This is a genomic window from Streptomyces sp. NPDC016469, from assembly GCF_040632905.1.
Lineage (GTDB): Bacteria > Actinomycetota > Actinomycetes > Streptomycetales > Streptomycetaceae > Streptomyces.
This window is the reverse complement of record NZ_JBEYCQ010000002.1, coordinates 54,320-111,990: the sequence shown is the minus strand read 5'-3', so window position 1 is coordinate 111,990 and position 57,671 is coordinate 54,320. Positions and strand designations below refer to the sequence as shown.

Here is a 57,671-nt window from a genome sequence, read left to right as displayed (position 1 = left end):
CGCTCGCCCTGGCCGCCCTGCACGGCGACCCGGCCAGAGTGCTGGCCCTGCTGCGGGCGCGGCTGGCGGCGGAGCGGGACGAGGAGGTGCGGCTCGCCCTGGTCGAGGCCGCGGGGCGGCTCGCCCTGCGCCACCGGCCGCTGGCCGGTCCGGTCGCCGACTGGCTCGGCCGGCTGGCCGCGGATGCGGGCCCGCCGGGGCTGCGGCTCGCGGCCCTGGCCCAGCTGGCGCGCTGCGCACCGTGCTCACTGCCGGGCGATGTGGTGCCCGTGGTGACGGGCCTGCTGGGCCAGCTGCACACCTCGTCACCCGGGCCCGGGGGCGCCCGGGCACGCCCCGTCGAACCGCCGGGGCCGGGCGCCGAGGCGGTCCCGGTGACCCTGCGGGGGCAGCTGCGGGCGCTGTCCGCCGAGGAGACGGCGGGGCGGGCCGCGCCCTGGACGGCCGATCTGCTGCGCACGCTGCACGCCGGGCTCGACGACCGGGTCGCCGAGCGGGCGGCGCTCCTGGCCGACCAGCTGCGCAGCCCCGACCCCTGGCAGCGCGTCGACGCCCTCCGCATGAGCGACCGGCTGATCGGCGGCTGGCGGGGTTCGTACGCGGAGCTGGTGCGGCTGGTGGGCGAGCAGCTGGCCGCGCCCGAGCCGAGGCTCGCCGAGGCCGCTTCGCACCTGCTGGAGGGGCTGTTCGGGCTGGCGGCCCCCGCGGCGGACGCGCTGGCGGAGCGGGTGGCGGCCGACCCCGGAGCCTGGATGCGGTCCCGGCCGGACGGGCGGGCCCAGCTGGGCAGCGCGGTGACGGCCCTGGCCCGGCTGGGCGACCCGCGCGCCCTGCCCGCCCTGACGGTGGCCCTCGCCCACCCCCTGGTGCCGTACGAGCTGGGGCCCGGGGTCGCGCGCCTGGGCGAGGCGGCCCGTCCGCTGGCCGGTGCGCTGCGGCGGCGGCTGGGCGAGGCGGTGCTCGACGAGCGGGCGTACGACCGGGTGGGCCCGCTGCTGAGCGCGCTCACCGCGCTCCGGGCGGGCGAGGCGGCCCCGGAGGTGCTGCGGGTGCTGCGCGAGGCCCCGGAGTCCGGGGGCGAGTGGGTGCGTACGGCGGCGCTGCGGGCCCTCGCCGCCTTCGGGCCCGCCGCCCGCTGCGCCGTACCGGAGCTGCGGGCCCTGCTGCGGCGGACCGGGACGGCAGAGGCGGCCGAGGCGGCCGGGGCGCTGTGGGCGGTGGAGGGGGACGCCGACGCGGTGCTGCCCGCGCTGATCGCGGGGCTGGCCGCCCCGGACGTGGACGCGCGGCGGGCGGCGGCGGACGCGGTGGGGCGGCTGGGCGGGCGGGCTGCGGCGGGGACGCCCCGGCTGCGGGAGCTGCTGCGGGACGGGAAACTGTGGGTGCGGGTGGACGCGGCGATCGCTCTGTGGGAGGTTTCCGGTCGTGCCGAGGAGTCCGTCCCGGTGCTGCTGGCCGCCTGGGAGCAGAACCACCGGGTCCGGGTCCGGGTGGCGGAATGCCTGGCGCGGATGAGGCCCGCTGGTGCAGGGTCGGACACGGCACGTGTGCTGCTCGCCGAGCTCACCTCCGTACGCCGTCACAACGCGCCGGAAGGCGCCTACGGCAGCCACGACACGTACACCGACGAAAAGCTGCTGGCGCTCTGCCGCCGGGCGCTCCCGGGGAACACGGGGAAGGAACCGACATGATCATTTTCGGCACGCGAGGCTATCTGTACCAGCTGGCCATCCTGACGCTGGTCTGCGGCTGGTGCGGGAATCCGGCGGCGCACACGCTGCGCAAGCGGGTCACGAAGTTCACGCTGTTCTTCGTGCCGCTGTTCCCGATCTCCACCTCGTACGCCACGCAGTGCACGTTCTGCGGTGGCGAGCAGCGGATACCCAAGGAGCAGGCCGAGCAGCTGCTGGCCCAGCACGCGGCCTCGCAGGGCGGCAACCCGTTCGGCCAGGCGCCGCAGCAGGGCTACGCGCCGGGCGCCTCGGGTCCTGCGGGCCCGGGTCAGAACCCGTACCAGCAGTAGTCCGCGCCACCCTGACTGCACATCAGCACTAAATACGCATAAGAGACTTCCTTCCGAATAAGGTCGGCAGGGCCGGCCCGTCCGCTCGCCGGGAACGGAGGAAGTCATGCGTCTGCCGCTGCCCGCCCTGGTGACCCTGGGGGTAGTGCTGCTGGCCGGCTGCGGCACCGGCGGGGAACTGCGGAGCGCCGGCCGGACCCCGTCCGCGAACGGCCCGGTGCGGCTGTGGCCGACGCTCCCTCCGGCGTCCGCCGCCCCCTACGACTACGGCGAGGGCGAGACCGCGCGCATCCCCGGCATCCGGGTCACCGGCGGGGATGTGCGCCGCCTCGATCCGGTGGCGGTGGTGCGGGCGGGCCTGAAGGTGCCGCCCGAGCGGGCCGGCGAGGTCGGTGAGCTGCCGGCCCGGACGGTGGAGCTGGTCGAAGCCTGCGGCACCACGCCCCGGACCTGCCCGGTGCTGCCGCCGTACTTCCGGGACCTCACGGGCGACGGCCGGGACGAGATGGTCCTCGCGGTCCGGATGCCGGGCCGTCAGCTGTCCGTACGCGTCTACATGCCGGAGTCCGGCGGGCTCACCCGGATCATGTCCACGTCGGACGCGGTCATCAGCGTCCAGCTGGCCGGGCGCGACCTCATCATGCGGGCGCCGTCGGCGATCACGGGATACGAGTACCGCACGGCCTGGTCCTGGGACGGCCGGCAGCGCGCGATGCTGCCGACGCAGGACGAGATCCTGCGCACCCGCGACGACCGGCGGCGGCCGCCGGTGCCGCGCCCCTCCGCCCCGCGCACGCCCCGGCCCACGGCCTCCCTGTCGGCGGAGCGCCGGTGAGCCGCCCGGCGGGGGCGCCGCGGGGGCGGGCGCGGCCGCGGCTTCCGGCCTGGACGGCGACGCTGACCTGGAAGGCCGCGGTGTTCATCACCGTGATGTGCTGCGTGCTCGCCGCGCTCCTCGGCGTCCTGGTGCACACCGCGGTCACCCGCCAGACCGTCGGCCACGCCCGCGAGAAGTCCCTCGCCCGGCTGACCGACGTGACGGGCGCCTTCGAGGCGGGCGAGGCGCTGCCGCCGCGTTCCGGACTGGACCCGCCGGGGCTCCCCGGGCCCTTGCGGGCGCTGGCGGCGGGCGGGCGGCGGGGCACGATGACCGGCCGGCTGCGGGGGCGGCCGGTGATGTGGGCGGCGGCCCCGGCGGACGGCGGGCACGCGCTGGCCGCCTGGACCGACTACAGCCAGAGCGCCCGCACCATCAACGGCCTGGACGGGGCGATCATCGGCTCCTCGCTGCTGGCGATCGGCGCCACGCTGCTGGTCGGGGCGTTCGCGGTCACCCGGGTCACCCGGCGGCTGCACCAGACCGCGCGGGTGGCCCGGCGGATCGGGGCGGGCGACCTGGACGCCCGGGTCGACGACCCGCGCACGGCGGACCCCTCGCGGCGGCAGGACGAGGTCGCCGTCGTGGCCGGGGCGCTGGACACCATGGCCTCGGCGCTGCAGCGCAAGCTCCAGGCGGAACAGCGGTTCACCGCGGACGTGGCGCACGAGCTGCGGACCCCGCTCACCGGTCTGTCGGCCGCCGCCGAGCTGCTGCCGCCGGGCCGCCCCTCCGAGCTGGTGCAGGACCGGGCCCGGGCCCTGCGCGCCCTGACCGAGGACCTGCTGGAGATCTCGCGTCTGGACGCCCGTACCGAACACGTGGACCTGGACGCCCACGAACTGGTTCCGCTCGCCGCCCGCGTGGCACAGGGCACCGACACCGTGGTCGAGGTGACCGGGGAGCCCGTGCGCGTCGAGACGGACCGGCGGCGCCTGGAACGCGTCCTGGGCAACCTGATCGGCAACGCCCACCGGCACGGCAGGCCGCCCGTGGTCCTCACCGTCGACGGGCCCGTGGTGACCGTGCGGGACCACGGCGACGGCTTCCCGGAGTACCTGACGGCGGGCGGCCCGCAGCGCTTCCGCACCGAGGGCGGCGGCAAGGGCCACGGCCTCGGGCTGACCATCGCGGCCGGCCAGGCCGAGGTGATGGGCGCGGTGCTGACCTTCGGGAACGCGCCGGACGGCGGGGCGGTGGCCCGGCTGACGCTGCCCCGGTACGTACGGCCGGAGGGGGAAGGGCTCTGAGCCGCCCCGTACGCGTCGCGACATAACCGACATAACGCCCGCGCCTTGCTACGTTGCGGGGCATGACCGCATCGACGGCGGACCCACCCCCGCCCGAGCTGCGCCTGCCCAGGCGGCGCGGCGTGGAACTCTCGCTCCTCATCGGGGCCGTCCTGATCTCCGTCTACGGCTACGCCGCGGTCGGGCTCGCCCACGACGACGCGGTCCCGCCCGATGTCGCGGGGTACGGGGGCGGACTCGGCCTGCTCGCGCTGCTCGCGCACCTCGCGGTGCGGCTCCGCGCCCCGTACGCCGATCCGCTGCTGCTGCCCATCGCCGTCCTGCTCAACGGGATCGGCCTGGTGCTGATCTACCGGCTGGACCTGGAGACCCCGGGCGACCGGGCCGCGACGACCCAGCTGATCTGGTCCACGATCGGGGTCGCGTTCTTCATCGCGGTCGTGGTGTTCCTGCGCGACCACCGGATCCTCCAGCGCTACGCGTACGTGTCGGTGGCGGCCGCGCTGGTCCTGATGATCGTGCCGATCTTCTTCCCGGCGGTGAACGGGGCGAAGATCTGGATCCGGATCGGCGGCTTCTCCTTCCAGCCCGGCGAGTTCGCCAAGATCCTGCTCGCCGTCTTCTTCGCCGCCTACCTCGCGGCGAACAGCAACGCCCTCGCGTACACCGGCCGCAAGGTCTGGAAGTTCCAGCTGCCCACCGGGCGGGTGCTCGGCCCCATCGTGGCGATCTGGCTGCTCAGCGTCGGCGTCCTGGTCCTGGAACGCGATCTGGGCACCTCGCTGCTGTTCTTCGGCCTCTTCGTGATCCTGCTGTACGTGGCGACCGGGCGCCGGGGCTGGATCGCGGTGGGGCTGCTGCTCGCGGCGGTCGGCGCGTTCGTCGTCGGCTCGTTCGAGCCGCATGTGCACAGCAGGGTGCAGGACTGGCTCGATCCGTTCGCCTCGATCGACGCCGGACGCGGGCCGGGCCAGCTGGCCCAGTCGCTGTTCGCCTTCGCGGCCGGCGGGATGCTCGGTACGGGGCTGGGGCTCGGCCACTCCGTGCTCATCGGGTTCGCCGCGAAGTCCGACTTCATCCTGGCGACGGCGGGCGAGGAGCTGGGGTACGCCGGGCTGACCGCGCTCTTCCTGCTGTACGCGCTGCTGGTGGCGCGCGGCTTCCGGGCGGGGCTCTCGCTGCGCGACGCCTTCGGGCGGCTGCTCTCGATCGGCCTCGCCTCGATCCTGGCGCTCCAGGTCTTCGTGATCGCGGGCGGGGTGATGGGGCTGATCCCGCTGACCGGGATGGCGATGCCCTTCCTGGCGCAGGGCGGCTCGTCCGTGGTCACCAACTGGATCATCGTGGCGCTGCTGATCCGGGTCAGCGATCTCGCCCGCAGACCGGCGCCGGACGAGGTGGAGACGGGCGTGGTGGCGTCGGTCCCGGCGGCGCTTCCCGACGCGGAGGACGAGCGGTGATCCGCTACATCCGGCACGCCGCCGCGTTCTGCCTGCTGCTGCTCGTGGCCCTGCTGGCCAACGCCGCCCGGGTCCAGGTCTTCGAGGCCGACTCGCTGGACGACAACCCGGCCAACCGCCGTAACACCATTGCCCGTTACGACCAGCCGCGCGGCAACATCCTGGTCGACGGGCGGCCCGTCACCGGCTCGACGGACACCGGCGAACAGCTCGCGTACGAGCGGACCTACCGCTACGGGCCGCTGTACGCGCCGGTGACCGGCTACGCCTCGCAGACGTACGGCACGACCCTCATCGAGAACGCCGAGGACGGCATCCTGGCCGGCACCGATCCGCTGCTCGCCCCGCTCCCCCTGTGGGGCGAGGTGAGCAGGACCCAGCAGCCGGGCGGGGACGTCGTCACCACGGTCCGGGACGCGATGCAGCGCGCCGCGTACGAGGGTCTGGGCGACCGGCGGGGCGCGGTCGCCGCCGTCGAACCGGCGACGGGGCGCATCCTGGCGCTGGTCTCCACCCCCTCGTACGACCCCGAGCGGCTGTCCGGGACCGGCGCCTCCGTCACCGGTGCCTGGCGGGAGCTGAACGACGCGGAGAGCCGGCCCATGCTCAACCGGGCGATCCGGCAGACCTATCCGCCGGGCTCCACGTTCAAGATCGTGACGGCGGCGGCCGCGCTGGACGCGGAGGTCGTCACCGATCCGGACGCGGAGACCGACACCCCGTCCCCGTACGTGCTGCCCGGCACCTCGACCGTGCTGCCCAACGAGTCGCGCGGCTGCGAGAAGGCGTCCCTCGCGGACGCGATCCGGGTCTCCTGCAACACCGTGATGGCGCACCTCGGGGTGGAGGTCGGGCTCGACGGGATGGTGGCGGCGGCCGAGCGGTTCGGCTTCAACGACACCGGCCTGAAGATCCCGTCCGGGCTGGCGAAGAGCAACTTCGACACGGATATGAGCGACGACCAGCTGGCCCAGTCCTCGATCGGCCAGTACGACACCACCGCGACCCCGCTCCAGATGGCGATGGTCGCGGCGGCCGTCGCCAACGGCGGGGAGCTGATGCACCCGCACCTCGTGGAGCGGACGACCAAGCACGACGGGGCCACGGTCCGCACCACGGGGTCCACGTCGTACCACCGGGCGATGGACCCGATGACGGCGACGCGACTGCGGCAGATGATGGTCGACGTCGTCCAGGACGGTACGGGCACGAACGCGGCGATCGACGGGGCGACGGTCGGCGGCAAGACCGGCACCGCCCAGCACGGCGTCGACAACTCCGACCTGCCGTACGCCTGGTTCATCTCCTGGGCGCAGGCGGACGGCGCGGCCCGCCCGGCCGTCGCGGTCGCCGTGGTCGTCGAGGACGCCGAGGCCGACCGCGCCGACATCAGCGGCGGCGGCAGCGCGGCCCCGATCGCCCGTGCCGTGATGGAGGCGGCCCTGGAAGACTGAGCCCCATGGCCGATTCCGGGGAACTTCGCGAGGTGCTGGCCTCCATCGCCCGCGAGGACCCCGGGCTGTGCGCCTTCCTCGACGTCTGGCCCGAGGACGCGCTCGCCCGGCTCCCCGCAGCGTCCCGGCTGCCGCTGGCCGGGCTCCCCTTCGCGGTGAAGGGCCGCACCGGCCTGCGCTCGTACGCGGCGCGCCGGCTGATCGCGGCCGGCGGGGTCCCGGTCGGCTCGACCTCCGTACCCGGTCCGGGGACGTACTGGCAGACGTGGGGCCTCGGCCGGCACGGGCGGACCGTCAACCCCTGGCGCGCGGACCGGACCCCGGGCGGTTCGTCGGCGGGCTCGGCGGCGGCGGTCGCGGCGGGCCTGGTGCCGCTGGCGACGGGCAGCGACGGGGCGGGGTCGGTGCGCATCCCGGCCGCCTGGTGCGGGGTGTTCGGCCTGAAGACGACGAACGGCCTGCTGCCCTCGCCGGACCGGTCGGGGCTCGCCTCGGCCGGAGTGCTGGCGGCGTCGGCGGCGGAGGCGGAGGCGTATCTGCGGTGCGTCCTGGACGGTTACGCCCCGGCCCCTCCCCCGCTGCCGCTGTCCGCCGCCTACAGCCCGGACCTGGGCTTCGCGGAGACCGAGCCGGAGGTGGCGGCCGTGGTGCGGGGCGCGGTGCGACGGCTGGAGGCGGCCGGGGTGGTGCGGCTGACCGGGGGCGGCTGCGATCTGCTGGACCCGGCGTCGGCCTGGTTCGCGGTGCGCGGCGGGGACGTACGGCCGCCGGAGGCGGAGGTGTGCGCGGAGAACGACCGCCGCCTGGACGCCTTCTTCGCCCGGACGCCGCTGCTCCTGACGCCGGTCACGCCGACCCGCCCGCACGGCCACGCGGGTCCGGGCGACACCTTCTCGACGGCGCTGACCTGGGCGTTCAACCTGAGCGGCCATCCGGCGGCGAGCGTCCCGGCCGGCTTCACCGGTGACGGCTGCCCGGTGGGGCTGCACCTGGTGGCCGCCCGGGGGCGGGACGCGGAACTGCTGGGGGCGGCGGGGGCGGTGGAGCGGGTGCTGTCGGGGCCGGGTGAGCTGTTCGCACACGTACGCGGACCCCGTGGATGAGTACGTGTACTCAGGGCGGCCGGGCGCCCGGGACGGCAGCCTGGACTCCGACAGCCACCCCCTGAAGGAGCGCCACGATGCGTCAGTCCAGCCTGCCCCGTTCCCTGCGGACCACCGCCGCCCTCGCCGTCGGCGGCGCGGTGTTCGCGCTGCTCACCTCCGCCTGCTCGACGGCGGACGCGGTCTGCTCCGGCGGCGAGTACCCGGTGCTGTACGTCGGCAGCACCGGGAGCGCGTGCGTGAAGGACGGCGAGGAGCCGCCCAAGGGGTATGTCCGCTACCCCGAGGGCAAGGTCCCGGAGCATGTGGACGACGAGTGGTGGACGTACTGGAACGAGCACACCCTCGACAAGGACGGGAAGATCATCGAGGTCTCGGAGTAACGGCCGCCCGGCCGGTCAGCCGGCCGCCCCGGTCCCGATCGGCTCGCGCATCTCCTTGCGGACCTGGGCGGCCTGGCGCGCCGCCTCGGCGAGGTCGACCTCGCCGGGGTCCTGGAGCGCGGTCTCCTCGGTGATGACGGCGACGAAGGACGCGGTGTTGTCGTCGCCCCAGGCGCACATGGGCAGGGTGCTGGTGATGCCCCCGTCCTCGGAGCGGACGACCTCGCAGGCGACGGTGATCCCGTAGCCCGCGGGCGTGAACTCCCGCGCCGGCACCGCCACGGTCATCCCCTCGGCCTCGGCGGCCCCCTTGAGGATCGTGTCGCGGGAGAACTCGGGCTTCTTGATGCGGCCCCACATCCCGGAGACGACCAGCGTCCCGCCGTCCTTCGACGTGTACTGCGTGACGACGGCCCTGGGGTCGCGGACGGACGGGTCGTAGGTGTCCTCGATGTCCTTGCCGTCCGTCGCCGAGGTGTCCTCCTGAAGGGTGTACTCGCCCTCCAGCAGCGTCTTCGGCACGGTGAGCTTGTACTCGGCCGCCGGGAACCCGTCGGACCCGCCGGACCCGCCGGACCCGCCGGACCCGCCGGACACCGGCAGCTTGTCGTCGGCCTTGTCCCCCAGCTGCACGACGCCGAAGACGACGCCGCCCGCCACCAGGAGCGCTCCCACGACGACCGCCGCGATCACCCCGGGCCGGGTCCGCCGGCCCGGCGGGAACCCGGGCCCGCCGGGCGGAGCCCCCCACGGCGGGGGCGCGGCGCCCTGCGGGGCTCCCCAGGGCTGCTGCTGGGCGTACGGATTCGGCTGGGGCTGCGGCGGGCCGTAGGGGCCCTGGGGTGCACCGTAAGGGCCCTGCGGCGGCGGGGGCATGCTCATGGCGCCCAAGCTACGGCATGGGCCCGCCACGCCTCCCGGTGCGGCCCGCTCAGGATCACCGCCCCGCCGCCCCCTCGATCGCGGCGGAGGGGTACGGGGTGCGTCGGCTCTCCGTCAGCAGGCGGTGGTGGAAGGCGTCCAGGGCGAGGGCTGCCGGGGCGTGGCGGTCCAGGAGTGTGGCGGCTTCGGGGGGTACGGCGGCGGGGCGGGTGCCCGTGAGCCAGGCGCGGAGGAAGGGGGCGTCGTACACCTCGTCGGACAGGTGGTGGCGCAGCAGGTGGCCGGCGACGTAGTGGCGGTCGTACGCGAGGTGGGCGGCCAGGAACGCGGACTCCTCGGCGGAGAGTTCGAACGCGGAGCTGAGCGCCAGGCCGAAGTCGGCGAAGCGGACCGACCGGCCGTCGGTCAGGACGTTGCGGAAGTGGGCGTCGAAATGCACGAACCCATGTGCGCTCATGAAGTCCGCGCCACGCTCCAGGGCCGCGTCGATCCGGGCGTACGGCGGGGCCTCGCCGCCCCGCGCGGCGGCGGCGCGGCGTTCGGCCAGCCAGGACCCCAGGGTGTGCGGTACGTGTTCCAGGAAGAGGACCAGGCTCGCGGTGGACCGGCCGATGGCCTCCAGCCTGGTGCGCACGGCGGGGTGGCCCTCCCAGTGGGCCACGGCGCCGTCGATGCCGCCGAACTCGTCCACGTACCCCTGCGGCGGGGTGTCGGGCAGGACCCGCCAGTGGTACATCAGCGGGAAGTCCGGGTGGGCGCCGCCGAGGACCCAGTGCGTGGTGAGGATGTGCGCGGCCAGTTCCCGCCACGCGCCGAACCCGGCCGAGCCGATCCCGTACTGGTAGAACACCGGCAGCCCGAAGAGGTTGGCCGTGGACCGGACGTGTTCCGGGCGCAGTTCGAGGTCGGTGAGGGGCACCCGCTTCACGAAGACGCGGGTGCCGTCGACGTCCAGCTCGGCCGCCCTGCCGCCCATGCCGGAACCCAGCGGGGCGGCCGCGGCGACCTCCCGGCCGAGGCGGCGGTCGCTCAGCAGGGCGAGCCGGGTGGCGACCGCCGCGTGGACGGCCGCGCGGCCGCCGTCAGACCTCTGCTCCATCCTCCCCGCCCTGTGCGATCGCCTCGGCCACCTCCGCCACCCTCGCCCGCTCCTCCGTCTCGAAGCGGTCCTGGTCCAGCTGTTCGGCGATCTCCTCGTCCTGGGCCATGAGCAGGTCGAGGTTGGAGTCGCCGAGTTCGAGGACGCCCATGTCGACGTACGCCTTCTGGAGCCGTTCGCCCCACAGGCCGATGTCCTTGACGCACGGGACGATGCGACTGAACAGCAGCTTACGGAAGAGCTGGAGGAATTCGGAGTGCTCCGAGAGGTCCTTCGCCTCCTGCTTGCCGATGCCGAAGTTCTCCAGGACCTCGACCCCGCTGAGCCGGTCGCGCATCAGGTAGCAGCCCTCGATGACGAACTCCTCGCGCTCGCGCCGTTCCGCGTCGCTGAGCTGCTTGTAGTAGTCGCGCAGCGCCATCCGTCCGAAGGCCACGTGGCGGGCCTCGTCCTGCATCACGTACGCCAGGATCTGCTTGGGCAGCGGCCGGGTCGTGGTGTCCCGGATCATGCCGAACGCGGCCAGCGCCAGGCCCTCGATGAGGACCTGCATGCCCAGGTAGGGCATGTCCCAGCGGGAGTCGCGCAGGGTGTCGCCGAGCAGGCCCTGCAGGCTGTTGTTGACCGGGTAGAGCATCCCTATCTTCTCGTGCAGGAACCGGCCGTAGATCTCCGCGTGCCGGGCCTCGTCCATGGCCTGGGTCGCGGAGTAGAACTTGGCGTCCAGGTCGGGCACGGCCTCCACGATGCGGGCGGCGCAGATCATCGCGCCCTGCTCGCCGTGCAGGAACTGGCTGAACTGCCAGGAGGTGTAGTGCTTGCGCAGCTCGCCCCGGTCCTTCTCGGTCATCCGCGCCCAGTGCGGGGTGCCGTACAGGGTCAGGGCCTCGTCGGGGGTGCCGAGCGGGTCGGCGGGGTCGACCTCCAGGCTCCAGTCGATGCGCTTGTTGCCGTCCCACTGCTTGTCCTTGCCCTTCTGGTACAGGGCGAGAAGGCGCTCGCGGCCGTCGTCGTAGTCCCAGCTGAAGCGGGCGGCGCCGGTCGCCGGCACGGTCCACAGCGGTTCCTCGGGGGCGGTGGTGTAGAGGTCGTGGGTCGACACGGACGGCTCCTTCGCCTCGCGACTGCCGGGAAGTCGGCGGGCTCCCCGCTCAGTTGGCAGGTTCACACGTTGGTAGACGCGCGGTCAACAAGTCGGGCACAGGGGATTGACGGCCTTGCTGACAAGCAGTCTCATAGTGAGTGACCGTCGGTAACCCATGGGTGAGGTGCCTCCTCGATGACGACCGTGACCGAAAGCGACCTGCAGACGCTCCGCGACGCACTCGGCCCGCTGCGCGGCCGCGAGCAGATCGCCGAACGGCTCCTGGAGGCGTCCGCCAAGCACTCCTTCGACCCGGACAAGGAGCTCGACTGGGACGTACTGCCGGAGGACGGCAAGTGGTTCTGGCCGCCCGAGCTGGTCTCGCTCTACGACACCCCGCTGTGGAAGCGGATGTCCCACGACCAGCGGCAGGAACTGGCCCGGCACGAGGCCGCCTCGCTCGCCTCGCTCGGCATCTGGTTCGAGATCATCCTCATGCAGCTGCTCGTGCGGCACGTCTACGACAAGCCCCCGACCAGCAACCACGTCCGCTACGCGCTCACCGAGATAGCCGACGAGTGCCGGCACTCGATGATGTTCGGCCGCATGATCACCTGGGGCGGCGGGCCCACGTACACCGTGCCGCGCCGGTACCACAACATGGCGCGCGTCCTGAAGAGCGTCTCCACGACGCCCGGTTCGTTCGCCGGGACGCTCCTCGGCGAGGAGATCCTCGACTGGATGCAGCGGCTGACCTTCCCCGACGAGCGCGTCCAGCCCCTGGTGCGCGGCGTGACCCGCATCCACGTCATCGAGGAGGCGCGGCACGTCCGCTACGCCCGCGAGGAGCTGCGCCGCCAGATGGTGACCGCGCCCCGCTGGGAACGCGAACTGGCCCGCGTCAGCTGCGGACAGGCCGCCCGCGTCTTCTCCGTCTGCTTCATCAACCCGCAGGTCTACGAGAACGTGGGACTGAACCGCCACGAGGCGGTCGCCCAGGTGAAGGCCAGCGGACACCGGACGGAGGTCATGCAGACGGGCGCCAAGCGGCTGACCGACTTCTTCGAGGACATCGGCGTCCTGAACGGCGTGGGGCGCAGGCTCTGGAAGAGCTCGGGCCTGCTGGCCTGACGATGGCAGCCCTTAGTCTGGGGGCCATGACCCCTGCCGCCGCCGCGCCGCCCGGCCGCGCGTACCGAAGACTCAGCGTCGAGGAGCGCCGCACCCAGCTGCTCGGCGCGGCGCTCACGCTCTTCGCGCACCGCCCCCCCGACGAGGTCTCGCTGGACGAGGTCGCGACGGTGGCCGGGGTGTCGCGCCCGCTGGTGTACCGCTACTTCCCGGGCGGCCGGCAGCAGTTGTACGAGGCGGCGCTCCGCTCGGCCGCCGAGCAGCTGAAGCTGTGCTTCGCCGAGCCCGCCGAGGGCCCGCCGACCGAGCGGGTGACCCGCGTCCTCGACCGCTACCTGGCCTTCGTGGACGAGCACGACGCCGGTTTCAGCGCCCTGCTCCGGGGCGGCAGCGTCGCCGAGACGTCCCGGACGACCACCATCGTGGACGAGGTGCGGCGCGCGGCGGCCGAGCAGATCCTGCTGCACCTGGGCCGCGACGAGCACAGCGAACCCGCGCCCCGGATGAGCATGATGGTGCGCACCTGGATCGCGGCGGTGGAGGCGGCCTCGCTGATCTGGCTGGACGAGGGCAAGCGGCCGGACGCGGCCGAGCTGCGCGACTGGCTGGTGGACCAGTTCATCGGCCTGCTGGGCGTGACCTCGGCCTCGGACCCGCAGACCGCGGCCGCTGTGGCCGCGCTGCTCCCGCTGGAGACCGTGGAGGGCCCGGCCGGGCGGCTGGTGGACCGGCTGGCCCCGCTGACACGCGTCGCCGCGCATCTGCTGCCGCCGGATTGAGCGGGTCGGCGCCGCCCGTTCGGGACCGGTCGGTCCGATCGGTCAGACTGGCCCGGTGAGAAGCGAGAACACCGCCTTCGTCGGCGGCCCGCTGGACGGCCGGGTCCTGCCCGTCCTCACCGGCGCGACCGGCCACCCGCCCAAGTGGTACGAGGTCCCGGTCCCGGACGCGGCCGGCGGACCGCCCACGGTGCACGCGTACCGCAGGGCCCCGGCCGGTCACACGAAGCGGCTCGGCATCCAGCGGGGGTGGATCTACGCATACGCCCCCGGGGGGCGCGAGCGGAACCGGCCCCGGTGGCCGTGGTCGAAGCCGGGCGGTGGACGGCAGGAACCGCCCCACTAGGATCGATCGTCTGGTCCCTGGGGACGGGACGGTCACAAGGGGGGATGCGCCATGGAGGCGCCGCGTCAGGACGAGCCACGCCGCTTCGGGCCGTACACCGTGCTGGCCCGCTTGCGCGAGACCGCCGCCGCGGTGCAGTACCTCGCGCACGGTACGGACCCCGGCGAACTCGTGGTGGTCACCGCCGCCCGGCCGGAGCTGGCCGCCTCGCCCGCCTTCCGCCACCGCTTCGACGCGGAGGCGCGCCTCGCCGGCCGGCTCGCCGGAGGCTGGGTCGACGAGCCGCTGGAGACCCGCACGGACGGGTCCGAGGCGCCGTGGACCGCGGCGGCGTACGTCCCCGCGCTCACCCTGGCCGAGGCCATAGAGGCCGCCGGACCGCTGCCCGGGCGCGCCGTGCGGATACTGGGCGCCGGCATCGCCGAGACGCTGTCCCGGGTCCACGCCACGGGCGCCGTGCTGCACGGCCTCGCGCCCTCGACCGTGCTGCTCGCCGAGGACGGCCCCCGGCTCACCGCCTTCGGCCCGTTGGGCGCGGCGGCCGAGGCGTCGGCGGGCCCCGGCGGCCGGCTCTCCGTACGGCTCGGCTATCTGACCCCGGAACAGCTCGCGGGCGAGGAGGCGGGCCCGGCCTCCGACCTCTTCGTGCTCGGTCTGCTGCTCGCCTACGCGGCGACCGGGACGACCCCGCTGGCCGACGGTCCCCCGGCCGAGGCCGCCGACCGCATCGCGCAGGCCGCCCCCGAACTCGCCGGGGTCCCCGACGAGTTGCGCGGCCTGATCGCCCGCTGCCTGGCGAAGGACCCGGCCGACCGCCCCACGGCGGGCATGGTGGCCGCCGAACTCGCCCTGGAGGGCGCGGCCGCCCTGGCGGCGGGCGGCTGGCTGCCGGAGGGGGTGGCGGCGGCGGTGGCCGGGCAGGGCGTCCGGGCCGGGCGGCCGGCCGCCGCGCCCGAGAATTCTGTGTCCATGAAGAACGCGTCTGTGGAGAACCCCGTGTCCGATCAGTATCCGGTGTCCGACGAGAACCCCTCGGGCGCCCGGGGTGCGAATCCCCCGAAGTCGTACGGGGACGTCTGGGACGCCGTCGCGCCCCGGCCCGCGCCCGAGCCCGACATACAGGACGCCGTGCCGCCGCAGCACCGGGCGACGCCGGTACCCGAGTGGCAGCAGCCGACGGCCGCCGGGGGCGGCACGGTCCCGGACGCGTCCGCAGCCGTCCCGGACACCCACACCACGCAGCTCGGGGCGATCGGGCAGCCCGGCCCGCCCGTCCAGCAGGGGGAGCCCGCTCCGTGGCCGGACCAGTCCGCCTACGGGTACCCGCAGCCGCCGTACCAGCAGCAGGCTCCCCAGCCCGCCCCCATGCCGCTGCCGCCCGCGCCCGTCCCGAACATCGCCCCGCCCGCCGAGCCCCGGCGGTCCGGGCCCAGCCGGCGCGGGCTGCTGTTCGGGGCGGTGGGCGGCGTGGCCGGGCTGCTGGTCGGCGGCGGGACGCTGTACGCGCTGACCTCGGGCGACGACGAGCCCGGCCCGGACCCCAAGCCGGGCCCGACATCCGGCGGGCCCAGCGTCGCGGGGGTCGCCCCGACGCCGCGCTGGATCTACAACCACCCGGCGTCCGAGCCGATGCCCCTCACCGCCGCCCTCGTGAAGAACCGTCTGCTGGTCCTCACCGACGAGAGCCATGCGAGCGCCGTCGACCTGCGCACCGGCCGCCGGCTCTGGGAGAACGCCGACGGAGCCAAGGGACAGGCCGCCCTGGCGGCGGGGGACGACCTGTGCTTCGTCGCGGGTCCGTCGGAGTTCCTGTGGCTGTCGGCGAAGGACGGCAAGGTCGCCCACCGGGTGGCGTACGCCGACGGCTTCAAGGACGCACCGGACCTCTCGGTCCGTACGCTCGTCGGTTCGGCCGGGTCGGTCATCTGGTTCACGGGGTCGCACAAGACCACGGTGAAGGCTCCGAAGCCGAAGAAGGGTGAGAAGCCCGGCAAGGACAGGCAGGTCGTCAAGTCCTACCTGTTCGGCTACGACATCGTGCAGCGCAAGGAGCTGTGGCGGACCCCGGTGCCCAGCGGCCGGGGCCCGATCGCGCCCGTCTTCCGGCTGATCGCGGTCCGGCCGGACGCCATCGTCGTACGGCAGGACTCCCGGACGCTCGCCCCGGCCGCCCTGAAGGCCGCGAAGAAGAAGGGCGTCTTCCGCAGCTTCGACCGTGAGACCGGCAAGGCGCAGTGGAGCCGCAGGTTCGGGAACGTCGCCCTCGACGGAGCGGCCGTCGGCGACGAGGAGGGCACCATCTACGCGGCGGACGGCCCCAATCTGCGCGCCTTCGAGACGCCGGCCGGCAAGGCGAAGTGGACGCTGAAGGGCACCCGCGGCTCCGTCTTCGGGGCGTCCCTCCCCTCGGGTGACCTGCTGTACACCACGAACCGCAACCAGGAAGTGGGGGCGCTCGACCCCAAGACCGGGAAGCCGAAGTGGCGCCGGTCCACCGAGGCGGCGGGCGACAAGGCTCCCGTGGTCTCCGTCAGCGGCTCGGGCAGCACGGTGCTCGCCGCCGACCCCGGCCAGGTCACCGCCTTCTCCGCCGCCGACGGCAAGCGCCTCTGGAAGTTCCAGGACATCGGCAACCAGGCCCCGGACGGCGAGGCCGTCAAGGCGGGCTACCAGGTACTGGCGTACGACAAGACGGCGATCGTCCGGCGCGGCCGCACGGTGTACGCGTTCCCGGTCGCCTGACGGCACCCGCCCGGCCCACCGCCCGCCGCCTTCCGGGCGAATCCGGAAGGCGGCGGGGGCCGCCACGGCCGTGGGTTCTTGCATCGCCCCGTCGCACGCGTGAGCGTATGGACGCATTGCGCTCACTCATGGGGTAGTCGCACGATTCACCCCGGTTCCGGAGGTGATGTCGTGTCGTCGGGCACCCTGGTGCGTTCCCTCGGTACGGCGGCCCTGGCCGCCGTCGTCGTGATCTCTCCGGCCACCGCCGTAGCGGCCCCCTCACCCGGCGCGGGCGGGTCCTCCGGCACACCGGCCGGCGGGGTCGCCGGGCTGCTGACCGAGTTGCAGCGCCTCTACCAGCAGGCCGAAGAGGCCACCGAGACCTACAACGGCACGACGGCCGAGCTGAAGAAGCGGGCCGCGAAGGCGAAGAAGCTCGACGCGGCCCTCGTCACCGCACGGCGCTCGCTGGCCAAGGGCCGGGACGCCGCCGGACAGCTGGCCCGCGAGCAGTACCAGGGCCGGTCGGAGCTCTCCGCCTATCTGCGGCTGCTGCTGATGCGCGACCCCGAGGCCGCCCTGACCCAGGGCCAGGTCATCCAGCGCCTCGCCGCCGGGCGGGCGGCGGCCGTGCGGCGGCTCGGCGCGGCCGAGAAGCGGGCCGACGAGCTGGCGAAGGAGTCCCGCAAGGTGCTCGCCGAGCAGCGGACCCTGACCGCGCGGAAGAAGAAGGAGCGCGACACCGTACGGACCAGGCTGAAACAGGTGGAGGCGAGGCTCGCCACGCTCTCCGCGGACCAGCTCGCCGAGGTCTCCGGCCTGGAGCGGAAGAACACGGACCGGGCCCAGAGCGCCCTGGTCGCCTCCGGCGCGCTCTCCTCGTCCCGGCCGCCGACCGCCCAGGGCGGCGAGGCCGTCCGGTACGCGGTCCGCCAGATCGGCAAGCCGTACGTGTGGGGGGCGGAGGGGCCGGGTTCGTTCGACTGCTCCGGGCTCACCTCGCGGGCGTGGGCGAGCGCCGGCCGCGTCATCCCGCGCACCTCGCAGGAGCAGTGGCGGCAGCTGACCAGGATCCCGATGAACGCGCTGCGCCCGGGCGACCTGGTGGTCTACTTCCCGCAGGCGACCCATGTGGCGCTGTACATCGGCAACGGCCTGGTGGTGCAGGCGCCCCGGCCCGGCACCCGCGTGAAGGTCTCGCCCGTGGCGTCCAACCCGGTGCTGGGCGCGGTCCGGCCCGACCCGGACAGCACGCCGCTGGCCTCGTACGAGGGCCCGGAGCTGCCCGAGGGGGCTGCGGACGGCTCGGACGAGGGGTACGGCGCCTCCTCGGCCCCGGGCGCGTGACGCCCGGGGCCGGAGGGCGGCACGGTCAGGCGGCCCGGCCCGCCACCGAGGCGAGGTAGGCGTCCGCCTTCTCCGGCTCGAAGAAGAAGTTCTCGAAGTCGGCCGGGTCGTTGAAGCCGTTGGCGAAGCGGTCCGCGACCGGCTGGAGCTGCCCGGCGGCGCCGATCAGGTTCAGCACGTGCTCCGGCGGGACGCCGAGCATGGCGTTGGTCCACTTGGTGACGTGCTGGGCGGTGTCCCAGTACCGGTCGAACGTGGCCTGCATCCACGCCTCGTCGAACGCGCGGTCGCCGTGCTCCACGATCGAGTCGAGGTAGGCGGCGGCGCACTTGGACGCCGAGTTGGAGCCCTGGCCGGTGATCGGGTCGTTGGCGACGACCACGTCCGCGACGCCGAGCACCAGGCCGCCGCCGGGCAGCCGGCCGACCGGCTTGCGGACGGTGGGGGCGTAGCGGCCGGCGAGGGTGCCGTTGGCGTCGGTCAGCTCGACCTTGGTGGCGCGGGCGTACTCCCAGGGGGTGAAGGTCTCCATCAGCTCCAGGGTCTTCGCCAGGTGCTCGGAGGGGTCCTTGATGCCCTGGAACGCGTCGAGCGGCCCGCCCGGGACGCCCTCCCAGAACAGGATGTCGGCGCGGCCGGACGTGGTCAGGGTCGGCATCACGAAGAGCTCGCCGACGCCCGGGACCAGGTTGCAGCGGACCGCGTCGAAGTCCGGGTGCTCCGGGCGCGGGCCCATGCCGTGGACGTACGCGACGGCCAGCGCGCGCTGCGGGGCGTCGAACGGCGAACGGGAGGCGTCCCGGCCGAACATCGAGACCAGCTCGCCCTTGCCGGCCGCGACCAGCACCAGGTCGTAGGTGCGGGAGAAGTAGTCCAGGTCGGAGACGGCCGCGCCGTGGATGACGAGCTGTCCGCCGCGCTGGGCGAAGGTGTCCATCCAGCCGGCCATCTTCACGCGCTGGTCCACGGACTGTGCGTATCCGTCGAGCTTGCCGACCCAGTCGACGGCCCGCGAGGAGTCGGGGGCGGCGACCGAGACGCCGAGCCCTTCGATGCGCGGGGCCTGGGACTCCCAGAAGTTGAGCTGGAGGTCCCGCTCGTGCTGGAGCGCGGTGTGGAACATGCACTGCGTGGACATGACCCGCCCGGAGCGGATCTCGTCGGCCGTGCGGTTGGACATCAGGGTGACCTCGTACCCCTTGGACTGAAGTCCCAGGGCGAGCTGGAGCCCGGACTGACCGGCTCCGACTATCAGTATCTTCCGCATCGCGGTTCTCCGTTGTGTGGTGCTGAGGGGGCTACGCGGGGGTGGCGTCGAGGGCGTGGCCGACGAGGGCCAGCAGGGATTCGACCACCGTGATCCGGTTGCGCGCGTCCATGATCACTACGGGCACGTGCGCCGGTACGGTCAGGGCCTCCCGGACGTCCTCGGCCTCGAAGCCCGGCGTCCCCTCGAAGTGGTTGACGGCCACGATGTACGGCAGCCCGCAGCTCTCGAAGTAGTCGAGGGCGGGGAAGCAGTCGGCGAGGCGGCGGGTGTCGGCCATGACGACGGCACCGATCGCGCCGCGCACCAGGTCGTCCCACATGAACCAGAACCGCTGCTGGCCCGGCGTGCCGAACACGTACAGCACGAGGTCGTCGTCCAGCGTGAGCCGGCCGAAGTCCATGGCGACGGTCGTGGTGGCCTTGTCCGGGGTGGCGCTGAGGTCGTCGGTGTCCTCGCTGGCCCGGGTCATCATGGCCTCGGTCTGCAACGGGGTGATCTCGGAGACCGCGGTCACGAACGTGGTCTTGCCGACGCCGAAGCCACCCGCGACGACGATCTTGGTGGCGATCGGGGCCCGGGTGCGGTCCAGCTGCCAGGGCTGGAGCTTCTCCTCGGGCCGGTCCTCCGGGCCCGGCTGCCGCGGTGCGAACAGCGACTCAGAGACGGCGGAGTCCATCGAGCACCCTTTCGAGCAGTGCGCGGTCGGGCTGGCCGGTGCCGTGCCCGGTCCCGTACACGCGGATCTTTCCCTGGTCGGCCAAGTCGCTGAGCAGCACCCGGACCACGCCGAGCGGCATCTTCAGCAGCGCCGAGATCTCCGCGACGGTACGCATCCGGCGGCAGAGCTCGACGATGGCCCTCAGCTCCGGCATCAGACGGGTCGCCAGGTTGCCGTTGGTGAGTTCGCGGCGCTCGTCGGGGGCCTCCAGCGCGGCGACGAACGTCTCGACCAGCAGGACGTGTCCGAAGCGGGTGCGGCCGCCGGTGAGCGAGTACGGGCGGACCCGCGCGGGCCGTTTGCCGGCCCCCCGGACGGGCAGTTTGCGGGCGGGTCCGGCTGCGGCGTGGCTCACTGGGCGCTCTCCATCGATTTGCGCAGCTCACTGCGGAGTTCGGGGGTGAGTACGTGTCCGGCGCGGCCGACGAACAGCGCCATGTGGTACGCGATGACGCCCATGTCGCAGTCGGGGGCGGCGTGCACCCCGAGCAGCGAGCCGTCGCTGATCGACATGACGAAGACGCTGCCCTCCTCCATGGCGACCATGGTCTGTTTCACACCGCCGCCGTCCATCAGCTTCGCGGCGCCGACGGTGAGGCTGCCGATGCCGGAGACGATGGTCGCCAGGTCGGCGCTGGAACCGCGCGGTCCGCTCTGCGGGGCCGCGGGCTCGGCGGCCTCGTGGTGGCCGGGGTCGGAGGACAGCAGCATCAGCCCGTCGGACGAGACGACGGTGACCGAGTGGACCCCTGGCACCTCCTCCACGAGATTGCTCAGCAACCAGTGCAGGTTCCGGGCCTCGGTGCTCAGCCCGAATGTGCTGGGCGCAGTCAACTGCGTGCCTCCTCGACTGTGTCCCCCGTCTCTCCGGTCCGGCCGTCGCTACGGCCTGCCGGCTCGGCGTGCTCGGTACGTGTGGGGCCGGCGCCCTCGGCGATTTCGGCCTCGACGTCGCGGCGGCCGTCCCTGGCCCCCTGCTGGAAGCCGCCGAGCCTGCGCCGCAGGGCCTCCTTGTCGACGCTCCCCCGCCGCTCGGCGACGGGCGCCCCGGCGGGCCGGACCACCTTGGGCGTCCGCTTGGGCAGCCCCTTGCCGGTGACGGCCTCCCCTGCGGGCTTACGGGGGGCGGGGACGGTGTCCGCGGGGGGCTCGGTCGCGGGGGGCTCGGCGGCCGGGGCTTCGTCGGCGGCGCGCTCGTGGCGGTCGGGGCCGATGGCGTACGGGCCGGCGGCGGTGGCGTCCTGCGTCTGCGGGGGGCGGGGCAGGCGGACCTGGAGGGTGCGCTCGGACTCGTTCTCGTCGGCGGGCCCGGGGGCGGGCGCGGGGGCGGGCTCCGGCTCGGGGGCGGGCTCGGGCTCGGGGGCCTCTGCGGGCTCGTCGGACGCGGACGCCTCGGGGGTCTCCGCGGGCTCTTCGGGCGCTGACGCCTCGGGGGTCTCCCGCGCTTCGGGGGTCTCAGGGGCCACCGGAGCCTCAGGGGTCACCGGCGCCTCGGGAGTCACAGGCGGCTTCGCCGTCCCCGCCCCCGCGAGGGCCCGTTCCGCCGCCGCGATCATCGGGTCGTCGGAGGTCGGCGCGGAGCGCCCCGGCAGGGTGTTGGAGTTGGCCTCGGCCACCGAGCCCGGCAGGTTGAGCGCGGGCGCGTCGCCCGGGGCGGTGACGGGCGGGGGCGTCGCGGCCGGAAGGGCCTTGGGCAGCAGGGCCTCGGGGAGAACGACGACCGCGGTCACCCCGCTCCCCTTCTGCTCGCGCAGCTCCACGCGTACGCCGTGCCGGGCGGCGAGCAGCGAGGTGACCTGGAGGCCGAGCCCGGCCCCGTCGGCGTTCTGCTCGCCGGCCTCGAAGAGTGCCGGGTCGGCCAGGCGGGTGTTGAGCTCGCCCATCCGTACGGACGACATGCCGATGCCCTCGTCCTGGACGGAGAGCATCACCTCCCCGCTCTCCAGGAGCCAGCCGGAGAGCTGGACGGGGGAGTCGGGCGGCGAGAACGAGGTGGCGTTCTCCAAAAGCTCGGCGACCAGGTGGCTGAGGTCGTCCGCGGCGAAGCCGGCGACCTGGGCGTGCGGCGGCAGGGACTGGATGGTGACCCGCTCGTACCGCTCGATCTCGCTGACGGCCGCGCGCAGGACGTCGACCAGCGGGATCGGTCCCGGGTGACCGTGGCCGTGGTCCGCGCCCGCGAGGACCAGCATGTTCTCGCTGTGGCGGCGCATGACCGTGGCCATGTGGTCGAGCTTGAAGAGGGTGCCGAGCCGTTCCGGGTCCTGCTCGCGCTCCTCCAGGGACTCGATGACGCCGAGCTGCCGCTCGACCAAACCGAGGGTGCGCAGCGAGAGGTTGACGAAGGTGTGGTGGACGGTGTTCTTCAGCTTCTCCAGCTGGGCCGTCAGGTCCGCCGCGCGCACCTGGAGCTCGGCGCGCTGCACCGTGAGGGCCTCGCGTCCGGCGAGCAGTTCGGCGCGCTCGGTCTCCAGGTGCGCGAAGCGCCCGTCGAACTCCTGGAGCAGCTCCCGCAGGCGGCCGTGCAGGGCGTTGATGGAGCGGACGGTCTGGGCGAACTCGTCGTTGCGGCCGGTGTAGCGGACCGGTTCGGCGGTGGCGGGTTCGGCGGCGAGCCGGGCGGCGCCGATCCGGAGCACGGCGAGCGGCTGGGTGAGGGTGCGGGCGACGGCGGTGGAGACGGCGATCGCGACGAGCAGGCAGCCGCCGAGGAGCGCGATGCGCAGTTCGAGGGCGGTGACGTCGTCGTCGCGGAGCTGTTCGAGGCGCTGGACCTGGGTGGTGCCGAGCGCGGACTCCACCGAGCGCATCCGGTCGACCCGGGCCGCGAGGGCCGCGGCGACCTTCTTGTCGCTGACCTTCAGGTCGGAGTCGGACAGTTCGGGGCGGTCGGTCAGCTCGGCGAGGTACTTCTCGGCGCTGTTGACCTCCGGCCCGGTGACGGTGGAGGCCAGCTTGTCGCGGGCGGTGGCGCCGGCGGACTGGTCGAAGGCCGCGAGTGCGGAGAGTTCGCCGACCCGGGCCCGCTGGGCGGCGGCGCTCAGCTCGTCCCGGGTGCGGTCCTCCTTGGTCTCGCCCTCGTCCTCGCCCTGGACGGGCAGCCCGGTGAACGGGTCGATGCGCGGCGGGGCCGGCTCCGGGCGGGGCACGGCGAGCGCGGCGAGGAGCAGCCCCCGGGCGGCGGAGGCCTCCTCGGTGGCCCGGCCGAGCTCCTGCGGGGTGCGGGTGGCGTCGGAGGCGCGCGGCGGGGTGCTGCGGGCGAGCTCGTCGGCGATGCCGTGGAGTTTGGCGATGACCTCGGAGTACGCCTGGTGGGCCTCCAGGGCCGTGTCCTTGCCGCTGATCGCGTCGCGGCGCAGGGACGGGATGGTGGACAGGTCGCGCAGGAGGTCGGCCGGGGCCGTCTCCCGGATCTCGTCCACCCGCTGGTCGACGCGGGCGCCCCGGCTGCCGGGCTCGCCCTCACGGCCGCCCGCGATGTAGACGGTGACCTCGTCGCGCTCGTCGGCGAGGGAGTGGGCCAGGGAGATCGCCTGCTGGTTCAGCTCGGCGAGGGTGACCAGGTGCTGCGAGTCGGTGAGGTCGGACGAGGCGGCGAGCACGGCCGGTGTCCCCGCCGCTATGACGGTGATCCCGACGACGGCGACGCCCGCGACCAGCCGGCTGCGGACGCGCACGCGACGACCGCCCTCGGCCGGGATCGTCGGCGCCGCCTCGGAACCGCTGTTGCTGCCGCCCTTGCTCCGAGGCCGCTTCTTCTGCACCGGTGCTCGCAATCTCGACTCGTCCGCCCTTGAAGCAGAGGTGACGCGCGGTCACATGAACGAGCGTCCCGCCCCCTGGTACGGCTCCCGACCATTCCAGTGCTTTTCAGGAGGGGGCGCGCATCAACCGCTCCGCCACACGAACGAGTGAACATCACTCCCGAGTTGGCGAACAAGTCTCCCCAGCGGGCCCCGGCGCCATGCGCGGACACCGGCTGGAACTTCCGCGCGGGCTTTGGCAAGATGCCCGCCCGCACGTCCGGGCGGAGTGATTCCTTCCGTGTCGGCCGACCTTCTGACCTGCTGGTACACACCAACCGCGATGCCGTGCAGGCGCGGTGAAGGCATCGTGCAGACTGGCCCGATGCGTATCGAACTCGCGACCGCCCCCGGCGCTCCGGACCGCCCGAACGAGGACTGGACGGCCTCGGTCCTCCCCGCTTCCGGTCGGGGCGGAGGGCTGGTGCTGCTCGACGGCGTGACCCCGCCCAAGGGCGACGCCGGTTGTGTGCATCCGGTTCCGTGGTTCACGGCCCGGCTGGGCGGTGCGCTGGTCGAACTGTCCGGTTCGCGGCGGGATCTGACCTTGCGGGAGATCCTCGCGGAGTCCATCCGGCGCACCGCGGACGCCCACCGTTCGACCTGTGACCTTTCTCACGTGCGTACGCCGCAGGCAACCGTCGTCGTGGTGCGCTGGGACGAGGCCGAGGTGGAGCACCTGGTGCTGTCCGATTCGGTGCTGCTCCTCGAATCGCCCGCCGGGGGCGTCCGCGCGGTGCTGGACGACCGGCTCGACCGGCTGCCCAGGGAGTTCCTGGTCTCGGAGGCGGTGGCCGACGCCCGGGCGCGCAACAAGGAGGGCGGCTTCTTCACGGCCGCCGCCGACCCGGCCGTGGCGGAGCGCGCGGTCACCGGGCGGACGCCGCGCGCCGAGGTGCGGGCCCTGGCCGTGATGACGGACGGGGCGAGCCGCTGGACGGAGATGTTCGGCGAGGGCGACTGGGCGGCGTGCCTGGCGGTCCTGGCGGAGGAGGGCCCGCAGGCGCTGATCGACCGGGTCCGCGCCCTGGAGGACGCGGACACGGAGCGTGAACACCTCCGGGGCAAGACCCACGACGACGCGACGGCCGCGTACGTACGTCTGTGACGGATCTCGGCCCTCCGTGCGCCCGTGTCGGATCTCAGTCCTCGGCGCGGGCGTTCAGCTGGTGCAGCAGGCGGGCGAGTTCCGCGACCTCGGCGCGGTCCCAGTCGGCCAGCTTGCGGACGTAGCGGTCGCGGCGGGCGTCGCGGACGCTCCGGAAGCGGGCGAGCCCTTCCTCGGTGAGGTGGACGAGAAACGCGCGCCCGTCGGCCGGATCGGGCTCGCGCGCCACCAGGCCGAGCGCTTCCAGGGCGCGGAGCTGCCGGCTCATGGTGGCCTTGCCGACGCCGAAGTAGGCGGCGAGATCGGTGGCCCGCTGCCGCCCGGCGGATTCCAGGCGTACGAAGAGGCCGTAGGCGGCGGCCTCCAGTTCGGGGTGCACCTCGCGCGCCATCTCGCCGGAATTGGCCCGCGCCCGGCGCAGAAAGACGGCCAACTCCAGCTCCAGGGCGAGGAATTCGTGGTCCACACCACTTCCTCCGGTAGCGCCGGGTTCACGTCCGCTTTCGCTCCCGTGCACGTCAACTCCCCTCAAGAGCTTTCCCGCAGATGAAAGTTTCTTCCGCCGTCGGCCATCACCGCAGCTCCGCCAGTATTTCGCAGGAGTAGACCAACGGCGCCGCCCAGGCCCCCTTCCGCAGCACGGGTCTACGTGCGTAGCGTCATGCATGGCATGTTCACGCCACGGCATGCTCCGGGGTCGCCGCGCGGCGCCTCCCGGGTCAGCAGATCCCCCCACCGAGGTCTCGGAGGCACGCAATGCCCGTGCACAGATCCGGCTCCAAGAAGTCCCGCCGCTCGCGCTTCGCCGCGGCCGGCACTCTGCTCGCAGCCCTCTCCCTCCTCATCGCACTCCCCGGCGCGTCGAACGCGGCGGGCGGCGACCCCACAGCGCCCGCGCGCGGCACCGCCACCATGGGCATGGGCGTCGTCGCCCACGACGGCAAGGGCGGCCTGCCCGTCGGCTCCACCGCCACCCAGACCGAGGGCGTGGACGTCAGCAGCCACCAGGGCAACGTCGCCTGGTCCACGCTCTGGAACAGCGGTGTGAAGTGGGCCTACACCAAGGCCACCGAGGGGACGTACTACACCAACCCCTACTTCGCGCAGCAGTACAACGGCTCGTACAACGTCGGGATGATCCGCGGCGCCTACCACTTCGCCACGCCCGACACCACGAGCGGCGCCACCCAGGCCAACTACTTCGTGGACCACGGGGGCGGCTGGTCCAGGGACGGCAAGACCCTGCCGGGCGTGCTCGACATCGAGTGGAACCCGTACGGCGCCCAGTGCTACGGCAAGACCGCGGCCCAGATGGTCTCGTGGATCCGTGACTTCGTGAACACGTACAAGGCGCGCACCGGACGCGACGCGGTGATCTACACCGCGACCAGCTGGTGGCAGTCCTGCACGGGCAACAACGCGAGCTTCGGAACGACCAACCCGCTGTGGGTGGCCCGGTACAACACCACGGTCGGCACGCTCCCGGCCGGCTGGGGCTTCTACACGATCTGGCAGTACACGTCCTCCGGCCCGACGGTGGGCGACCACAACCACTTCAACGGCGCCCTCGACCGCGTACAGGCACTCGCCAACGGCTAGCGGCGACAGCCTCCCCTTACGCCGAAGCCCGGTGACGCACCCCGTCGCCGGGCTTCGTCGCGTCCGGGCCACCCCACTATGAACCATGTGTATACATCACAGGTATAGTCGCCGCTCCAGGTCGCACACCAGTGCGCCCGTGCACCAGAGGGAGTGGCACGCCGTGCCCAGTAAGAGGAAGTCGATCGGTACGGGGTTGGCCGTCGCTCTTGTGACAGCGCTCACGCTGACGCTGAGCGGCTGCACGATGGAGACCACCGCGCCCGGCTCGGCCCGCGACGACGCCGCCTCGGACGCCAAGGGGCCGATGGGTCCGGTGGACTGCCGCAAGGCCAAGTGCATCGCCCTGACCTTCGACGCGGGCCCGGCCGAGGACACGCCCCGCCTGCTGGACATCCTCAAGGAGAAGAAGGTCCACGCGACCTTCTTCCTGCTCGGCAGGAACCACGTCAAGAAGCACCCGGACACCGTGCGGCGCCTCGCGGCCGAGGGCCACGAGATCGCCAACCACACCTGGTCGCACAAGATCCTGACCGACCGGAAGCCGGCCGAGATACGCGCCGAGCTGGAGAAGACGCAGAACGCGATCGCGGAGATCACCGGCAAGAAGCCCCGGCTGATGCGCCCGCCGCAGGGCCGCACCGACGACACGATCTCCGGCATCTGCAAGGACCTCGGGCTCTCCCAGATCCTGTGGAGCGCCACCGCCAAGGACTACTCGACGACCGACTCCGCGCTGATCAGGAAGCGGATAGTCGACCAGGCGAGCAAGGACGGCATCATCCTGCTGCACGACATCTACAAGGGCACCGTGCCCGCCGTGCCCGGGATCATCGACACGCTGAAGAAGCAGGGCTACACCTTCGTGACGGTCCCCCAGCTGATGGCCCCCGCCGAGCCCATCCCGGGCACGATCTACCGCCCGTAGGCACAGCGGTACGCGGAACGGCCCGCCTCCCGGGCCGTTCCGCGTCCGTGCGGCTACGCCGCGGCCGGAATCCTGCGTTCCGCCGTGGCCGGGGCGAGGGCGATCTCCAGGACCTGGCGGACGTCGGTGACCGGGTGGACCTCCAGCGTCTCCAGGACCTCGGCCGGGACGTCGTCCAGGTCCGCCTCGTTCCGCTTGGGGATCACCACGGTGGTGACGCCCGCCCGGTGCGCGGCCAGGAGCTTCTGCTTCAGGCCGCCGATCGGCAGCACCCGCCCGGTCAGCGAGACCTCACCGGTCATCGCCACATCCGTGCGGACCAGCCGGCCGGAGAGCAGCGAGGCCAGCGCGGCCGTCATCGTGATGCCCGCGCTCGGGCCGTCCTTGGGGACCGCGCCCGCCGGGAAGTGGATGTGCACGCCCCGGTCCTTGAGGTCCGCGACCGGCAGCTCCAGCTCCGCGCCGTGCGACCGGAGGAAGCTCAGCGCGATCTGCGCGGACTCCTTCATGACGTCCCCCAGCTGACCGGTGAGGGTCAGCCCGGACGCCCCGGTCTCCGGGTCGGCGAGCGACGCCTCCACGAAGAGGACGTCCCCGCCCGCCCCGGTCACCGCGAGCCCGGTCGCCACGCCCGGCACCGACGTGCGGCGCTCGGCCGGGTCCTGGGCGGACTCGGGCACGTGGTGCGGGCGGCCGATGAGACCGCGCAGGTCGTCCGCGCCCACCGTGAACGGCAGCTCGCGGTCGCCCAGTTCGCTCTGGGCCGCGACCTTGCGCAGCAGCCGGGCGACGGCGCGCTCCAGGTTCCGCACGCCGGCCTCGCGGGTGTACTCGCCGGCCAGCTTGCGCAGCGCCGGTTCGTCCAGCGCGACCTCGTCCTTCTCCAGGCCGGCCCGCTCCAGCTGGCGCGGGAGCAGGTGGTCGCGGGCGATGACGACCTTCTCGTCCTCGGTGTAGCCGTCGAGCCTGACCAGCTCCATGCGGTCGAGCAGCGCCTCCGGGATGGCCTCCAGGACGTTGGCGGTGGCCAGGAAGACGACGTCGCTGAGGTCGAGCTCGACCTCCAGGTAGTGGTCGCGGAAGGTGTGGTTCTGCGCGGGGTCGAGCACTTCGAGGAGGGCGGCGGCCGGGTCGCCCCGGAAGTCGGATCCCACCTTGTCGATCTCGTCCAGGAGGACGACCGGGTTCATGGAGCCGGCCTCCTTGATGGCGCGCACGATGCGCCCGGGCAGCGCCCCGACGTACGTACGCCGGTGGCCGCGGATCTCCGCCTCGTCCCGGACACCGCCGAGCGCGACGCGGACGAACTTTCGGCCCATGGCGTGCGCCACGGACTCCCCGAGCGAGGTCTTGCCGACGCCGGGCGGTCCGACGAGGGCCAGCACCGCGCCGCCCCGCCGCCCGCCGACGACGCCGAGCCCGCGGTCGGCCCGCCGCTTGCGGACCGCCAGGTATTCGGTGATCCGCTCCTTCACGTCCTGGAGGCCCGCGTGCTCGGCGTCCAGGATCTCCTGGGCGCCCTTGATGTCGTACGCGTCCTCGGTGCGCTCGGTCCACGGCAGTTCGAGGACGGTGTCGAGCCAGGTCCTGATCCAGGAGCCCTCGGGGCTCTGGTCGGAGGCGCGCTCCAGCTTGTCGACCTCCTTGAGCGCCGCCTCGCGGACGTGCTCGGGCAGATCGGCGGCCTCGACCCGGGCCCGGTAGTCGTCGGACTCGTCCTCCGGGTCGCCGTTGAGCTCGGAGAGCTCCTTGCGTACGGCGTCGAGCTGGCGCCGCAGCAGGAACTCGCGCTGCTGCTTGTCCACGCCCTCCTGGACGTCCTTGGCGATGGACTCCGCGACGTCCTGCTCGGCGAGGTGTTCGCCCAGCCACTGGATGGCGAGCTTCAGCCGGGCGACCGGGTCGGCGGTCTCCAGCAGGCGGACCTTCTGGGCGGTGGTGAGGAAGGGCGAGTAACCCGAGTTGTCGGCGAGCGCGGAGACGCCCTCGATCTGCTGGACCCGGTCCACGACCTGCCAGGCGCCGCGCTTCTTCAGCCAGCTGGTGGCGAGCGCCTTGTACTCCTTGACCAGCTCGGCGACGGCCCCGGGCAGGGGGTCGGGGACGGAGTCGTCCACCCGGACCCCTTCCACCCAGAGCGCGGCGCCGGGGCCGCTGGTGCCCGCTCCGATGCGGACCCGGCCGCGGCCCCGGATGAGGGCGCCCGGGTCACCGTCGGAGAGCCGCCCCACCTGCTCGACGGTGCCTCGGACACCGATCCCGGTGTACGTCCCGTCGATGCGCGGGACCAGCAGCACCTCGGGCTTGCCCCCGCCCTCCCGGGCGGCGGCCTGCGCGGCCTCGACGGCGGCGCGCACCTCGGTGTCCGACAGGTCCAGCGGCACCACCATTCCCGGCAGCACGACCTCGTCGTCAAGCGGCAGCACGGGCAGGGTGAGCGGTGTGACGGCGTTGGACTCAGTAGCCATGATCTCCCCTTCGGCAGTCAAGTTGAGCTATACCGGCTCAATGCTTATGAGCCCTGCGATGTTCCCCAACCGTTGTTCGCTCTGAGCGATCAGCCGTCGCACACCGGGACGGGCGCTCCGGAGCCGTTGTCAGTGGCGCCTGTCACGATGCGTGGAGACCGACTCGTCAGGGAGAGACATATGGGTGCGTGGGACGTGGGCCCCTTCGACAACGACACCGCCGCCGACTGGTGCGGCGGTCTCGACGAAGCCGCGCCGGAGGCGCGCGAGGGGATGGTCCGGGCCGCGCTGGCCGGGACGGCGGGCACCACGGGCTACCTGGACTCGGACGTGGCGAACGAGGCGATAGCGGCGGCCGCCCTGGTCGCGGCGCAGTGCCCCGGGGGTGCCCCCGCCGACTCCGCGTACGGGCCGGACGAGCCCCTTCCGGACCTGACCGGCCTGCGCGAGCTCGCGCTCCGGGCCCTGGACCGGGTCCTGACCGAACCGTCCGAGGCGCTGGAGCTCTGGGAGGAAGCGGAGAACGGGCCCTGGCACACCGGGGTCAACCAGCTGCGCGGCGCCCTTATGCCCCGGGCCTGAGCGACCGGATATCCCGTGGAGCCCCGGCCCCGCGCCGGACAGGATGGCCGCATGACCGAGACCCCGCGCCCCGTGCAGGCCCTGATCGTCGTGGACGTACAGAAGGACGGGGTGGCCGGTCCGGGGGCCGTGCCCGCGGCCGGTGTGCTGCTGGACCGGACGGCCGGGCTGCTGGCGCGGGCCCGGCGGGCGGGCGCGGTCGTCGTCCATCTCCAGAACGACGGCGCGCCCGGCGCGGGCGACGAGCCGTACACCCCGGGCTGGGCGCTGCATCTGCCCGTCGTGGCGGGGCCCCGGGAATCCGTGATCCGCAAGACCCGGGACGACGGCTTCGCCGGCACGCCCCTGGGCGCCGTCCTGACCGAGGCGGGCGTCGGGGCGCTGGCGGTCTGCGGCGTCATGTCGGAGATGTGCGTCCAGGCGACGGCCCGCACCGCCCTGGAGCTGGGCTACCGGGTCGTCCTCCCGCACGACGCCCACGCCACGCATGACGTCCCGGCCGCCCCCGGGATCAGCCCGGCGGTGCCCGCCGCCGTCGTCTCCCGGGTCGCCGCCTGGGCGATCAGCGCGGACGCGGACGTCACCGCGCCCGCCTCGGCCGTACGGTTCACGGCGCCGCCGGGCGCGTGAACCGGGCGGTGCCCCGCCGCCGATAGAGGGGTGTGAGCGACTTGCGCCCCTCGGGGGACGACCGGAGTGACGAGGCGCTGCTGCGTGCCGTCGCGCAGGGGGACACGGCCGCCCTGGCCGCGTTCTACGACCGGCACGCCGGCTGGCTGCTCGCCCGGCTGAGCCGCCGCTGCCCGGACGCGGAGACCGTACGGGAGGTCGTGCAGGACACCTTCGTGACGGTCTGGCGCTCCGCCGCCGCGCACCGGGGTGCCGAAGCGGGCGGCTGGCTCTGGGTGATCGCCGCCCGGCGCCTGGTCGACGCCCAGCGGACCCGGGCCCGGACGGAACGCGCGACGGCGGCCGAACAGGCGGGCGACGCCCGCTGGGCCGCCCCCGCGCCGTCCGCCGAGGACCGGGTGCTGGCCGGTCTGGAGTACGGGGACGTGGGCGCCGCGCTCGACCGGATCTCGCCCGAGCTCCGGGAGGTCCTGCGGGCGACGGTCGTGGACGGCCTGACCACCAGGGAGGCCGCCCGGCTGCTGGGCATACCGGAGGGCACGGTCAAGACCCGGGCCATGCGGGCCCGTCGCGAACTGCGCGCGGCCCTGGACCGGCTGGTCACGGAGAACGGCCCCCTGGGAGGCACGGCATGACGACGTGGCACGTGACGGGCGATCTGGTCCTGCGGTACGCGGAGGGCACGGCCCCGGAGACGGAGGCCTGGTCCCTGGAGAAGCACGTCGAGTCCTGCACGGAGTGCGCGGTGCGGGTGTCGGCGGCGGTACGCGACCGGACGGCCGCAGCGGCGACGCTGGACGCGGTCCGGGCGGCGGTGCTGGCGGAGGCGATGGCGGAGCCGGCTCCTGAGGCGGAGGCGGGCACGTGGCGTCGCGTGCGCGGCGCGGAGCGCGGGGCCGGCGGCGCGGACGCGCCCTGGTCCGGGGCGTGGCGCCGGGTGCGGGGCGTGGGACGCGGCAACGCGGACGCGGGGCGCCCGGTGCCCGGCCCAGGCGCGGGCCACGCCCGCGCGCCCGGGGCCGGACCTGCGTGGCCAGGCGTCCCCGGGGCGGGTGGGTGGGGCCGCGGGCCCGGACGTCACCGCCTCGGACGGGCGCTCTGGGCCGCCGGGCCCGCGCTGCGGGGGCCGTGGACCGGGGCGCTGCTGCTCGTGGTGTGCGCGGCCGTGGCGCTGGCGTACGGGGGTGGGCTCGACGGTTCGGCCCGGGCGCTGCTGCTGCTCGTGGCGCCGGTGCTGCCGCTCGCCGGGGTCGGGGTCTCCTACGGGCGCTCAGCCGACCCCCTGCACGAGATCATCGCCGCGTCGCCGGGCGGCGGGCTGCGGCTGCTGCTGACCAGGACGGCCGCGGTGCTCGGGGTGACCGTCCCGGTGCTGGCCCTGGCCTGGGCGCTGCTGCCCGCGTCGGCCGGCGGGCCGGGGCCCCTGGCCTGGCTGCTGCCCGGACTCGCCCTGACGCTCGCGGCCCTGGGACTCGGCTCGTACGTCGGCTGCCGCACCGCGGCCCTCGTCGTCGCGACGGGCTGGGCGGCCGCCGTCACCGTACCGGCGCTCGACACGTCCCCGTCGGCACTCCTCGACGGGACGCCGACGGCGCTGCGCTACTTCGCGGGGCTCCCCGCACAGGGCGCGTGGGCGGGGGCGGCCGTGCTCTGCGCGGCGCTGCTCGTCCTCCGCCGCCGATCCTTCGACCACCTGGAGACGTCATGAGCGTGATCGTGTGAACCGCACCGTCAAGGTGTCCCGGCTGACGGTCCGGCACCGCCGCAGGACCGCCCTGGACGCCGTCGACCTCACCTTCGGGCCCGGTGTGCACGGGCTCCTGGGCCCCAACGGGGCGGGCAAGACCTCGCTGATCCGCGTCCTGTCCACGGCCGCCGCACCGGACGCCGGCCGGATCGAGCTGCTGGGCGCCGAGGTGGGGTCGGCGTCCGACCACCGTGCCCGGGCGGAGGTCCGGCGCAGACTGGGCTATCTGCCGCAGGAGTTCGGCTACTATGCCGGGTTCACCGTCCGCGAGTTCGTCGCGTATGTGGCGTGGCTCAAGGAGATGGACGGGGCCCGGGTGGCCGCCGCCGTGGAGCGCGCGGTGGACCGCGTGGGTCTCGCCGACCGGATCGACTCCCGGATGAAGACGCTGTCCGGCGGCATGCTCCGGCGCGTCGGCATCGCCCAGGCGATCGTCAATGAGCCGGAGCTGCTGCTCCTGGACGAACCGACCGCCGGGCTCGACCCGGAACAGCGCGTCGAGTTCCGCGCCCTGATGCGGGACCTCGGGGAAAGCGCGACGGTCATCCTCTCCACCCACCTGGTCGAGGACGTGGTGGCGGCCTGCGAGGACGTGACCCTGATCGAGGCGGGCCGCGTCGCCTACCGGGGGACGACGCACGAACTGGCGGCCCTCGGCAAGGACGGCGACGACCCGGAGGCGCTCCACGGCAGCCCGATCGAGCGCGGCTACACGACGGCGCTGCGCTCCCACCGGGCGACGGCGGACGCCCGATGACCCTCACCGAAACTCCCCCGCGGCGGAAGGCCTCCGGTCCGCCGCTCACGGCACTGCGGGCCGAGACGCGGCGCGGGATCGGCCCGTGGACCGGGCTGTCCACGGCGCTCATGCTCGGCGTGACCATGGCCGCGAAGGCCGACGACTGGCAGGGCGACTGGATCGAGACCCAGAGCCTCCTGCACTCCGGCGCCACCCTGCTCGGCGGCCCGCTGGTGGCCGCGGCGGCCTGCTGGCAGGGCGCCCGCGACCACCGGCGCTCCACCGGTGAGCTGTGGCGATCGACCCCGCGTGCCCGGTGGCAGCGCATGACGGTGGCCGCGCTGCCGCTCGCGCTGTGGGCGGTCGCCGGGTATGTGGTCGCGCTGGCCGGGGCGCTGGCGGCCACCTGGCCGTACGCGGGCGGCGGGGGCCCGCTCCTCTCGCTCGTCGTGGTGGACGGCGCGTGCCTGGCGGCCGTGGCGCTGCTCGGGTTCGCCGCCGGCGTGCTGTGCCGGTGGCGGCTGGCCGCGCCCGTCCTCGCCGCGCTGATGTACCTGCTGCTCGGGGTGCCGAACTATTCGGAGTCCCCGGCGCGGTACCTCGACCCGGCCGAGCAGTACGCGCTGTGGGACCAGCGGCCCGTGTGGTGGTACGCCCCCGCCATGGTGGCCTGGACCTGCGCCCTCGCGGTCGCCGCGCTCACCGCCGTCGCGGCCCGGCGCCGGCTCACGGCTCTCGTACCGCTCGCCGTGGCGGCCGTCGTCGCCCCGCTGATCGTGTCCACGGGCGACGGCCTGTTCCCGCACGACCCGGCAGCCGACCGCCTCGTCTGCACGGAGGGGACCCCCCGGTTCTGCCTGAGCGGGCGTCAGAAGCACCTGCTGCCCCAGGTCGCCGAGGCGCTGTCGGGGCTGACCGGGCGGCTGGAGGGGGTCCCCGGCGCCCCGAAGCGTTACGCCGACCGGCCTTCCGCGCAGCGCGCCGACGAGTCGAGGATGCCCACCCCGAATGTCGGCTGGTTTCTCCTGCGCGGGCGGCTCCAGCACACGGAGGACTTCGCCTGGCAGGTGGCCGTGCAGCTGCTCGGCCGGGACTGCCCCGGTCACGAGGCCGGCTCCAAGAGCTGGAACCGCGTGATCGCGACCGACTTCGCGGTCTCCGGGTGGCTGATCGGTACCCGTGCGGCGCAGGCGACCTACGTTCCCGATTCCCCGGAGCTCCGTCGCCTCGACGCCATGCCCGACGCCGAGCGCCGCGCCTGGCTCGGCCGCTACATGGCCACGCGCAAGAGCTGTGACCCCTCGGAGGTGCCGACCCTATGAACCTCCCCGCCCTCTACCTCCGCTCCCGCGCCCTCCCCCGTACCGCCGCCGCCGTCGCCTGCGTCGCCCTGCTCGCGGCCTGGTCCGCCCACTGGATCCAGGCGCAGGCGGACTTCGACCACAGCGCCCGCGTCCCCGTCCTCGTCCTGGCCCCGCTGCTGGTCTCGTCGGCCATCGGGACGAGCCTGTACGCCGCCGCCGACGAGCTCGACCGGACGGCGGTCCGGCGCTGGTGGCCCCGCCGGCTGGCGCACCTGCTCGCGCTCACCGTCCCGGCCGCCGCGGCCCTCGCGCTGGCCGTTCCCGGGCACCCGGAGGCGTTCGGCGCGCCCGGCATGGTGCGCAACGTCCTCGGCGCGACCGGGGTCACGGCCGCTGCGGCCGCCCTGATCGGGGCCCGGCTGAGCTGGCTGCCGATCACCGTGTACATCGGCGCGGTCTACCTGGCCGCGCCAGGGACCCCGGGCGGCGCCGCCTCCGTGTGGGCCTGGCCGATGCAGCCGGGGCCCCAGGCGGGGGCGTGGGCCGTCGCGACGGCGGCGTTCGCGGCGGGGGCGGCGCTCTACGCCGTGCGCGGGGCGCGCCGCGAACGCGGCTGACCGCCCCCCGTACGAACTCGCTGGCCCCCGCCCGCCCGCGCGCGACAGGATGGCGGGGACAGCGACCACGGCCACCGGAGATCAGCGCCATGTCCCACACGTTCGGCCCCGACGCCGACGCCCCCGTCACCCTGGACCGCCGCGAGGGACCGTACGGGGAGGTCGTCCTGCGCCGGCGCGGGGAGGACTTCGAGATCATCGCCAACGGGTGCTTCCTGATGGACACCTCCGACGGGCGCTCCGAGCGGCTGCTGATCGACGCCGCGCTCGCCGCGCTCCCGGCCGGCCGGTCCGCGCCCGCCGTACTCATCGGGGGGCTCGGTGTCGGGTTCTCGCTCGCGCGGGCCGCCGCCGAGCCCCGGTGGGGCCGGATCGCGGTCGCCGAGCGGGAGGAGGCGATCGTGGACTGGCACCGGCGGGGACCGCTGGACCGGATCTCGGGGCCCGCGCTCGCCGACCCCCGTACGGAGATCCTGACGACCGACCTCGTCGCGTATCTGCGGACGACTACGGACCGTTACGACGCCCTGTGTCTGGACATCGACAACGGGCCGGACTGGACGGTCACCGAGGACAACGACGCGCTGTACTCCCCCGCCGGTCTCGCCGAGTGCCACGCGCGGCTCAATCCGGGCGGGGTGCTCGCCGTCTGGTCCGCACAACCATCCGCCGCATTCGACCAGGCCCTACGGAATGCCGGGTTCCAGGGGGTACGGGCGGAAGAAGTGGGCGTTGCCCGAGGTGTGCCCGACGTGGTCCATCTCGCAATCCGGGGCGAGTGAGATCCCCCTGCGGGTCTCGGAAGCCCCCGAACACCCCGGGGCCCGGGCCGAGAAGCGCGTCGCCCCGCCCCGCGCGAAGATCCCTCTCGGCGGTCCGGCCTTGCACCCTGCGTAGCCGAAAAGCCTCCGCTGCCTCTACGCTGCTGACCGGTAGCGGGATCACCCACGAAATTCACGAGCGAAAACCGTACGTCCGGGGGAATGGCCTCCGTGAGAACGGGCAGGGGCGGGGCGATGGAACAGACACACACCACCCACAACGGCGTCGCGGCCACCCCGGGCGCGCAGCGCCGGGTGCTGGTGGTCGAGGACGACGCCACGATCGTCGATGCCATTTCCGCCCGGCTGCGGGCGGAGGGCTTTCTCGTGCAGACCGCCCTCGACGGCCCGGCGGCCGTGGACGCGGCCGAGGCATGGCAGCCGGACCTCATGGTGCTCGACATCATGCTGCCCGGCTTCGACGGCCTGGAGGTCTGCCGCCGGGTGCAGGCCCAGCGGCCGGTGCCGGTGCTCATGCTGACCGCGCGGGACGACGAGACGGACATGCTCGTCGGGCTCGGGGTCGGCGCCGACGACTACATGACCAAGCCGTTCTCGATGCGTGAGCTGGCCGCCCGGGTGCATGTGCTGCTGCGCCGGGTGGAGCGGGCCGCGCTGGCCGCCGTGACGCCGCGCAGCGGCATACTCCGCCTCGGCGAGCTGGAGATCGACCACGCGCAGCGCCGGGTGCGGGTCCGCGCCGACGACGTGCACCTGACACCGACCGAGTTCGACCTGCTGGTCTGCCTGGCCAACACGCCGCGCGCGGTGCTCTCCCGGGAGCAGCTGCTCGCAGAGGTCTGGGACTGGGCGGACGCCTCGGGCACCCGGACCGTCGACAGCCACATCAAGGCGCTGCGCCGGAAGATCGGCGCGGAGCGCATCCGTACCGTGCACGGCGTCGGCTACGCGCTGGAGACCCCCGCGCCATGACCGCGCCCGGAACGGGGCTGCGGCCGTTCTCGATCAAGGCGAAGCTGGGCACGCTGGTCGTGGTCTCGGTGTTCATCACGACCGGGCTGATCATGGTGGCCTTCCGCACGCGGACCGAGCTGCGGTTCATCACCGTGTTCTCGGTCATCGCCACCCTGCTGATCACCCAGTTCGTGGCGCACGGCCTGACCGCGCCGCTGGACGAGATGCGCGCGGTGGCCCGGTCGATCTCGCACGGCGACTACACCCGGCGGGTCAACGGCGCGGACCGGCGTGACGAGCTCGGTGACCTGGCGCAGACCATCAATCTGATGGCGGACGACCTGGCGGCGGTGGACCGGCACCGCAAGGAGCTGGTGGCGAATGTCTCGCACGAGCTACGGACCCCCATCGCGGCGCTGAGAGCCGTCCTGGAGAACGTCGTGGACGGGGTGTCGTCGGCCGATCCGGAGACGATGCGGACCGCGCTGAAGCAGACGGAGCGCCTGGGCCGGCTGGTGGAGACGCTGCTCGACCTGTCCCGGCTGGACAACGGCGTCGTCACGCTGAAGGCCAACCGCTTCGAGGTGTGGCCGTACCTCTCGGGCGTGCTGAAGGAGGCGAACCTCGCCGCCGCGCACCGCCGGCTCTCCTCCGGGTCCGGCAACCACTCCCGTACGGACGTCCATCTGCACCTGGACGTGTCGCCGCCGGAGCTGACCGCGCACGCGGACGCGGAGCGGCTGCACCAGGTGGTGGCCAACCTCATCGACAACGCCGTCAAGCACAGCCCGCCGCACGGCCGGGTCACGGTGCTGGCCCGGCGCGGTCCGCAGCCGGAGTCCCTGCACCTGGAGGTGGTGGACGAGGGGCCGGGCATTCCGGAGTCCGAGCGCCACCGGGTCTTCGAGCGGTTCAACCGGGGCGAGGTGGCCTCGCCGCACGGTCCGGGCAGCGACGGCGGTACGGGTCTGGGCCTGGCGATCGCCCGCTGGGCGGTGGATCTCCACGGCGGCCGGATCGGAGTGGCCGAATCTGCTCGCGGCTGCCGGATCCGCGTCACTCTTCCGGGGATTCCGCAACCGCGAGGTTGACATAGGGTTCGAACCGGAAGGGCACGTTCTGCGTGTTCTTCTCAGGGGGTACGGTCCAGGGGGCCGCTGCGGCGGCCTCGCGTACCCGGAGTGAAGCGGAACCATGCTTGTTTCCCGCCATTTCCAGCGCCGAAACCCGGCTTTCGATGTGACTTGCACGACGAAGACCTCCCCGGCCTGCAAGGAACGGCCACGGAGGCGTAGCCTTGATTCCCGCTGTCCATCACCTTGCGAAGCGGAAGAGGGCGGTCACCGCCGTGTCGTCTCAGTCCCCCAGTAACTCGAGCATCTCGACCGACCAGGCCGGCCCGGGCACCAACCCGGCCGCGGCATTCGGCGCCAATGAGTGGCTCGTCGACGAGATCTACCAGCAGTACCTCCAGGACCCGAATTCGGTCGATCGTGCCTGGTGGGACTTCTTCGCCGACTACAAGCCGGGCAAGACCGGCACGGCGGACAAGCCCGGCGCCGCAGCCGCGGGGGCTGCAGCGCCCGCGGCCCCGGCCGCCCCCACCACCGCACCGGCGGCCCCGGCCGCTCCGGCCCAGCCCGCCACCCAGGCCCCGGCCGCACCCGCCGCCCCGGCCCAGGCAGCGCCCGCCGCGCCCGCCGCGCCCAAGGCTCCGGCTCAGCCCGCACCGGCGAAGGCCGCCCCGGCTCCGGCCGCGAAGGCACCCGCCGCCAAGGCCAAGGCCGCCGCGGACACCGAGGCGCCGGCCGGACCGGAGTACGTGACGCTGCGCGGCCCGTCCGCCGCGGTCGCGAAGAACATGAACGCCTCGCTGGAGCTGCCCACGGCCACGTCCGTGCGCGCCGTCCCGGTGAAGCTGCTCTTCGACAACCGCATCGTCATCAACAACCACCTCAAGCGCGCCCGCGGCGGGAAGATCTCCTTCACGCACCTCATCGGGTACGCGATGGTGCAGGCGCTCAAGGCCATGCCGGCCATGAACTACTCCTACGCGGAGAAGGACGGCAAGCCGACCCTCGTCAAGCCGGAGCACGTCAACCTCGGCCTCGCCATCGACCTGGTGAAGCCGAACGGCGACCGCCAGCTGGTCGTCGCGGCCATCAAGAAGGCCGAGACGCTCAACTTCTTCGAGTTCTGGCAGGCGTACGAGGACATCGTCCGGCGCGCCCGCAACGGCAAGCTCGGCATGGACGACTTCACCGGCGTCACCGCTTCGCTGACCAACCCGGGCGGCATCGGCACCGTCCACTCGGTGCCCCGCCTGATGCCCGGACAGGGCCTCATCATGGGCGTCGGCGCGATGGACTACCCGGCGGAGTTCCAGGGCACCTCGCAGGACACCCTGAACAAGCTGGGCATCTCCAAGGTCATGACCCTGACCTCGACGTACGACCACCGGGTCATCCAGGGTGCCGCGTCGGGCGAGTTCCTGCGCATCCTCTCCCAGCTGCTGCTCGGCGAGAACGAGTTCTACGACGAGATCTTCAAGGCGCTGCGCATCCCCTACGAGCCGGTCCGCTGGCTCAAGGACATCGACGCCTCGCACGACGACGACGTCACCAAGGCCGCGCGGGTCTTCGAGCTGATCCACTCCTACCGGGTCCGCGGCCACGTCATGGCCGACACCGACCCGCTGGAGTACCACCAGCGCAAGCACCCCGACCTCGACATCACCGAGCACGGCCTCACCCTGTGGGACCTGGAGCGGGACTTCGCGGTCGGCGGGTTCGCCGGCAAGTCGATGATGAAGCTCCGCGACATCCTCGGCGTCCTGCGTGAGTCGTACTGCCGCACCACCGGCATCGAGTTCATGCACATCCAGGACCCGAAGCAGCGCAAGTGGCTCCAGGACCGGGTGGAGCGCCCGCGCCCCAAGCCCGAGCGCGAGGAGCAGCTGCGCATCCTGCGCCGGCTCAACGCCGCCGAGGCGTTCGAGACGTTCCTCCAGACCAAGTACGTCGGCCAGAAGCGGTTCTCGCTGGAGGGCGGCGAGTCCGTCATCCCGCTGCTCGACGCGGTCATCGACTCCGCCGCCGAGGCCCGCCTGGACGAGGTCGTCATCGGCATGGCCCACCGCGGCCGCCTGAACGTCCTGGCGAACATCGTGGGCAAGTCGTACGCCCAGATCTTCCGCGAGTTCGAGGGCAACCTCGACCCGCGCTCGATGCACGGCTCCGGCGACGTGAAGTACCACCTGGGCGCCGAGGGCACCTTCACCGGGCTGGACGGCGAGCAGATCAAGGTCTCGCTGGCCGCCAACCCCTCGCACCTGGAGGCGGTCGACCCGGTCCTGGAGGGCATCGCCCGCGCCAAGCAGGACATCATCAACAAGGGCGGCACGGACTTCACCGTCCTGCCCGTCGCCCTGCACGGCGACGCGGCCTTCGCGGGCCAGGGCGTCGTCGCCGAGACGCTGAACATGTCGCAGCTGCGCGGCTACCGCACCGGCGGCACCGTGCACGTGGTGATCAACAACCAGGTCGGCTTCACCGCCGCCCCGGAGTCCTCGCGCTCCTCGATGTACGCGACCGACGTGGCGCGCATGATCGAGGCGCCGATCATCCACGTCAACGGCGACGACCCCGAGGCCGTCGTCCGGGTCGCCCGGCTCGCCTTCGAGTTCCGGCAGGCGTTCAACAAGGACGTCGTGATCGACCTCATCTGCTACCGCCGCCGCGGTCACAACGAGGGCGACAACCCGGAGTTCACCAACCCGCAGATGTACACCCTGATCGACAAGAAGCGCTCGGTGCGCAAGCTCTACACCGAGTCCCTGATCGGTCGCGGCGACATCACCCTGGAAGAGGCGGAGCAGGCGCTCCAGGACTTCCAGGGCCAGCTGGAGAAGGTCTTCGCCGAGGTCCGCGAGGCCACCTCGCAGCCCGCGCAGCCGCACGTCTCGGACCCGCAGGCCCACTTCCCGGTCGCCGTGAACACCGCGGTCTCCGCCGAGGTCGTCAAGCGGATCGCCGAGTCGCAGGTCAACATCCCCGAGTCGATCACCGTGCACCCGCGGCTGATGCCGCAGATGCAGCGCCGTGCCGCCTCGGTGGAGAACGGCACGATCGACTGGGGCATGGGCGAGACCCTGGCCATCGGTTCGCTGCTGATGGAGGGCACCCCGGTCCGGCTCGCCGGCCAGGACAGCCGCCGCGGCACCTTCGGCCAGCGCCACGCGGTCCTGGTCGACCAGGTCACCGGCGAGGACTACACCCCGCTCCTCTACCTGACGGACGACCAGGCCCGGTACAACGTCTACGACTCGCTCCTCAGCGAGTACGCGGCGATGGGCTTCGAGTACGGCTACTCGCTGGCGCGCCCGGAGTCGCTGGTCATCTGGGAGGCCCAGTTCGGTGACTTCGTCAACGGCGCGCAGACCGTCGTGGACGAGTTCATCTCCTCGGCCGAGCAGAAGTGGGGCCAGACGTCCGGCGTCACGCTGCTCCTGCCGCACGGTTACGAGGGCCAGGGCCCGGACCACTCGTCCGCCCGCCCGGAGCGCTTCCTCCAGATGTGCGCGCAGGACAACATGACGGTCGCGATGCCGACCCTGCCGTCAAACTACTTCCACCTCCTGCGGTGGCAGGTGCACAACCCGCACCACAAGCCGCTGATCGTCTTCACCCCGAAGTCGATGCTCCGCCTCAAGGCGGCGGCGTCGAAGGTGGAGGAGTTCACGACCGGCGGCTTCCGCCCGGTCATCGGCGACGACACGGTCGAGCCGAGCGCGGTCCGCAAGGTCGTCTTCTGCGCCGGCAAGGTCTTCTACGACCTGGAGGCCGAGCGCCAGAAGCGGGGCGTCACGGACACCGCGATCATCCGTCTGGAGCGCCTGTACCCGCTGCCGGGTGCCGAGATCCAGGCCGAGATCGCCAAGTACCCGAACGCCGCGAAGTACCTGTGGGCCCAGGAGGAGCCGGCCAACCAGGGCGCCTGGCCGTTCATCGCCCTGAACCTGATCGACCACCTGGACCTGGCCGTCGGCGCGGACGTCCCGCACGGCGAGCGCCTGCGCCGCATCTCGCGCCCGCACGGCTCGTCCCCGGCGGTCGGCTCGGCCAAGCGCCACCAGGCGGAGCAGACCCAGCTGGTCAACGAGGTCTTCGAGGCCTGACCGGCAGCCTGTACGCCCGAGGGGCCCGTCCCGCGATTCGTTCGCGGGGCGGGCCCCTCGGCCGTGCCGACGCTCAGGTGACGAGCGGTTCGAAGGGCCAGAACCGGGGAGCCGAGCGCCTCGGACCGGCCACGAGCGCCCTGCGGCAGGCCTCGGCCAGCGGGTGGCCTGGCCCGAGCACGGCGTCGGCCCGGTCGCTGTTCTCCGGCCCCGGCGGATACGTGTCCGGGGGCAGCACCAGAAGATGGTTCAACTCCCAGCCGATCGCCCAGGGGTGGTCCTCGCCGACGGCCCGCGCCATGCGGACACAGGCCCGCTCGATGTCCCGGGCCCCCCGGTCCCGGTCCCCGGCCGTCCACCGCATCAGCCCCAGGTTCCCCCGCGTGCCGATGGTGTACGGGTGCTCGTCGCCCAGCATGCTCCGGTAGCCGGCCACCACCTGCTCGTGGAGTTCCAGGGCCTCGCGGAGGTCGCCCGCCTCCCGTTGCACGGAGGCGGTTCCGGCGCTGATCATGAGGGTGAGCGGGGCGTACTCGCCCAGGGTCCGCAGGGCGTCCCGCCGGATGCGGTCCAGGTCCCCGAGCACCGCCGGGGCGCCCCTGATCGCGTACTGGCACAGCGCCAGGTGGTACCGGCCGCGCAGCGTCTGCGGGGCGTTGCCCCCGAGCACCCGCAGATGGTGGTCGACCGTCTCCCGCAGCGCGTGTTCCGCCTCCCCGTACCGGCCGAGGAGCCGCAGGTCCATGGCGAGGTTGACCTCCGAGTACAGCGCCGGCGGCGCGTCCGGCGACAGCACCGCCCGGCGGAGTTCGAGGCAGCGCTCGTCCAGGGCGAGTGCGTCCCCGTACCGGCCGAGGAGCCGCAGGGAGACGGCGAGGTTGTTCTCCGCGTTGAGGGTGCGCGGGTCCTCGGGGCCGAGGAGCCGGCGGTCGCGTTCCAGGATGGACGCCGACAGCTCCGCCGCCTCCCGGTAGCGGCCGAGCCCGCGCAGGTCGGCGGCGAGTCCGCCGGCGGCCCGCAGATGGTCGAGGTCCAGTTCGCCGCGCTCGGCCGCCAGGAAGTCCGCGGTGGCGCGCTCGACCCGCTCGCTGTTCCGGTAGTCGCCGAGGGCCCGCAGGAGGTTGGCGTAATGGTGGCGCAGGGCCCAGATCCGGGGCTCGGTGGCGCCGGGGGCGCTCTCCCAGGACCGCGTCGCCACTTCGGCGAACCGGATGCCGCTGCTGTACTCGCCGGAGAGGTACATGTAGCGCAGGCAGTTGAGGACCAGCTGGTGGACCCGCGGGTCCATGCTCTCCAGGACCTCCGCCCATTCGAGGTGGGTGGTGAGTGCGGCGTACGCGGGCCAGTGGCGCGGATCGGAGGGGTCGCCCGGGTCGGCGGCGGCGAGCGCCCGGGCGGTTCCCTCGGCGAGGGCCCACCGCTCGCGTTCCGGTATGTCCTTGCGGATGATCTGGTGGACCATGCGGTGCAGGTGCACCGCCTCGTCGGCCCCCCGGGACTCCACGCGGATCACGGAGAACCGGCGGAGCTGTCGGATCGCGCTGTTCCACTGCAGCGGATCGCGCACGAGCCGGGCGAGCTCCTCGGGCAGTACCTCCGGCGGCACGGCCCTGAGCAGCTGTACGGGGACGGCGCCGGGTGCGAAGAAGCAGCAGAGGTGCAGCAGTCCGATGGCATCCGGGGCGGTCTCGCTCAGCCGGTTCAGCAGGATCGCCCAGGCGGTCCGGAAGGGGAGCGGGAAGTCGGCCGATACTTGGACGACTTCCTGCTCGGCGCCTTCTTCGAGCAGTCCGATGTACTCCTCGACCGGCATGTCCGATTCGCTCAGCCAGCCCGCCGCCTGGTCGAGCAGGAGCGGGAGGTCCTCCAGTGCCTCGGCGAGCCGGCCGGCTTCGGCGGCGGTGAGGCGTGGCGCCCGGCGGAGCAGGAAGGCAACCGACTCCTGGCGTGCGTGGGCGGGGACTTCGAGGATCTGGCCGCCGCGTTCGGTCCAGTTCTGGTTCCGGGAGGTGATCAGCACGTGTCCGGTCCCGGGAGGCACGAGGTCCCACAGCTCTTCCGGGTCGTCCGCCCCGTCCAGGACCAGCAGCCACCGGGCGTGCGGCTCTCCCCGGCCCAGCGCCTCGCGGACGGCCCGGAGCCGTTCCCCGTACTCGGCGCCGGTCGACAGGCCGAGTGCCGGGGCCAGTTCGGCGAGTCGCTGGCGGTAGTGCGCGCGCTGGTCGGCCGGCACCCACCAGATGACTTCGTAATCGGAGCCGTAGCGGTAGACGTACTCCGCCGCGACCTGCGTCTTGCCGATCCCGGGCATGCCGTGCAGGACCACACGCCGCCGCCCCGGCTCGGCCAGGTGGAACTGCTCGTAGACGGCCCACAGCAGCTCTTCGCGGCCGGTGAAGCGGGTGTTGCGGCGCGGTACTCCGCCCCACACGGTGGGCATGCTCAGAGGGAAGCGGGGTCCCCCCGGTGCGGCTGGTTCCGAGGGCAGCGGGTCGGTGGGCAGCCCCAGCCGGGCGAGGAGCCGCCGCTCCGCCTCCTCGGCGCCGACGCCGGTCAGGTCGGCCGCGTCGAAGGCGGTCGCGCCTTCAGGAAGCGGCAACGCCGTGACGCACACGGCCGCGAACCGGTCGGCGTGGGGCGCGACTTCGGAGCGCAGGGCGCGGTCCCACTCCTCGGGGCTCCGGGGACCGAGCTGGAAGTACCAGTCGCTGAGGATCGCCAGGACGCGCCCGGGCGCGAGCGTCAGGTCCCGCAACAGCTCCTCCAGCGGCTCGTCCGGCGCCGGGGCCCACTCCCGGTGAAGCACCCGCACCCCGCGCCGCTCAAGACGGTCCGCGATCCATGCCGCCCACGCCCGGTTGTATCCGGCGGAGCTGATGGTGACGCTCGCGTCGGGCTGCGGGGCGGGCGCGCCCGGGCGGGACGCGGTCACACCCCGTACCACCGCCCCATGCCCGGCCGACTCCGTGATGGCGCAGGGCAGTTCGGCCTTGCGCACCGAGGCGCCCCACTGGTTGAAGATGGTCAGCCGCAGCACCCCGGCACCGGCGGAGGGCCCCGCGGTGACGAGGAACGTCGCGGGTCCGTACGTACCGCCGAAGCGGTGGAGGACGAGACCGGGGTCCTCGATCGCCTCGCAGACGAAGTGCGGCGCGCCTTCCAGGGCGACGCTGAACGTCAGTTCCTCCTCGTCGTACGGCCAGGCGTCGCCGTCCGTGTCCCCGTGGGCGTCGAGGGGGCCGCGCAGGTCGACGCTGACGCACTGGACGAGGCCGGGCTCCACCTCGGAGAGCCAGCCCACGACGGGCTCGATCAGCAGGGGGCGTGCGTCACGGGTCATGGCCGCCCACCCGCCTCGGCCGGTACGGGGGCGCCGTGATCGCGCGCGGTGAGGCGCAGGGTACTGAGCGGATGCCCGTAGTACTGGAACATCAGGCTGTACAGCAGCCGCAGCACGTTCCGCTGCCGGTCCGCGTCGAAGGTGCCGTCGTCCTTGACCATCATCGGGACCCCGCCGCCCGCGAGGAAGGTGTCGTGGACCTCCGCGCGGAAGGCCCGGAGCGCACCGGCGACGGGCCGGTCGGGTTCCTCGGTCACGCTGTCGACGATGCGGCGGATCATCACCCGGGCCTCGGGGTCGCCGACCGCGCCCGCGGAGACGATGCAGCCGCCCGCGCCGTTGCGCAGGAAGATCTGCGTGAACCCGCGCAGATACTGCCTGCCGTCGCCGCCGTAGTCGAGGAAGCGCCCGGAATGGCAGGCGTTGAGGCAGACCAGGGCCTCGTCGCGGCCCAGGAGGCGCATGTCGAGGTCGTGGTAGTCGGCCCAGGTGCCGCCGGCCAGGGTCAGCTTGCTGAGTTCCTGGTCGAAGGTGCCGTGGCAGCCCATGTACACCAGGCCCGTGCGCTGTTCGGCGAGATCGTCCAGGTTGTTCAGGAAGCTCTCGATGCCGAAGTGCGGCCGGTGTTCGTACGGGTGGAAGAACTCCTGGTCGCGGGTCATGTCGGCGTGGAAGAAGCTCAGGACCCGGCCGTCGGGGGCGACCGGGCGGTCCGGGAAGTCGTCCAGCCAGCGCGCCACGTCCACGAGCGCGCCGAGCGGCCCGCCGCGCAGCCCGGCGCCCGGCTCCGGGGGCAGGTCCAGGGCTTCCCAGGGCAGCTCGAAGCCGGTCTGGTCCAGGACGACGATCTGGAGGGTGTCGCCGTGGACCCGCCGGCATCGGTTGATCCAGTCCGTCAGCCGGTGCTGGTACCTCGACCAGCGCCGGATGGACCGGAACAGCTCGGAGGGCGGGGTGCCGCCCCGGCGGGCGTGGCCGAACCCGATGTCCGCGGGCCGGAGCTGGTCGGGGCCGGTGGTGTACGGGAGGTGGTCGACGCCCGCGCACCACGCCTCGACCCCGAACGCGTCGGGAGCGCCGGCCCCGGTGTGGTGGCGCCCGACCCGGATGCGGGCGTACGCCGTGTCGGGCGGGCGGGCGGCGTCCACGGGCGCGGCGCCCAGGCCGCGTGGCTCCGGGGGGCGTGGTCCGGGCAGCGCCTGCGCGGCGGAGGCGACCACGCTCCGGATCAGCCGGAGCCGCCCGTCAGCCATGGTGCGCCTGCCGGTCGGGGGCGCCGGGGGCGTCCGCCTCGTCGGCCCGTCCGACGACCCCGCCGCCCAGGGCCTCGGCCAGGGCGGCCGGGAGCCGGGTGCAGGGGGGCCGGCCGGGGTCCACGACCACGCTGCGGAGACGGCTGCGGCCCAGGGCGCGGATATGGGCCGCCACGGCCACGGCGTCGTCCACGCCGGTACGGCGCACCGGGCCGTGGACCGGCCGGCCGCTGCGGCTCACGGCGAGCGGCACGTTGCCCCGGCCGTCGGTGGCGACGACCAGGAGCGCTTCGACCAGTCCGGCGCTGTGGTGCCGGAACGCCCGCCGCAGCGCCTGCCCGGCCAGGTCGAGCCCGTGGGCGAGCGGGGTCGCGCGTCCGGGGCGCCGGGCCAGCGCGGCGGCGATGCGGGGGTCCCGGGTGGAGCGGGCGGTGAACGCGCGGGCCCGGAGCTCGTCCGGCTCGCCCCCGCCGCCGACCTCGACCACGTGGACGGAGGCCCGGGTGACGTACGCCCAGCGCAGGAACGGTTCGAGGGCCGGGTACCAGTCCCAGCCGCCCCGGCACGTGTGGTCGAGGACGACGGTCAGCATCCGTATGGGCTCCGGGGCCCGGACATAGCCGCGCAGGTCCGGCGGGGCGATCACCAGCGGGCCTCCCGCGCCGCCCCGGACGGCCCGGTACTTCGCGGCCTCCATCGCGGTGCGGACCGGGGCCAGATCCCACAGGTCGCGGGCGCGCCGCACCCCGATGACCGGCCCCCGGGAGGCCCGCGCCCCCGCGTCGCGCCGGGCCGGCACCCGCAGCGTGGCCTCGCCGCGCCCCGGGCCCGCCACGTCCTCCGGGTACGGGGGGTTCGCGGCCGGTGACGGTCCCCCGGGGGCCGCCACCGGGCCGAGCGGCAGCGCGGATTCCGGCCCGTGCACGGGGACACCGGCTTCCGCCTCCTGCTCCGCGCCGCGCGGGGGCTCCGGGCGCGGCCGCGGGCGGCCCGCGTCCGGCGGCTCGGGCCGCTCCCGGTCCGGGGCGCGCTCCGGCCGCGCTTCGGGGCGGTGCGGGGTGCGGAGCCGGATCAGCCGCGCGGCGCGGTCCACATGGGCGGGGGTGACGTGGCGGGGGGCGTCGGGGCGGGGGGCGTCGGGGCGGGCGCCTTCTCCCTCCCCTTGGCCGTCGAGCCGGGACAGGGTGCGGGCGATGCGGGCCAGGGCCAGGGCGCGCCGGCTGCCGCCGCCCTCCTGCTCGTCCAGGAGGTCCAGCACGGCCGAGACGGCCTCGTCGGTGAGCGCTAGGCGGGGCCGGGGGGAGTCGGGTGCGAGGGCGGTGGCCCAGCCGGCGGGGAGCGGGCCGAGCGGGTCCGGTCCGGGGCGCGGTCGCAGGTCCGGGGCGGCGAGGCGCAGGGCGAAGCGGTCCAGGAGGTGCGGGGAGAGGAGTGCGGCGTCCTCGGACCGGCAGCACGCCAGCCATCGTGCGCGGGGCCGCCAGTGGTGCCGGATGCCGGAGTGCTCCAGGGCGGCGGTGTCCGAGCCGAGCAGCTGGACGGCGGCGCGCAGGCCGGGGACGCTGAGCCGCGCGAGGTCGGGGACGACGACCAGCCGGGGCCCGTCGTCCGGCTCGGCCAGGGGCCCGGGGCCGAAGGTGAACCCGATGCCTTCCGGACCCCGGTGCACTCGGGGGCGTATCCACAGGTCCTCGTCCACCGTGGCGGAGTCCAGCACGGTCCGGGGCGCGGGGCGGCCCGGCGGTCGCCCGCACGAGCGGCCGAGCAGCTGCGCGAACTCCCGGGCGACGACCGGCAGATGCTCCGGCGGGAGGTCGAACAGCAGGACTCCGGCGAGCGAGGGTTCGAGCGCGGCGGAGACGAGCACGGTGAGCAGGCGCCGGAGGGCCCCGTCCGGCTCCTCCGGCTCCTCGTCCCACGTCGTACGCGCCGGTATCCGCATGTCAGCCGAAGAGCTCGTCGAGCGCGGATTCCTCTTCCTGCCCCCAGGCCGGCTCGGGTCCGTGCACCGAATCGGGCCTGCGGTGGCGCAGGGCGAGCGGCACCACCCGGCGTACGTGGGAACGCTCCACGGACCGGGCGCCGTCCCTCGCGGCGAGCGCGCGGGCCGCCTTGGCCACCAGCAGGTCGCCCCGCTGGCCGACGGCCCCGATGCGGGCGGCGGCCTCGGCGCAGAGCCTGCTGGTGTCCGGATCCAGCCGGACCGCGGTCAGCCGTTCCCGGGCGGCGGTCAGGGCGTCCCGCAGGCCTCTGTTGTCGTCCTCGGCGGCCCGTGACCAGGCGGAGCCGGCGACGAGGCGTTCCTCCTCGAAGGCGAGCACGGTGGTGATCATCCGGTGCCGCTCCTCGATGTCCAGCTCGGCGGCGGTCACCATCAGCCCGAACCGGTCGAGCAGCTGGGCCCGCAGGCTGCCCTCCTCGGGGTTCATCGTGCCGACGAGCCCGAACGAGACATGGGCCTCGGTGTCGATGCCCTCCCGCTGCACGGACAGGACACCGGTGGAGACGACGTCGAGGATGATGTTGACGATGTGGTCGTCCAGGAGGTTGACCTCGTCGACGTACAGCAGCCCCTTCTCGTGCGCCTCCTCCAGGAGGCCGGGCTGCCGTCGCGCCTCCCCGTGCATCAGGGCATCCAGCTCCCAGCCGCCGAGCACCCGGTCGTCGGTCGCGTTGATCGGCAGGGTCACGGGCAGGCACCCGCCGGTCATCAGCGCGAAGGCCCGCACCACGGTGGACTTGGCCGTGCCGCGCCGGCCCGCGATGAGGACGCCGCCGATGGACGGTGCGATGAAGTTCAGCTCCAGGGCCAGCTTCAGCTCGTCCTGCCCGACGATGCGGCTGTACGGGAGGATCGGCGCGGGTAACGCCTCGGCCGCCGCGTCGCTCACGTGGGGTCCACCACCGTGGACACCCGCTCCTCACGTCCCGGCTGCCAGCGGAAGGTGACCTGGATCTGCGCCTCCGCCCCGGCCTTCACCACGGCCGCCATCCCCGCCTCGAAGGTGATGCCGACCTGGAGCTCGACCTCGTCGGGCCGCAGCCCGTCCCCGAGGTCGCCCAGCCTGCGCATCGCCTGGGAGGCGCAGCGCCGGGCGAGGTCGAGGCCGTCCCCGTACAGATCGTGCGCCGCCCCGAGGGCCCGGCGTCCGGCCCCGGCACCGTCCCGGGTGTCCTCGCTCCCGTAGAGCGAGTCCGCGTCGGTGACGGGCACCCCGGCGGCGGCGAACGCGTCGGCGTCCACGACCACCGGGATGGGGGCGTCCTCGCCCGGTGCGGGTGAACCCACTACAACGGCCATCATTGCCCCCCGGTGCGCCCAACTATGCTGTGCGGCAAGGCTACTGACTTGGCATTACCTCCGCCATGTCGTCAGACCATCTGCGGTTCGAAGTCCCAGTACGGCCGGTTCCGGGAACGGGCCGACACGGTGTGGACGTGCTGTGCACCGAGCGTGGTCACCAGGTCGTCCAGGGCCTCCGTCTCGACCTTCTCCGCGCGCCGCCTGTCCCGGATTCCGCGCAGGTCCGCGGCGTGGGCGATGCGGGCGGAGAGCGTCAGCGGGTGAGTGCGCCCCAGGACCTCGATGGCGCGTGTGACCAGGGAGTCGGTCAGGGCCACGGCCCCTTCCACATCACCGATCAGGTTGCGCACGGCAGAGGCGTTGATGGCGCAGCCCAGCGCCCAGGGATGATTCTCGCCGACGGAGCGGCCCATGTCGGCGAGCGCTTCCTCCAGCAGGTGGTACGCCTGCTGACGCTCCCCGACGCTGCGGAGGATCAGGGCATGGTTGGCACGGGTGCCCGCCACGTACGGGTGCTCCTCGCCCAGCATGTCCACGTAGCCCTGGACTACCTTCTCGCTTATGGCCCTGGCCTGGTCGATGTCGCCGTGTTCCCGCGCGAAGAAGCTCTGGCTGGCGGCGAACATCATCGTGAGCGGGTCGCTCTCCCCCAGAGCGCGCTCGCATCGCTCAAGGACGCGGGTGAACAGACCGGCGGCTGCGGGGCGGTCACCGTTGCGGTAGTGGCACAGGGCGAGGTTGTGCTCGGCACGCAAGGTCTGCGGGTTGTCCGGCCCCAGGACCCGCCGGTGGACCTGGGCGCTCTGATTCTGGAGGGAGTACGCCTCGTTGTAACGGCCGAGAAGCCGCAGGTCGGTGGCGTAGTTGATCTCGGAGTACAGGGTCCATGCGTGGCGTTGGCGCAGGAGTTGACGACGGGCGTCGAGGGTACGTCCGTTCAGTTCCAGAGACTCGGTGTACCTGCCCAGCAGCCGCAGGGTCGTGGCCAGGTTGTTCTGGGCATTGAGGGTGCGCGAATCCTGGTCGCCCAGCAGGTCCTGGTAACCGGACAGCACCCAACTGGAGATCTCAAGCGCCTCGTCGTACCGCCCGAGGCCCCGCAGGTCGGCGGCCAGTCCGGTGGCGGCGCGCAGGTGTTCGAGATCCTGGGTGCCGCGTTCGGTCCGCAGGTGCTCGACCGCCGCGCGTTCGATGGCCTCCGTGGCCGCGTAGTCGCCGACGGATCTGAGCAGGTTGGCGTAGTGGTAGCTGAGATCCCAGATCCTCGGGTGGTCCTCGCCGAACAGCTCCCGCCAGGCGGCCATCGCGCGTTCGCCCAGCTTGATGCCGGCCCGGTACTCCCCCGACAGGTACATGTAGCGCAGGCAGTTGAGGACCAGCGTCTGCACCGCGGGGTCGGTGCTCTTCAGCACGTCGGCCCACTTGAGGTGCGGAGTGATCTCGGCGTACGCGGGCCACAGCCGGGTGTCGGTGGGGCGGCCGGGGTCCGCCGCCGCGAGTGCGCGCCGGACGACGTCGATGAACTCCTGGCGGTTCTCCTCCGACATGTCGTGCCCGATGATCTGGTGAACCATCCGGTGCATGTAGATGGATTCCCCGGAGGACGCCGCGTCGACGCCCGATTCATGGGACTCCAGCCGGACGACCGAGTACTGCCGGAGCTGGTTGATCGCCTTGTTCCACAGCAGGGGATCACTCATCAGCCCGGAGACCTGCTCCGGCAGATCCCCGGGCGGCATCTCCTTCAGGAGCCTTACGGGGATGGAGCCCGGCGCGAAGAAGCTGCACAGGCGCAGCAGGTCGACGGACTCGGGGACGGTGTCCCGGAGCTTGTTCAGCAGTATCGACCAGGCGGTCTGGAAGGCGAGCGGGAAGTCCGCGGAGACCTTCACGACGTCCTGGTCGATGCCGCCTTCGAGGAGTTCGATGTACTCCTCCACGGACAGGTCCGAGTCGTTGAGCCAGCCGGCCGTCTGGTCGAGCAGCAGCGGCAGGTCTTCGAGGGCCTCGGCGAGCTGGTCGGCCTCGGCCGGGGTCAGGCGCGGGGCGCGGCGGCGGATGAAGGCCACGGACTCGTCGCGCCGGTAGACGGGCACCTCGACCAGGTTGCTGTTGTGCTCGCTCCACTCCGGGTTGCGGGAGGTGATGAGCACGTGCCCCGGGCCGGTGGGCACCAGGTCCCAGATCTGGTCGGGTTCGTCGGCGCCGTCCAGGATCAGCAGCCAGTGGGAGTGCGGGTCGCCCCGGCGCAGCGAGTCGCGGACGGCTCGGAGCCGTTCGCCGTACTCGGGGCCGGTGGACAGGCCGAGTTCGGGGGCGAGTTCGGCGAGCTTCTGCCGGTAGAGTGCGCGCCGGTCGGCCTGCACCCACCACACCACGTCGTACTCGGAGCCGAAGCGGTAGACGTACTCCGCCGCCAGCTGCGTCTTGCCGACGCCCGACATGCCGTGCAGGGTCACGACCCCGGCGCCCGGTCCGGATTCCTGGAGCGCCCGGTAGGCATCGGTGAGCAACTGCTCGCGTCCGGTGAACCGGATGTTGCGGCGCGGTACCCCGCCCCAGACCTGCGGGGTGTCGGACGGGAATCGCGGGCCCGCCGGGGTGCCGTCGGGCAGCGGGTCGGTGGGCAGTCCCAGCCGGACGAGAAGCCGCCGCTCCGCCTCCTCGGCACCGACGTTGGTCAGGTCGGCCGCGCCGAAGGCCGAGGTGGCACCGGGGAGCGCCGACGTGGTGACGGACACGGCCGCGAACCGGTCCGGGTCGGACGCGACTTCGGAGCGCAGGGCGCGGTTCCACTCGTCGTGGCTACGAGGTCCGAGCTGGAAGTACCAGTCGCTGAGGACCACCAGGACGCGGCCGCGCGCGAGCGTCAGGTCCCGCAGCGACTCCTCCAGCGGGATCGAGACCGGCGGGTCCCACCGCTGCTGGACGACCTCCACACCACGCCGCTCCAGACGGTCCGCGATCCACGCCGCCCAGGCGCGGTTGAAACCGGCGAAACTGATCGTGACGGTGTTCGCCCCGGTTACTCCAACTGGCTTACGCGTTCCGGGCATTCAACCGTCTCCCCTGCCTCGATACGAGCCTTCTCAACATACCCCGGAGCGTGGTCGCTCCGACTGGAATCCGGGCGATGTTCACTGCCTTCGCGAGCCGTTCCTCTGCTGCCATATCACCTTGGCGGTGCCCACGTACGCCTGAGCGCGCGCGAGATGCCCCGAGGGAGGCGGAGAATCGTCCAGACGGTGGTAGACCTCGATCATCTCGTTGACCAGCGTCCGGCCTTCAGGAGTGAGCGCCGCCGAGCCGGCCAGCACGGGCAGTACGGCACCGATCTGTTCCCGGCAGCGCGCGTGCTCGGCCCAGGCCAGGTCCCGGTGCGTCACGCGCCGGGCGCTCAGCGCGAACCGCTGCCAGTAGTCGGCGAGCGCGAGGTGCGAATAGGCGCCCTGGAGCAGTCCGTCGAAGGGCCGGGGGTCGGGGCGCCAGGGCGCGAAGTGCCGGGGCGTCGCGTCCTCGTGGTGCAGGGGGACGAGGGCGGAGAGGGCGGCGAGCTTGGTGTGCTGGAGTTCGTGCACGAGCGTGGAGGCGAAGTACGCGGCGGTGGCGGGCTTGCTGCTGAGGACCGCGCCGAACGCCTCGCGCCGGGTGCCGCTGCAGTGCGCCGCGCTCCGGCCGGTGGGCCCGGAACCGGGCGGCGGCCCGAGCGGGACCATGCAGCGCAGCAGGACGGAAGCCTCGGTGAGCCGGTGCTCACCGCCCAGGCTCAGCAGCGGCTCGACCCCGGACCAGGACTCGATCCACGCCTTGCGCTCCCAGTCGTCGATCTGGGTGGATCCGCTCAGCCCGTGCTCCTGGAGCCCGCCGCCACGCGTCCGGTACGGGTCGAGGTCGTCCAGCGCCACGGGGCCCGCCCCGGGCACCACGGCGGGCAGCATGACCAGGGGCACCCAGCGGGGGTCCGCCGAGCTCGTGGTCCCGTCCTGCTGGACCCGGACGGTGAAGGGCGCGCCGTCGGCGGTCCGCACCGCCAGCTCACCCGCGCCGCAACGCAGTTCGACCGGCCCGGCGTCCACGCGTACGGCTCCCAGCGTGGGCAGCGACAGCAGTCCGTCACGCGGACCGAGCCGCACCCGGAACCCGACCCCCGCCCGCACCGCCGCCACCGCCGCCAGCGCGGTCAGGTGGGCCAGGTCGGCCAGGAGGTCCGGCCCGGCCGGGGCATCGGAGGTGAGTCCGCCCAGCAGCCGTTGTGCCCAGGGGCCGGCCAAGGGGTGGAACAGAACGCTCCGCACCGCCCCCCGGTCCGCGAGTTCGGCGGCTTCGAGGAGGGCCCAGTCCTCGCGCAGCCGGTCCAGCAGCGCGGGTGGGCACACCGTCGCGGGGGCGGCCTCCGCCGCGTCGAGCACCGCCCGCAGGAGGACGAGGCGGCGGGTGTCCTGGTCGCGGACGAGCAGGCCCAGCGACGCGGCGTCGCCCTCGGTGCGGCCGAGTTCGCGCAGGACGTGGTCGGGGACGGCAGAACTCATGGGGGGTCTCCGGCGGTTGCTTCGGCGAGCCGGTCCGCGATGTGGCGGATCAGCCGTTGGAGGTCGGCGCAGTAGACGGAGGGATTGAGGAAGCCGTTGTCTGCGCGGTAGCGGTGTGCGTAGTGGCCGCCCCCGCACACGGTCAGCAGCGGGCAGGCCCGGCAGGCGGCGGCGAGCGCGCCGGCCCCCGCCTGGCGGGCGGCCACGCCGGGGTGGCGCAGCGCCTCGTCGAAGGTGTGGTGGAAGACGTCGAGGCCGGTGTCGGCCGCGCCGTCGTACGCGGACTTGAGCGAGTCGACCTGCTCGATGGAGCCGTCCGTCTCGATCACGACGGCGTTGAGCGGGTCCAGGCCGAGGGATTCGGTCGCGGCTGGCAGCCCGAGGAGCAGCGCGCAGCACTCCTCGAACAGCCGGATCCGGGTCTCCCGCCGGGGCGCCCCCCACCAGCGGTCGAAGACGGTGCACAGCCAGTCGCCGTACGGGGTGGCCCGGCCGGGGCCGAGGCCGCCGGGAAGTTCCGCCAGGCCCGGCGGCGGGCTGGACCAGTTGCCGTGGGGCAGCAGGAGGTCCAGGGCCGGAGGGCGCAGGGCGAGCAGGGATTCGTACATGTCGACCGGGTCGGTGCGCGGGTCCACGACGGTGAGGATGCCCGCGTACGCGTCGGGGTGGTGGTCGGCCAGGAGCCGGGCGCCCCGGGAGGCGGCGGGCCAGGAGGGGCGGCCCGCATGGTCGGTGCGCAAGGTGTTGTGGGCGGCGAGGCCGCCGTCGAGGCTGATGCCGACGCGGATGCCGTGCCGGGCGAGGGTGGCGATGCCGGGGTTCGTGAGCAGCGTGGCGTTGGTCTGCACGGTGGTGCGTACGGAGCAGCCGGGCGGCACCCGCTCGCGCACCGCGTCGGCGAGCGCCGCCAGCCTGCCCGGTCCGGCGAGCAGGGGTTCGCCGCCGTGCAGGACGAGGGCGACGCCGCCGAGCCCGTGGGCGGCCGCGTGCTCGGCGATCCGGGCGGCGGTGCGGTCGAGGACGGCGGGCGACGCGGCGGAGGGGCGGTCGCGCCAGGTGCGGTCGGGGCCCTCGTACAGGTAGCAGTAGCGACAGGCCAGGTTGCAGCGGCCGTGCACCTTCACGATGAACTGCCCGAAGGGCACCGGGCCCACCCGGCTGCGCGCGCGGGTGTTCACGCGGGCCGCGGGCGCCGCGCCGCGCTCCCCCCGAAGCGTCGTCCGTCCAGCCAATCGAGCACCCCCGTGCTGTACGCCGGCCGGGACGGCGTCCGCCGCCGGCCCGGGGTGAGTGTCCCCGGTGCACGGCCGGGACAGGCCCGACCCGGGTCATGATGTCCTGATCGGGGCACACCCCCGGCCGAAACCGTGCGGTACGGCGGTCAGAAGGCGTTGGTGAACCCCCAGAGCATTTCCTTCGGCTGCTCCGCCCGCCCCCGCAGATCCGCCACCACCTCGGACAGCACCGGGTGGTCCATCGTCCGAAGGGTCGCCAGGTCCAGGCCCAGCAGGTCCGGCAGTTCCCCCGCGCCGGCCGCGCCCGTCCCGCCGTTCCGTGTCGACTCGCTCATCACGTCTCCCCGTCCCGAAGCACCGGGCCGGCGGGTGACCCGCTCGCCGTCGAGCGCGTCCCGCCGGTCCCGCATCCCTGATCCGTCCTGTCGCCTTCTGCCTTACGTGTGCGCCGGGGCCAGGGCCCGCTCGCCGTCGAGCGCGCCGCTGTCACCGCTCCAGCTCCGCCAGCCGCTCGGCGGTCGCTTCGCCCGCCGAGCCGCCGGTGTCCGGCAGTTTGCGCCACTCCTGGCGGGCTGCCCGGTACGCGTCGCGCGCGGCCCGGGGCCGGCCCGCCCTCTCGTACGTCATACCCCGCCAGTGGTTGGCTGTAGCGGCCAACTCCACGGCTTCCTGGAGATGTTGTGGACTCTCCTGCTCCGTTTGCGCCTCGCCGGCCGCGTCGGCGGCCGACCGGAACGCCTCCGCCGCCTCGTCGCGGCGGGCCGGGCGGTCGAGGACGCCGGCGGCCTGGAGGAGGGCCCGGCCCAGCTCCAGCCAGCAGCGGGCGGCGGTGAGCGGGGCGACCGCCTCCTCGGCCGCCAGCTTGAAGAGGTACTCGGCCTCCCGCAGGTCGACCCGGTCCGCCGTGGCGCGGTGGCGCAGCATCAGGGCGCGGCCCAGCATCAGCAGCCGCTCGGACTGCTGGGCGCCGCCGGCCGGCATCTCGGAGCGGCAGTCGCGCAGGACCCGGACCGCCGCGCCGATGTGGGCGCGGCCGTCCGGGAGTTCGGCGCGGCGCAGCAGCGTGGCGCCCCACTCGGCGAGCAGGTCGGTGTAGGCGCGGGAGTCGCGGGGGATGCCCCGGGCCGCGCGGGCGAACCACTCGGTGGCGGCGACGAGTTCGGCCGGGTCGCCGGTGTGTTCGTAGCGGGCGACCCGGACGCGGCCGGCCCGGGTCTGGAGCTGGGCGCGCTGCCGCTGGTCGCGTACGGTCTCCAGCGACTGGGCGGTGAGAGTGGCGGCCTCCTCCGGCTCGGCGCCCGAGGCGAGCAGCGCGTCGACCAGGTCCAGGACGATGCGGACTTCGGTGCCCATGGTCTGTCCGGTGCTCTGGGCGAACGCGGTGCGCAGGGACCGGGCCGACTGGCGGGCGTACTCGCGGGACTGTTCGCCGTCCTGGGTGGCGCGGGCCAGCTTCAGGAGGGTGCGGCCGTGCTGGAGGGGCAGGACGGCGGGGCGGTTCTCCTGGTCGGGCCAGGCGTCGGCGAACGCCTCCAGCATCCCGCAGGCGCTCTGCAGCAGGGCGGTGTCGCCGTCGAGCCGCCACTGCGCCTCCAGGGCCCGCACCCGTTCCAGGGTGAGGCGGAGGGCCTCGCCGGGTTCCAGGC

At 73.6% G+C, this 57,671-nt stretch carries 47 protein-coding genes (2 of these 47 running past the window's edge); 27 read left to right on the top strand and 20 right to left on the bottom strand.

Going from position 1 to position 57,671, the window contains the following annotated elements:
* The 8 genes from ABZ565_RS02505 to ABZ565_RS02470 form a co-directional block, all read left to right on the top strand.
* On the top strand, positions 1-1,691 hold the 3' portion of the coding sequence (locus tag ABZ565_RS02505; RefSeq protein WP_361019561.1) for a HEAT repeat domain-containing protein. The gene continues 424 nt to the left of window position 1, outside the view; 1,691 of the gene's 2,115 nt are visible here — the last part of the coding sequence; its start codon lies off the left edge, out of view; its stop codon occupies positions 1,689-1,691.
* A complete protein-coding gene (locus ABZ565_RS02500; protein ID WP_361019558.1) occupies positions 1,688-2,023 on the top strand; it encodes a zinc-ribbon domain-containing protein in 336 nt (111 codons plus the stop codon). The genes ABZ565_RS02505 and ABZ565_RS02500 overlap by 4 nt, the downstream gene beginning before the upstream one ends.
* 106 nt (positions 2,024-2,129) lie before the next feature.
* Positions 2,130-2,858 carry a hypothetical protein gene (locus ABZ565_RS02495; RefSeq protein WP_361019555.1) on the top strand — a complete coding sequence of 243 codons (729 nt, stop codon included), beginning with the start codon at positions 2,130-2,132 and terminating at the stop codon, positions 2,856-2,858.
* Positions 2,855-4,150, top strand: a complete 1,296-nt coding sequence (locus tag ABZ565_RS02490) for a HAMP domain-containing sensor histidine kinase (RefSeq protein ID WP_361019552.1) — start codon at positions 2,855-2,857, stop codon at positions 4,148-4,150. The genes ABZ565_RS02495 and ABZ565_RS02490 overlap by 4 nt, the downstream gene beginning before the upstream one ends.
* Before the next feature lie 62 nt (positions 4,151-4,212).
* The gene (locus ABZ565_RS02485) at positions 4,213-5,610 is read left to right on the top strand and encodes an FtsW/RodA/SpoVE family cell cycle protein (RefSeq protein WP_361019550.1); all 1,398 of its coding nucleotides are present in this window, start codon (positions 4,213-4,215) and stop codon (positions 5,608-5,610) included.
* Entirely contained in the window at positions 5,607-7,064 is a 1,458-nt protein-coding gene (locus ABZ565_RS02480; protein WP_361019543.1) for a penicillin-binding transpeptidase domain-containing protein, read from the top strand. The genes ABZ565_RS02485 and ABZ565_RS02480 overlap by 4 nt, the downstream gene beginning before the upstream one ends.
* A 5-nt stretch (positions 7,065-7,069) precedes the next feature.
* A complete protein-coding gene (locus ABZ565_RS02475; protein ID WP_361019540.1) occupies positions 7,070-8,167 on the top strand; it encodes an amidase family protein in 1,098 nt (365 codons plus the stop codon).
* Between the two features lie 77 nt (positions 8,168-8,244).
* Entirely contained in the window at positions 8,245-8,550 is a 306-nt protein-coding gene (locus ABZ565_RS02470; RefSeq protein WP_361019537.1) for a hypothetical protein, read from the top strand.
* Positions 8,551-8,565: 15 nt separating this feature from the next.
* On the opposite strand, the gene ABZ565_RS02465 is transcribed toward ABZ565_RS02470, so the two are convergent.
* Genes ABZ565_RS02465 through ABZ565_RS02455 form a run of 3 tightly spaced genes read right to left on the bottom strand, consistent with a single transcriptional unit; the run spans position 8,566 to position 11,633 of the window.
* Complete coding sequence (locus ABZ565_RS02465) at positions 8,566-9,432, bottom strand: hypothetical protein (protein WP_361019534.1); 867 nt, start codon at positions 9,430-9,432, stop codon at positions 8,566-8,568.
* A gap of 55 nt (positions 9,433-9,487) precedes the next feature.
* Positions 9,488-10,531 (bottom strand): protein kinase family protein, encoded by a 1,044-nt coding sequence (locus ABZ565_RS02460; RefSeq protein ID WP_361019531.1) that lies wholly within the window; start codon positions 10,529-10,531, stop codon positions 9,488-9,490.
* A complete protein-coding gene (locus ABZ565_RS02455) occupies positions 10,515-11,633 on the bottom strand; it encodes a ferritin-like domain-containing protein (RefSeq protein WP_361019528.1) in 1,119 nt (372 codons plus the stop codon). Before ABZ565_RS02455 ends, ABZ565_RS02460 begins: the two co-directional genes overlap by 17 nt.
* Before the next feature lie 177 nt (positions 11,634-11,810).
* Between ABZ565_RS02455 and ABZ565_RS02450 the strand changes: the two genes are divergently transcribed.
* The 5 genes from ABZ565_RS02450 (at position 11,811) to ABZ565_RS02430 (ending at position 17,942) form a co-directional block, all read left to right on the top strand.
* The gene (locus ABZ565_RS02450; RefSeq protein ID WP_361019525.1) at positions 11,811-12,746 is read left to right on the top strand and encodes a diiron oxygenase; all 936 of its coding nucleotides are present in this window, start codon (positions 11,811-11,813) and stop codon (positions 12,744-12,746) included.
* Positions 12,747-12,772: 26 nt separating this feature from the next.
* Positions 12,773-13,525, top strand: a complete 753-nt coding sequence (locus tag ABZ565_RS02445) for a TetR/AcrR family transcriptional regulator (protein ID WP_361019522.1) — start codon at positions 12,773-12,775, stop codon at positions 13,523-13,525.
* A gap of 55 nt (positions 13,526-13,580) precedes the next feature.
* Positions 13,581-13,871, top strand: a complete 291-nt coding sequence (locus tag ABZ565_RS02440; protein WP_361019519.1) for a hypothetical protein — start codon at positions 13,581-13,583, stop codon at positions 13,869-13,871.
* Positions 13,872-13,922: 51 nt separating this feature from the next.
* Positions 13,923-16,613 (top strand): PQQ-binding-like beta-propeller repeat protein, encoded by a 2,691-nt coding sequence (locus ABZ565_RS02435; protein WP_361019516.1) that lies wholly within the window; start codon positions 13,923-13,925, stop codon positions 16,611-16,613.
* Between the two features lie 171 nt (positions 16,614-16,784).
* On the top strand, positions 16,785-17,942 hold the full coding sequence (locus ABZ565_RS02430; protein ID WP_361019513.1) for a C40 family peptidase: 1,158 nt from the start codon (positions 16,785-16,787) through the stop codon (positions 17,940-17,942).
* Positions 17,943-17,967: 25 nt separating this feature from the next.
* Here the strand turns inward: ABZ565_RS02430 and ABZ565_RS02425 are convergent, their stop codons facing one another.
* The 5 genes from ABZ565_RS02425 to ABZ565_RS02405 are packed head-to-tail and all read right to left on the bottom strand — an operon-like array spanning position 17,968 to position 23,694.
* The gene (locus tag ABZ565_RS02425) at positions 17,968-19,209 is read right to left on the bottom strand and encodes a styrene monooxygenase/indole monooxygenase family protein (protein ID WP_361019510.1); all 1,242 of its coding nucleotides are present in this window, start codon (positions 19,207-19,209) and stop codon (positions 17,968-17,970) included.
* Positions 19,210-19,240: 31 nt separating this feature from the next.
* Positions 19,241-19,888 carry an ATP/GTP-binding protein gene (locus ABZ565_RS02420; protein WP_361019507.1) on the bottom strand — a complete coding sequence of 216 codons (648 nt, stop codon included), beginning with the start codon at positions 19,886-19,888 and terminating at the stop codon, positions 19,241-19,243.
* Entirely contained in the window at positions 19,869-20,285 is a 417-nt protein-coding gene (locus tag ABZ565_RS02415) for a DUF742 domain-containing protein (protein ID WP_361019504.1), read from the bottom strand. Before ABZ565_RS02415 ends, ABZ565_RS02420 begins: the two co-directional genes overlap by 20 nt.
* Entirely contained in the window at positions 20,282-20,764 is a 483-nt protein-coding gene (locus tag ABZ565_RS02410) for a roadblock/LC7 domain-containing protein (protein ID WP_361019501.1), read from the bottom strand. Before ABZ565_RS02410 ends, ABZ565_RS02415 begins: the two co-directional genes overlap by 4 nt.
* Entirely contained in the window at positions 20,761-23,694 is a 2,934-nt protein-coding gene (locus tag ABZ565_RS02405) for a nitrate- and nitrite sensing domain-containing protein (protein WP_361019498.1), read from the bottom strand. The genes ABZ565_RS02410 and ABZ565_RS02405 overlap by 4 nt, the downstream gene beginning before the upstream one ends.
* Positions 23,695-24,058: 364 nt before the next feature.
* Here ABZ565_RS02405 and ABZ565_RS02400 point away from each other — a divergent pair, with 364 nt between their 5' ends.
* Complete coding sequence (locus ABZ565_RS02400; protein WP_361019496.1) at positions 24,059-24,841, top strand: protein phosphatase 2C domain-containing protein; 783 nt, start codon at positions 24,059-24,061, stop codon at positions 24,839-24,841.
* A 34-nt stretch (positions 24,842-24,875) separates the two neighbouring features.
* Here the strand turns inward: ABZ565_RS02400 and ABZ565_RS02395 are convergent, their stop codons facing one another.
* Entirely contained in the window at positions 24,876-25,358 is a 483-nt protein-coding gene (locus ABZ565_RS02395; RefSeq protein ID WP_073963965.1) for a MarR family transcriptional regulator, read from the bottom strand.
* A 239-nt stretch (positions 25,359-25,597) separates the two neighbouring features.
* On the opposite strand from ABZ565_RS02395, the gene ABZ565_RS02390 reads away from it, so the two are divergent.
* Complete coding sequence (locus tag ABZ565_RS02390; protein WP_361019493.1) at positions 25,598-26,440, top strand: lysozyme; 843 nt, start codon at positions 25,598-25,600, stop codon at positions 26,438-26,440.
* Positions 26,441-26,687: 247 nt separating this feature from the next.
* A complete protein-coding gene (locus tag ABZ565_RS02385; RefSeq protein ID WP_361020021.1) occupies positions 26,688-27,368 on the top strand; it encodes a polysaccharide deacetylase family protein in 681 nt (226 codons plus the stop codon).
* A gap of 53 nt (positions 27,369-27,421) precedes the next feature.
* Here ABZ565_RS02385 and lon read toward each other — a convergent pair whose 3' ends face one another.
* A complete protein-coding gene (gene lon / locus ABZ565_RS02380; protein WP_361019490.1) occupies positions 27,422-29,836 on the bottom strand; it encodes an endopeptidase La in 2,415 nt (804 codons plus the stop codon).
* Between the two features lie 180 nt (positions 29,837-30,016).
* Between lon and ABZ565_RS02375 the strand changes: the two genes are divergently transcribed.
* The 11 genes from ABZ565_RS02375 (at position 30,017) to ABZ565_RS02325 (ending at position 42,367) form a co-directional block, all read left to right on the top strand.
* Positions 30,017-30,418 carry a DUF4259 domain-containing protein gene (locus ABZ565_RS02375; RefSeq protein ID WP_361019487.1) on the top strand — a complete coding sequence of 134 codons (402 nt, stop codon included), beginning with the start codon at positions 30,017-30,019 and terminating at the stop codon, positions 30,416-30,418.
* 51 nt (positions 30,419-30,469) lie between these two features.
* Positions 30,470-31,048 carry an isochorismatase family protein gene (locus tag ABZ565_RS02370; protein WP_361019484.1) on the top strand — a complete coding sequence of 193 codons (579 nt, stop codon included), beginning with the start codon at positions 30,470-30,472 and terminating at the stop codon, positions 31,046-31,048.
* 32 nt (positions 31,049-31,080) lie between these two features.
* Positions 31,081-31,683, top strand: coding sequence for an RNA polymerase sigma factor (locus ABZ565_RS02365; RefSeq protein ID WP_361019482.1), 603 nt, complete (start codon positions 31,081-31,083; stop codon positions 31,681-31,683).
* Positions 31,680-32,756, top strand: a complete 1,077-nt coding sequence (locus ABZ565_RS02360) for a hypothetical protein (RefSeq protein WP_361019479.1) — start codon at positions 31,680-31,682, stop codon at positions 32,754-32,756. The genes ABZ565_RS02365 and ABZ565_RS02360 overlap by 4 nt, the downstream gene beginning before the upstream one ends.
* A gap of 10 nt (positions 32,757-32,766) precedes the next feature.
* Positions 32,767-33,552, top strand: coding sequence for an ATP-binding cassette domain-containing protein (locus ABZ565_RS02355; protein WP_361019476.1), 786 nt, complete (start codon positions 32,767-32,769; stop codon positions 33,550-33,552).
* On the top strand, positions 33,549-34,856 hold the full coding sequence (locus ABZ565_RS02350; protein WP_361019473.1) for a hypothetical protein: 1,308 nt from the start codon (positions 33,549-33,551) through the stop codon (positions 34,854-34,856). The genes ABZ565_RS02355 and ABZ565_RS02350 overlap by 4 nt, the downstream gene beginning before the upstream one ends.
* Entirely contained in the window at positions 34,853-35,455 is a 603-nt protein-coding gene (locus ABZ565_RS02345) for a hypothetical protein (protein WP_361019470.1), read from the top strand. Before ABZ565_RS02350 ends, ABZ565_RS02345 begins: the two co-directional genes overlap by 4 nt.
* Positions 35,456-35,544: 89 nt before the next feature.
* Complete coding sequence (locus ABZ565_RS02340; protein ID WP_361019468.1) at positions 35,545-36,237, top strand: spermidine synthase; 693 nt, start codon at positions 35,545-35,547, stop codon at positions 36,235-36,237.
* A gap of 234 nt (positions 36,238-36,471) precedes the next feature.
* Positions 36,472-37,209 carry a response regulator transcription factor gene (locus ABZ565_RS02335; protein ID WP_014154105.1) on the top strand — a complete coding sequence of 246 codons (738 nt, stop codon included), beginning with the start codon at positions 36,472-36,474 and terminating at the stop codon, positions 37,207-37,209.
* On the top strand, positions 37,206-38,282 hold the full coding sequence (locus ABZ565_RS02330; RefSeq protein ID WP_361019465.1) for a HAMP domain-containing sensor histidine kinase: 1,077 nt from the start codon (positions 37,206-37,208) through the stop codon (positions 38,280-38,282). Before ABZ565_RS02335 ends, ABZ565_RS02330 begins: the two co-directional genes overlap by 4 nt.
* A 257-nt stretch (positions 38,283-38,539) precedes the next feature.
* Positions 38,540-42,367 carry a multifunctional oxoglutarate decarboxylase/oxoglutarate dehydrogenase thiamine pyrophosphate-binding subunit/dihydrolipoyllysine-residue succinyltransferase subunit gene (locus tag ABZ565_RS02325; protein ID WP_361019462.1) on the top strand — a complete coding sequence of 1,276 codons (3,828 nt, stop codon included), beginning with the start codon at positions 38,540-38,542 and terminating at the stop codon, positions 42,365-42,367.
* A 73-nt stretch (positions 42,368-42,440) separates the two neighbouring features.
* On the opposite strand, the gene fxsT (ABZ565_RS02320) is transcribed toward ABZ565_RS02325, so the two are convergent.
* The 10 genes from fxsT (ABZ565_RS02320) to ABZ565_RS02275 form a co-directional block, all read right to left on the bottom strand.
* A complete protein-coding gene (gene fxsT, locus ABZ565_RS02320) occupies positions 42,441-45,707 on the bottom strand; it encodes an FxSxx-COOH system tetratricopeptide repeat protein (protein ID WP_361019460.1) in 3,267 nt (1,088 codons plus the stop codon).
* Positions 45,704-46,960 carry a CHAT domain-containing protein gene (locus ABZ565_RS02315; RefSeq protein ID WP_361019459.1) on the bottom strand — a complete coding sequence of 419 codons (1,257 nt, stop codon included), beginning with the start codon at positions 46,958-46,960 and terminating at the stop codon, positions 45,704-45,706. Before ABZ565_RS02315 ends, fxsT (ABZ565_RS02320) begins: the two co-directional genes overlap by 4 nt.
* Positions 46,953-48,899 carry a hypothetical protein gene (locus ABZ565_RS02310; RefSeq protein WP_361019457.1) on the bottom strand — a complete coding sequence of 649 codons (1,947 nt, stop codon included), beginning with the start codon at positions 48,897-48,899 and terminating at the stop codon, positions 46,953-46,955. Before ABZ565_RS02310 ends, ABZ565_RS02315 begins: the two co-directional genes overlap by 8 nt.
* Before the next feature lies 1 nt (position 48,900).
* Positions 48,901-49,848, bottom strand: a complete 948-nt coding sequence (locus ABZ565_RS02305) for an AAA family ATPase (protein ID WP_361019454.1) — start codon at positions 49,846-49,848, stop codon at positions 48,901-48,903.
* Positions 49,845-50,246: a CU044_2847 family protein gene (locus ABZ565_RS02300; RefSeq protein WP_361019451.1), complete on the bottom strand. Its 402-nt coding sequence runs from the start codon at positions 50,244-50,246 to the stop codon at positions 49,845-49,847. The genes ABZ565_RS02305 and ABZ565_RS02300 overlap by 4 nt, the downstream gene beginning before the upstream one ends.
* 83 nt (positions 50,247-50,329) lie before the next feature.
* Positions 50,330-53,317, bottom strand: a complete 2,988-nt coding sequence (fxsT, locus tag ABZ565_RS02295; RefSeq protein WP_361019448.1) for an FxSxx-COOH system tetratricopeptide repeat protein — start codon at positions 53,315-53,317, stop codon at positions 50,330-50,332.
* Positions 53,318-53,398: 81 nt separating this feature from the next.
* Positions 53,399-54,790 carry an HEXXH motif-containing putative peptide modification protein gene (locus ABZ565_RS02290; RefSeq protein WP_361019445.1) on the bottom strand — a complete coding sequence of 464 codons (1,392 nt, stop codon included), beginning with the start codon at positions 54,788-54,790 and terminating at the stop codon, positions 53,399-53,401.
* On the bottom strand, positions 54,787-55,968 hold the full coding sequence (locus tag ABZ565_RS02285) for an FxsB family cyclophane-forming radical SAM/SPASM peptide maturase (RefSeq protein WP_361019442.1): 1,182 nt from the start codon (positions 55,966-55,968) through the stop codon (positions 54,787-54,789). The genes ABZ565_RS02290 and ABZ565_RS02285 overlap by 4 nt, the downstream gene beginning before the upstream one ends.
* A 203-nt stretch (positions 55,969-56,171) precedes the next feature.
* The gene (fxsA, locus tag ABZ565_RS02280; protein ID WP_361019439.1) at positions 56,172-56,360 is read right to left on the bottom strand and encodes an FxSxx-COOH cyclophane-containing RiPP peptide; all 189 of its coding nucleotides are present in this window, start codon (positions 56,358-56,360) and stop codon (positions 56,172-56,174) included.
* A gap of 151 nt (positions 56,361-56,511) precedes the next feature.
* Positions 56,512-57,671, bottom strand: partial view of an SAV_2336 N-terminal domain-related protein gene (locus ABZ565_RS02275; protein ID WP_361019436.1) — the 3' end only. 2,272 nt of this gene lie beyond the right edge of the window; 1,160 of the gene's 3,432 nt are visible here — the last part of the coding sequence; its start codon lies beyond the right edge, outside the window — the gene reads right to left on this strand; its stop codon occupies positions 56,512-56,514.

Excerpts from the sequence above, each read along its gene's own strand:
- ABZ565_RS02500 (WP_361019558.1), top strand. The coding sequence starts at position 1,688 with ATGATCATTTTCGGCACGCGAGGCTATCTGTACCAGCTGGCCATCCTG.
- ABZ565_RS02495 (WP_361019555.1), top strand. The coding sequence starts at position 2,130 with ATGCGTCTGCCGCTGCCCGCCCTGGTGACCCTGGGGGTAGTGCTGCTG.
- ABZ565_RS02485 (WP_361019550.1), top strand. The coding sequence starts at position 4,213 with ATGACCGCATCGACGGCGGACCCACCCCCGCCCGAGCTGCGCCTGCCC.
- ABZ565_RS02475 (WP_361019540.1), top strand. The coding sequence starts at position 7,070 with ATGGCCGATTCCGGGGAACTTCGCGAGGTGCTGGCCTCCATCGCCCGC.
- ABZ565_RS02470 (WP_361019537.1), top strand. The coding sequence starts at position 8,245 with ATGCGTCAGTCCAGCCTGCCCCGTTCCCTGCGGACCACCGCCGCCCTC.
- ABZ565_RS02465 (WP_361019534.1), bottom strand. The coding sequence starts at position 9,432 with ATGAGCATGCCCCCGCCGCCGCAGGGCCCTTACGGTGCACCCCAGGGC.
- ABZ565_RS02460 (WP_361019531.1), bottom strand. The coding sequence starts at position 10,531 with ATGGAGCAGAGGTCTGACGGCGGCCGCGCGGCCGTCCACGCGGCGGTC.
- ABZ565_RS02450 (WP_361019525.1), top strand. The coding sequence starts at position 11,811 with ATGACGACCGTGACCGAAAGCGACCTGCAGACGCTCCGCGACGCACTC.
- ABZ565_RS02445 (WP_361019522.1), top strand. The coding sequence starts at position 12,773 with ATGACCCCTGCCGCCGCCGCGCCGCCCGGCCGCGCGTACCGAAGACTC.
- ABZ565_RS02435 (WP_361019516.1), top strand. The coding sequence starts at position 13,923 with ATGGAGGCGCCGCGTCAGGACGAGCCACGCCGCTTCGGGCCGTACACC.
- ABZ565_RS02425 (WP_361019510.1), bottom strand. The coding sequence starts at position 19,209 with ATGCGGAAGATACTGATAGTCGGAGCCGGTCAGTCCGGGCTCCAGCTC.
- ABZ565_RS02420 (WP_361019507.1), bottom strand. The coding sequence starts at position 19,888 with ATGGACTCCGCCGTCTCTGAGTCGCTGTTCGCACCGCGGCAGCCGGGC.
- ABZ565_RS02400 (WP_361019496.1), top strand. The coding sequence starts at position 24,059 with ATGCGTATCGAACTCGCGACCGCCCCCGGCGCTCCGGACCGCCCGAAC.
- ABZ565_RS02390 (WP_361019493.1), top strand. The coding sequence starts at position 25,598 with ATGCCCGTGCACAGATCCGGCTCCAAGAAGTCCCGCCGCTCGCGCTTC.
- ABZ565_RS02385 (WP_361020021.1), top strand. The coding sequence starts at position 26,688 with ATGGAGACCACCGCGCCCGGCTCGGCCCGCGACGACGCCGCCTCGGAC.
- lon (WP_361019490.1), bottom strand. The coding sequence starts at position 29,836 with ATGGCTACTGAGTCCAACGCCGTCACACCGCTCACCCTGCCCGTGCTG.
- ABZ565_RS02375 (WP_361019487.1), top strand. The coding sequence starts at position 30,017 with ATGGGTGCGTGGGACGTGGGCCCCTTCGACAACGACACCGCCGCCGAC.
- ABZ565_RS02370 (WP_361019484.1), top strand. The coding sequence starts at position 30,470 with ATGACCGAGACCCCGCGCCCCGTGCAGGCCCTGATCGTCGTGGACGTA.
- ABZ565_RS02360 (WP_361019479.1), top strand. The coding sequence starts at position 31,680 with ATGACGACGTGGCACGTGACGGGCGATCTGGTCCTGCGGTACGCGGAG.
- ABZ565_RS02350 (WP_361019473.1), top strand. The coding sequence starts at position 33,549 with ATGACCCTCACCGAAACTCCCCCGCGGCGGAAGGCCTCCGGTCCGCCG.
- ABZ565_RS02345 (WP_361019470.1), top strand. The coding sequence starts at position 34,853 with ATGAACCTCCCCGCCCTCTACCTCCGCTCCCGCGCCCTCCCCCGTACC.
- ABZ565_RS02340 (WP_361019468.1), top strand. The coding sequence starts at position 35,545 with ATGTCCCACACGTTCGGCCCCGACGCCGACGCCCCCGTCACCCTGGAC.
- ABZ565_RS02335 (WP_014154105.1), top strand. The coding sequence starts at position 36,472 with ATGGAACAGACACACACCACCCACAACGGCGTCGCGGCCACCCCGGGC.
- ABZ565_RS02330 (WP_361019465.1), top strand. The coding sequence starts at position 37,206 with ATGACCGCGCCCGGAACGGGGCTGCGGCCGTTCTCGATCAAGGCGAAG.
- fxsT (WP_361019460.1), bottom strand. The coding sequence starts at position 45,707 with ATGACCCGTGACGCACGCCCCCTGCTGATCGAGCCCGTCGTGGGCTGG.
- ABZ565_RS02315 (WP_361019459.1), bottom strand. The coding sequence starts at position 46,960 with ATGGCTGACGGGCGGCTCCGGCTGATCCGGAGCGTGGTCGCCTCCGCC.
- ABZ565_RS02310 (WP_361019457.1), bottom strand. The coding sequence starts at position 48,899 with ATGCGGATACCGGCGCGTACGACGTGGGACGAGGAGCCGGAGGAGCCG.
- fxsT (WP_361019448.1), bottom strand. The coding sequence starts at position 53,317 with ATGCCCGGAACGCGTAAGCCAGTTGGAGTAACCGGGGCGAACACCGTC.
- ABZ565_RS02290 (WP_361019445.1), bottom strand. The coding sequence starts at position 54,790 with ATGAGTTCTGCCGTCCCCGACCACGTCCTGCGCGAACTCGGCCGCACC.
- fxsA (WP_361019439.1), bottom strand. The coding sequence starts at position 56,360 with ATGAGCGAGTCGACACGGAACGGCGGGACGGGCGCGGCCGGCGCGGGG.